Source organism: Gordonia amicalis, from assembly GCF_022059885.1.
GTDB lineage: Bacteria > Actinomycetota > Actinomycetes > Mycobacteriales > Mycobacteriaceae > Gordonia > Gordonia amicalis.
Genome location: NZ_CP091855.1, coordinates 4,773,322 through 4,830,763, shown reverse-complemented (window position 1 = coordinate 4,830,763; position 57,442 = coordinate 4,773,322). Strand labels below are relative to the sequence as shown.

54 protein-coding genes (2 of these 54 running past the window's edge) are annotated in these 57,442 nt (G+C 66.8%); 41 read left to right on the top strand and 13 right to left on the bottom strand.

Annotation, left to right across the window (positions count from 1 at the left end; genetic code table 11):
* The 7 genes from IHQ52_RS22145 to IHQ52_RS22115 form a co-directional block, all read left to right on the top strand.
* Positions 1–709, top strand: the 3' portion of a protein-coding gene (locus tag IHQ52_RS22145; RefSeq protein WP_006434711.1) for an SDR family oxidoreductase. The gene continues 122 nt to the left of window position 1, outside the view; the window shows 709 of its 831 coding nt (coding positions 123–831); its start codon lies beyond the left edge, outside the window; it ends in the stop codon at positions 707–709.
* Positions 710–723: 14 nt separating this feature from the next.
* Positions 724–1,320 (top strand): hypothetical protein, encoded by a 597-nt coding sequence (locus tag IHQ52_RS22140; protein WP_006434710.1) that lies wholly within the window; start codon positions 724–726, stop codon positions 1,318–1,320.
* Positions 1,317–1,826 (top strand): hypothetical protein, encoded by a 510-nt coding sequence (locus IHQ52_RS22135; RefSeq protein ID WP_006434709.1) that lies wholly within the window; start codon positions 1,317–1,319, stop codon positions 1,824–1,826. The genes IHQ52_RS22140 and IHQ52_RS22135 overlap by 4 nt, the downstream gene beginning before the upstream one ends.
* Positions 1,827–1,830: 4 nt before the next feature.
* Positions 1,831–2,484 (top strand): hypothetical protein, encoded by a 654-nt coding sequence (locus tag IHQ52_RS22130; protein WP_006434708.1) that lies wholly within the window; start codon positions 1,831–1,833, stop codon positions 2,482–2,484.
* On the top strand, positions 2,481–3,044 hold the full coding sequence (locus IHQ52_RS22125) for a hypothetical protein (RefSeq protein WP_006434707.1): 564 nt from the start codon (positions 2,481–2,483) through the stop codon (positions 3,042–3,044). The genes IHQ52_RS22130 and IHQ52_RS22125 overlap by 4 nt, the downstream gene beginning before the upstream one ends.
* A 67-nt stretch (positions 3,045–3,111) precedes the next feature.
* A complete protein-coding gene (locus tag IHQ52_RS22120) occupies positions 3,112–4,317 on the top strand; it encodes an NAD(P)/FAD-dependent oxidoreductase (protein WP_006434706.1) in 1,206 nt (401 codons plus the stop codon).
* A gap of 5 nt (positions 4,318–4,322) precedes the next feature.
* Positions 4,323–5,069 (top strand): DNA alkylation repair protein, encoded by a 747-nt coding sequence (locus IHQ52_RS22115; protein WP_006434705.1) that lies wholly within the window; start codon positions 4,323–4,325, stop codon positions 5,067–5,069.
* Between the two features lie 795 nt (positions 5,070–5,864).
* Here IHQ52_RS22115 and IHQ52_RS22110 read toward each other — a convergent pair.
* The 3 genes from IHQ52_RS22110 to mftR form a co-directional block, all read right to left on the bottom strand.
* Entirely contained in the window at positions 5,865–6,203 is a 339-nt protein-coding gene (locus tag IHQ52_RS22110; RefSeq protein WP_051349556.1) for a DoxX family protein, read from the bottom strand.
* Positions 6,204–6,303: 100 nt separating this feature from the next.
* A complete protein-coding gene (locus IHQ52_RS22105; RefSeq protein ID WP_006434703.1) occupies positions 6,304–7,362 on the bottom strand; it encodes a ferredoxin--NADP reductase in 1,059 nt (352 codons plus the stop codon).
* A 127-nt stretch (positions 7,363–7,489) separates the two neighbouring features.
* On the bottom strand, positions 7,490–8,116 hold the full coding sequence (mftR, locus tag IHQ52_RS22100; RefSeq protein ID WP_024497669.1) for a mycofactocin system transcriptional regulator: 627 nt from the start codon (positions 8,114–8,116) through the stop codon (positions 7,490–7,492).
* 161 nt (positions 8,117–8,277) lie between these two features.
* Here mftR and mftA point away from each other — a divergent pair, with 161 nt between their 5' ends.
* The 5 genes from mftA to IHQ52_RS22075 all read left to right on the top strand — a co-directional run bounded on the left by mftA (position 8,278) and on the right by IHQ52_RS22075 (position 12,373).
* Positions 8,278–8,385, top strand: coding sequence for a mycofactocin precursor MftA (mftA, locus tag IHQ52_RS22095; protein ID WP_040004498.1), 108 nt, complete (start codon positions 8,278–8,280; stop codon positions 8,383–8,385).
* Positions 8,385–8,753: a mycofactocin biosynthesis chaperone MftB gene (gene mftB, locus IHQ52_RS22090; protein WP_006434701.1), complete on the top strand. Its 369-nt coding sequence runs from the start codon at positions 8,385–8,387 to the stop codon at positions 8,751–8,753. Before mftA ends, mftB begins: the two co-directional genes overlap by 1 nt.
* Before the next feature lie 70 nt (positions 8,754–8,823).
* A complete protein-coding gene (mftC, locus tag IHQ52_RS22085) occupies positions 8,824–10,116 on the top strand; it encodes a mycofactocin radical SAM maturase (protein ID WP_006434700.1) in 1,293 nt (430 codons plus the stop codon).
* A gap of 95 nt (positions 10,117–10,211) precedes the next feature.
* A complete protein-coding gene (mftD, locus tag IHQ52_RS22080; protein ID WP_024497672.1) occupies positions 10,212–11,408 on the top strand; it encodes a pre-mycofactocin synthase MftD in 1,197 nt (398 codons plus the stop codon).
* Between the two features lie 152 nt (positions 11,409–11,560).
* Positions 11,561–12,373: a mycofactocin-coupled SDR family oxidoreductase gene (locus IHQ52_RS22075; RefSeq protein ID WP_006434698.1), complete on the top strand. Its 813-nt coding sequence runs from the start codon at positions 11,561–11,563 to the stop codon at positions 12,371–12,373.
* 238 nt (positions 12,374–12,611) lie between these two features.
* On the opposite strand, the gene IHQ52_RS22070 is transcribed toward IHQ52_RS22075, so the two are convergent.
* The 3 genes from IHQ52_RS22070 to IHQ52_RS22060 all read right to left on the bottom strand — a co-directional run bounded on the left by IHQ52_RS22070 (position 12,612) and on the right by IHQ52_RS22060 (position 17,179).
* Complete coding sequence (locus IHQ52_RS22070; protein ID WP_024498686.1) at positions 12,612–13,997, bottom strand: IS1380 family transposase; 1,386 nt, start codon at positions 13,995–13,997, stop codon at positions 12,612–12,614.
* 269 nt (positions 13,998–14,266) lie between these two features.
* Positions 14,267–15,436: an IS30 family transposase gene (locus IHQ52_RS22065; RefSeq protein ID WP_376740310.1), complete on the bottom strand. Its 1,170-nt coding sequence runs from the start codon at positions 15,434–15,436 to the stop codon at positions 14,267–14,269.
* 633 nt (positions 15,437–16,069) lie between these two features.
* Entirely contained in the window at positions 16,070–17,179 is a 1,110-nt protein-coding gene (locus tag IHQ52_RS22060; protein WP_006434696.1) for a CaiB/BaiF CoA transferase family protein, read from the bottom strand.
* A 178-nt stretch (positions 17,180–17,357) separates the two neighbouring features.
* Here IHQ52_RS22060 and mftE point away from each other — a divergent pair, with 178 nt between their 5' ends.
* Genes mftE through IHQ52_RS22030 form a run of 6 tightly spaced genes read left to right on the top strand, consistent with a single transcriptional unit; the run spans position 17,358 to position 22,962 of the window.
* Positions 17,358–18,068 (top strand): mycofactocin biosynthesis peptidyl-dipeptidase MftE, encoded by a 711-nt coding sequence (gene mftE, locus IHQ52_RS22055; protein ID WP_024497675.1) that lies wholly within the window; start codon positions 17,358–17,360, stop codon positions 18,066–18,068.
* Complete coding sequence (gene mftF, locus IHQ52_RS22050) at positions 18,065–19,603, top strand: mycofactocin biosynthesis glycosyltransferase MftF (RefSeq protein ID WP_006434694.1); 1,539 nt, start codon at positions 18,065–18,067, stop codon at positions 19,601–19,603. The genes mftE and mftF overlap by 4 nt, the downstream gene beginning before the upstream one ends.
* Positions 19,600–20,949, top strand: a complete 1,350-nt coding sequence (gene mftG, locus IHQ52_RS22045; RefSeq protein WP_006434693.1) for a mycofactocin system GMC family oxidoreductase MftG — start codon at positions 19,600–19,602, stop codon at positions 20,947–20,949. The genes mftF and mftG overlap by 4 nt, the downstream gene beginning before the upstream one ends.
* A 9-nt stretch (positions 20,950–20,958) precedes the next feature.
* Entirely contained in the window at positions 20,959–21,390 is a 432-nt protein-coding gene (locus IHQ52_RS22040) for a PPOX class F420-dependent oxidoreductase (RefSeq protein WP_006434692.1), read from the top strand.
* Positions 21,377–22,057, top strand: a complete 681-nt coding sequence (locus IHQ52_RS22035; protein ID WP_374978493.1) for a hypothetical protein — start codon at positions 21,377–21,379, stop codon at positions 22,055–22,057. Before IHQ52_RS22040 ends, IHQ52_RS22035 begins: the two co-directional genes overlap by 14 nt.
* Before the next feature lie 41 nt (positions 22,058–22,098).
* Positions 22,099–22,962: an LLM class flavin-dependent oxidoreductase gene (locus tag IHQ52_RS22030; protein WP_006434690.1), complete on the top strand. Its 864-nt coding sequence runs from the start codon at positions 22,099–22,101 to the stop codon at positions 22,960–22,962.
* 25 nt (positions 22,963–22,987) lie between these two features.
* Here IHQ52_RS22030 and IHQ52_RS22025 read toward each other — a convergent pair whose 3' ends face one another.
* The 4 genes from IHQ52_RS22025 to IHQ52_RS22010 all read right to left on the bottom strand — a co-directional run bounded on the left by IHQ52_RS22025 (position 22,988) and on the right by IHQ52_RS22010 (position 29,167).
* Positions 22,988–24,616 carry an NCS1 family nucleobase:cation symporter-1 gene (locus tag IHQ52_RS22025; protein ID WP_006434689.1) on the bottom strand — a complete coding sequence of 543 codons (1,629 nt, stop codon included), beginning with the start codon at positions 24,614–24,616 and terminating at the stop codon, positions 22,988–22,990.
* A gap of 140 nt (positions 24,617–24,756) precedes the next feature.
* The gene (locus tag IHQ52_RS22020) at positions 24,757–25,449 is read right to left on the bottom strand and encodes a GntR family transcriptional regulator (protein WP_040004506.1); all 693 of its coding nucleotides are present in this window, start codon (positions 25,447–25,449) and stop codon (positions 24,757–24,759) included.
* 8 nt (positions 25,450–25,457) lie between these two features.
* Positions 25,458–27,371, bottom strand: coding sequence for a S9 family peptidase (locus tag IHQ52_RS22015; RefSeq protein ID WP_006434687.1), 1,914 nt, complete (start codon positions 27,369–27,371; stop codon positions 25,458–25,460).
* On the bottom strand, positions 27,368–29,167 hold the full coding sequence (locus IHQ52_RS22010; protein WP_006434686.1) for an N-acetylglutaminylglutamine amidotransferase: 1,800 nt from the start codon (positions 29,165–29,167) through the stop codon (positions 27,368–27,370). Before IHQ52_RS22010 ends, IHQ52_RS22015 begins: the two co-directional genes overlap by 4 nt.
* 249 nt (positions 29,168–29,416) lie before the next feature.
* On the opposite strand from IHQ52_RS22010, the gene IHQ52_RS22005 reads away from it, so the two are divergent.
* Positions 29,417–30,685, top strand: a complete 1,269-nt coding sequence (locus IHQ52_RS22005; protein WP_006434685.1) for a hypothetical protein — start codon at positions 29,417–29,419, stop codon at positions 30,683–30,685.
* A gap of 499 nt (positions 30,686–31,184) precedes the next feature.
* Positions 31,185–32,441 carry a hypothetical protein gene (locus IHQ52_RS22000; protein ID WP_006434683.1) on the top strand — a complete coding sequence of 419 codons (1,257 nt, stop codon included), beginning with the start codon at positions 31,185–31,187 and terminating at the stop codon, positions 32,439–32,441.
* Between the two features lie 267 nt (positions 32,442–32,708).
* On the opposite strand, the gene IHQ52_RS21995 is transcribed toward IHQ52_RS22000, so the two are convergent.
* Positions 32,709–33,185 carry a hotdog fold domain-containing protein gene (locus tag IHQ52_RS21995; protein WP_006434682.1) on the bottom strand — a complete coding sequence of 159 codons (477 nt, stop codon included), beginning with the start codon at positions 33,183–33,185 and terminating at the stop codon, positions 32,709–32,711.
* A gap of 485 nt (positions 33,186–33,670) precedes the next feature.
* Between IHQ52_RS21995 and rpsJ the strand changes: the two genes are divergently transcribed.
* The 15 genes from rpsJ (at position 33,671) to IHQ52_RS21920 (ending at position 43,899) form a co-directional block, all read left to right on the top strand.
* On the top strand, positions 33,671–33,976 hold the full coding sequence (gene rpsJ, locus IHQ52_RS21990; RefSeq protein WP_003938093.1) for a 30S ribosomal protein S10: 306 nt from the start codon (positions 33,671–33,673) through the stop codon (positions 33,974–33,976).
* A gap of 19 nt (positions 33,977–33,995) precedes the next feature.
* Positions 33,996–34,652: a 50S ribosomal protein L3 gene (gene rplC, locus IHQ52_RS21985; RefSeq protein WP_006434681.1), complete on the top strand. Its 657-nt coding sequence runs from the start codon at positions 33,996–33,998 to the stop codon at positions 34,650–34,652.
* Positions 34,649–35,338 (top strand): 50S ribosomal protein L4, encoded by a 690-nt coding sequence (rplD, locus tag IHQ52_RS21980; RefSeq protein WP_006434680.1) that lies wholly within the window; start codon positions 34,649–34,651, stop codon positions 35,336–35,338. The genes rplC and rplD overlap by 4 nt, the downstream gene beginning before the upstream one ends.
* A 1-nt stretch (position 35,339) precedes the next feature.
* Entirely contained in the window at positions 35,340–35,645 is a 306-nt protein-coding gene (gene rplW / locus IHQ52_RS21975; RefSeq protein ID WP_006434679.1) for a 50S ribosomal protein L23, read from the top strand.
* Positions 35,646–35,675: 30 nt separating this feature from the next.
* Complete coding sequence (gene rplB / locus IHQ52_RS21970; RefSeq protein WP_005194639.1) at positions 35,676–36,512, top strand: 50S ribosomal protein L2; 837 nt, start codon at positions 35,676–35,678, stop codon at positions 36,510–36,512.
* Positions 36,513–36,529: 17 nt separating this feature from the next.
* A complete protein-coding gene (gene rpsS / locus IHQ52_RS21965) occupies positions 36,530–36,811 on the top strand; it encodes a 30S ribosomal protein S19 (protein ID WP_004020551.1) in 282 nt (93 codons plus the stop codon).
* Complete coding sequence (gene rplV, locus IHQ52_RS21960; protein WP_006434678.1) at positions 36,811–37,221, top strand: 50S ribosomal protein L22; 411 nt, start codon at positions 36,811–36,813, stop codon at positions 37,219–37,221. Before rpsS ends, rplV begins: the two co-directional genes overlap by 1 nt.
* A 2-nt stretch (positions 37,222–37,223) precedes the next feature.
* Positions 37,224–38,030, top strand: coding sequence for a 30S ribosomal protein S3 (gene rpsC / locus IHQ52_RS21955; protein ID WP_004020549.1), 807 nt, complete (start codon positions 37,224–37,226; stop codon positions 38,028–38,030).
* A 3-nt stretch (positions 38,031–38,033) separates the two neighbouring features.
* Positions 38,034–38,450, top strand: coding sequence for a 50S ribosomal protein L16 (gene rplP, locus IHQ52_RS21950; RefSeq protein WP_004020548.1), 417 nt, complete (start codon positions 38,034–38,036; stop codon positions 38,448–38,450).
* Positions 38,450–38,683: a 50S ribosomal protein L29 gene (gene rpmC, locus IHQ52_RS21945; RefSeq protein WP_006434677.1), complete on the top strand. Its 234-nt coding sequence runs from the start codon at positions 38,450–38,452 to the stop codon at positions 38,681–38,683. Before rplP ends, rpmC begins: the two co-directional genes overlap by 1 nt.
* On the top strand, positions 38,680–38,970 hold the full coding sequence (gene rpsQ, locus IHQ52_RS21940; RefSeq protein WP_006434676.1) for a 30S ribosomal protein S17: 291 nt from the start codon (positions 38,680–38,682) through the stop codon (positions 38,968–38,970). The genes rpmC and rpsQ overlap by 4 nt, the downstream gene beginning before the upstream one ends.
* Before the next feature lie 147 nt (positions 38,971–39,117).
* Positions 39,118–40,389, top strand: coding sequence for a sensor histidine kinase (locus tag IHQ52_RS21935; protein ID WP_040004504.1), 1,272 nt, complete (start codon positions 39,118–39,120; stop codon positions 40,387–40,389).
* Positions 40,386–41,501, top strand: coding sequence for a hypothetical protein (locus IHQ52_RS21930; protein ID WP_006434674.1), 1,116 nt, complete (start codon positions 40,386–40,388; stop codon positions 41,499–41,501). Before IHQ52_RS21935 ends, IHQ52_RS21930 begins: the two co-directional genes overlap by 4 nt.
* Positions 41,498–42,748, top strand: coding sequence for a sensor histidine kinase (locus IHQ52_RS21925; protein WP_040004503.1), 1,251 nt, complete (start codon positions 41,498–41,500; stop codon positions 42,746–42,748). The genes IHQ52_RS21930 and IHQ52_RS21925 overlap by 4 nt, the downstream gene beginning before the upstream one ends.
* Positions 42,745–43,899: a hypothetical protein gene (locus IHQ52_RS21920; RefSeq protein WP_006434672.1), complete on the top strand. Its 1,155-nt coding sequence runs from the start codon at positions 42,745–42,747 to the stop codon at positions 43,897–43,899. Before IHQ52_RS21925 ends, IHQ52_RS21920 begins: the two co-directional genes overlap by 4 nt.
* Positions 43,900–43,909: 10 nt before the next feature.
* Here IHQ52_RS21920 and IHQ52_RS21915 read toward each other — a convergent pair whose 3' ends face one another.
* Positions 43,910–44,296, bottom strand: a complete 387-nt coding sequence (locus IHQ52_RS21915) for a GNAT family N-acetyltransferase (RefSeq protein ID WP_006434671.1) — start codon at positions 44,294–44,296, stop codon at positions 43,910–43,912.
* A 4-nt stretch (positions 44,297–44,300) separates the two neighbouring features.
* Positions 44,301–44,792 carry a phosphoribosyltransferase gene (locus tag IHQ52_RS21910; RefSeq protein WP_006434670.1) on the bottom strand — a complete coding sequence of 164 codons (492 nt, stop codon included), beginning with the start codon at positions 44,790–44,792 and terminating at the stop codon, positions 44,301–44,303.
* 216 nt (positions 44,793–45,008) lie between these two features.
* On the opposite strand from IHQ52_RS21910, the gene IHQ52_RS21905 reads away from it, so the two are divergent.
* The 6 genes from IHQ52_RS21905 to IHQ52_RS21880 all read left to right on the top strand — a co-directional run.
* Entirely contained in the window at positions 45,009–45,761 is a 753-nt protein-coding gene (locus IHQ52_RS21905; protein WP_006434669.1) for a class I SAM-dependent methyltransferase, read from the top strand.
* Positions 45,762–45,846: 85 nt separating this feature from the next.
* Complete coding sequence (locus IHQ52_RS21900) at positions 45,847–46,911, top strand: glycosyltransferase family A protein (protein WP_238063960.1); 1,065 nt, start codon at positions 45,847–45,849, stop codon at positions 46,909–46,911.
* A 225-nt stretch (positions 46,912–47,136) separates the two neighbouring features.
* A complete protein-coding gene (locus IHQ52_RS21895) occupies positions 47,137–48,540 on the top strand; it encodes an ATP-binding cassette domain-containing protein (RefSeq protein WP_157228256.1) in 1,404 nt (467 codons plus the stop codon).
* Between the two features lie 7 nt (positions 48,541–48,547).
* Positions 48,548–49,366 carry an ABC transporter permease gene (locus IHQ52_RS21890; RefSeq protein ID WP_006434666.1) on the top strand — a complete coding sequence of 273 codons (819 nt, stop codon included), beginning with the start codon at positions 48,548–48,550 and terminating at the stop codon, positions 49,364–49,366.
* Complete coding sequence (locus IHQ52_RS21885) at positions 49,363–50,256, top strand: ABC transporter permease (protein ID WP_006434665.1); 894 nt, start codon at positions 49,363–49,365, stop codon at positions 50,254–50,256. Before IHQ52_RS21890 ends, IHQ52_RS21885 begins: the two co-directional genes overlap by 4 nt.
* Positions 50,257–50,695: 439 nt before the next feature.
* Positions 50,696–57,442 carry the 5' portion of an amino acid adenylation domain-containing protein gene (locus IHQ52_RS21880; RefSeq protein ID WP_006434664.1) on the top strand. Its footprint extends 1,296 nt past the window's final position, so 6,747 of the gene's 8,043 nt are visible here — the first part of the coding sequence; its start codon is at positions 50,696–50,698; its stop codon lies off the right edge, out of view.

Here is a 57,442-nt window from a genome sequence, read left to right as displayed (position 1 = left end):
CGATCTCGGCATCGAGGGCGTCGAGGTCGATGTCACCAGGCGGGAGTCCTTCGACGCTTTCCTCTCCGAGGTCGAGAGCCGGCTCGGACCGATCGACGTCCTGGTCAGCAACGCCGGGATCATGCCGGTGGGTCCCTTCCTGTCCTACGACGACACGATCATCCGGCGGACCTTCGACATCGATGTCCTCGGCGTCATCATCGGCTGCCAGGAAGCAGCTCGACGGATGGCCCCGCGACGCACCGGCCACATCGTCAACATCGCGTCGACGGCCGGCCGCATCCCGACCCCGGGTCTGACCATCTACAACGGCGCCAAGGCCGCGGTGATCGAGTTCTCCGAGGCGCTGGGCGCCGAGCTCGAGCCGGAGGGTGTCACCGTCAGCGCCGTCCTCCCGACCTTCACCCGGACCGCGCTGATCTCCGGACTCCAGACCAACAAGTTCATCCAGACCGTGTCGCCGGAAGAAGTGGCGGCCATCGTCGTGGAGACGATCGCCCGCCCGGTGACGGGCGTGTACGCCCCGCGGTCGATGCGCTGGGCGGACTCGAGTCCCCTGTTCCCACAGGCGATGAAGCGGTTCAGCCGGAAGCTCACCAAGTTGGACTCGATCTTCCTGAGCCCCGACCAGGAGGCGCGCGCCGCCTACTCGAGCCGAATCCGCGGTGAGAAGGTCGAGAACAAAGCGGACACCCGCCTGTCGTCGTAGAGGAGAGCCCGGCTTTGAGCGAGGGGTCGCGGCCCGGTGCGGCGGAAATCGCGTCCGCACGCAGCACTCGGCGTGAACTGCGTGAGGCGCTCGACGAGTTGCATGCCATGGAGGTCGACGCGGGCCTGCGACGCCCGGTGCCGCGTCGCCGATGGATTCTGGCGATTCTGGTGACGGTCGTCGCGGTCGTCGGCGCCGGGATCGCGGTCGTGGCCTGGTCCGACGCGCGGAACGCCTACACCGACGACGACTTCGAGCGGGCGGCGGCCGAACGTGTCGCCGTGCTGATCGCGCCGGACCATCGCGATCCGGGCCGGGCGCGCAAGATCCTCGCGGGCGCCACCGGCACCTTCTACGACGAGTTCGCCCAGTCCGCGGACAGCTACAGCGCTTTCGTGCAGGCCAATGGTTCGGTGTCCGAGTCCTCGGTCGACGGCACGGGTGTCTCTGCCCGGGAGGGCGGCAGCGCAACGGTTCTCGTCGCGGCGACCGTCCTGTTCGACGCCGATGACGGGACCGGTCCGGGGCAGGCACGCCGATTCCGGCTACGGGTACTGGTCACCCCAGACGACGGCTCGCTGAAACTCGGGGCGGTGCAATACCTTCCATGACCTCATCGGGTTACATCTCGGCGCGGGCCGGCGCTCTCCGAATTCTGGCGGCGGCGCTGGTGCTCGCGGTTGCGCTGGTCGCCGCAGGGTCCGCGTGGCGTGCCCACGCCGCGGGAGACGAGCTGCAGCACAGCCGTGAGCAGCTCCGCAACCGTGCGGGAACGATCGTGGCCGACGTCTTCTCGGTCGATTCGTCTCGGTGGCAACAGGATCGGGCGCGGGCCCGGGAGCTGGTCGCCCGCCAGTTTCTCGACAGCTACGGAGCACAGCTCACCCGGCCACCGGAGCCGGGGACGATCTCAGTCGTGTGGCGGCCCGAGATCGTCAGCGTGGTCGACGCCGACGCCGTCGAAGGGCAGGCCCTGATGCGGGTGGCGGTGACCGTACGGTCCGGTGTTCGTGCCGGATCCGAACCTGATGCGGCGACGGTCCGGCGATCGGTGCTGGCTCGCTTCGTCCGTGCCGATGATTCGTGGCTGCTCGCCGCGGCCGATGTGATCGGGTGAGACGGTGACGCAGGCAGACGACTCGACCTCCGCCCGCGTGCGGCTTGCCCGCAGCCGGGTCGACGAGGCGACGCGGAGTGCGCGCACGGCCCGGATCGCCGCCGCTCCCGCGCTCCGCGAGCGTGCCGTGCGACGGACGCGCCGCCTACGAGCGGGTCTTCTGGCCGTGGCGGCGATCGTCGCGATCCTCGTCGTCGCGGGTGTTGTCCTGGGATGGCAGATCCGCGGGCAGCGGGCGGAAGTCGATCTGCAGGGCGAAGTGCTGGATTCGGCGCGTGCTGCGGTCACGGCCATGCTGACCGCCGACCCGGCCGAGGCCGGTGCCTATGTGGACGGAGTACTCGCGGTGAGCACCGGCTCGCAGCGGGATCGCATCGACAAGGCCCGTGACGCTCTCGTCACCGAAGTGCGCAGGCAGGCCGGACGCAGTGTCGGACAGGTGGTCTCGGCCGGCCTGGTGACCGATCCGGCGTCGGACGACACCGGCACCACCGTGGACGTGCTCGTCGTCGCCGACGCCACGAACCCGCTGTTGCTGGGGTCGGAGGGGGCGGCGGCTCCGGCCGCCGTCGACGCGACCGCCCAACGCATCACGGCGCTGATCACCATGGAACTCACCGGTGACGGCTGGAAGATCGCCGAGGCGCGTCTGTCGTGACCGAACTCCTGGAACCGCGCCCGACACGCCGGCAACGCCATCGCATCGCTGCCCTGACCGTCGTCACCGTCGTGGCACTCGTTGTCGCGCTGATCGCCGGGATCGCGGTGTTGCGGTCCGACCTACAGCCCAGCGAGGATGAGCGTGCCGCGATCCTGTCCGCGGCGGGCGGCGCGGTCGGTGCGCTGATGACATTCGGACCGGATGACCCACCCGACCAGCGGCGGCGCACGGATGCGCTGCTTGCCGACCCGTTGCGTCTCGAATACCGCAATCGGGGCGCCGACGTCGTCCTTCCCGGAGCGCGGGCCGCGGCGATCTCGATGGTCGGACGGGTCGTGGGCGCCGGTCTGGACGACAGCGCCGACGAACGCGCGCGGGTCCTCGTGTTCATCGATCAGACGCTGTCTGTCGCAGACGGACAAAAACCTATAGGCTTTAGGGAGCCTGCCGATGCGGACGGTGAGACAACCCCTACCGCGAGGTGGGCACTTATGCGTAAGGTCGACGGGAATTGGCTGTTGTCCGACCTGCAACCGGTCGGAGACGTAACCCGCTGAGGCACTGTCCTCGGAATGTCATCGGGCATTCCGAGTTGAACGGTGTCCGCGGTGAGAGAGGACGAAGATGAGTGGATCAGGCGCGGGCGTCGTGGTCGTCGGGGCGGGCCTGGGCGGGATCAGGGTGGCGGAGAGCCTCCGCAACAACGGGTTCACCGATCCGATCACCCTGGTAGGTGCCGAGGATCATCCGCCCTACGACCGTCCACCGCTGTCGAAGTCTGTCCTGCTCGGCAAAGACGATCGGGTCGACCTCAAAACCGCGGAGTTCTACGGCGAATCCGGCATCACCCTTCGCCTGGGTTCCGCGGTGACCTCGGTGTCGCCGGCGGAGAAGACCGTCACGCTGGCATCCGGTGACGCCCTCGCCTACGACACGCTGGTCCTGGCCACGGGGCTGGACCCGCGACCGTTCCCGGGTCTTGCCGACGCCGTGGCCGGCGTGCACATGATCCGGACCTACGACGACGCGGTGGCGTTGCGCGGCGAGATCGATACCGCCTCGACCGCTGTGGTGATCGGTGCCGGGTTCATCGGCTGCGAGGTGGCCGCGAGCCTCACCTCCCGCGGGTTGAGCGTCAGCCTGGTCGAGCCCGCTCCCACTCCGCTCGCGGTCGCTCTCGGCGAGGAGATCGGCACGCTGGTCTCACGCCTCCACACCGACAACGGGGTCGACCTGCGCACCGGGGTCGGTGTCGCCGAAATCGTCGTCGCCGAGGACCCGACCGGACCGAAGGTCACCGCGGTCAAGCTCGACGACGGCACCGAACTACCGGCGGACATCGTGGTCGTCGGTATCGGGTCGACGCCGGTGACCGGTTATCTCGACGGTTCCGGGATCGAACTCGCACCCCGCGAAGTGGGTGGCGGAATCGCCTGCGATGCAACCGGTCACACCAGCGCCGAGAATGTCTACGCGCTCGGTGACGTCGCCAACTGGCGAGACCAGGACGGCACCCCGCACCGTGTCGAGCACTGGAACCACACGGTCGAACAGGCCTCCGTCGTGGCTCACCAGATCGCCGGTGGCGACGCCGTCACCGCCGGGGTCTCGTACTTCTGGAGTGACCAGTTCGACCTGAAGATCCAGGTGCTCGGTTCCCCGCGCGCCGACGACACCGTGCACGTCGTCGACGACGACGGCAAGAAGTTCGTGGCTTACTACAGCCGCGATGGCATCCTCACCGGCGTCGTCGGTGCGGGCAAGGTCGGTGCCGTCATGAAGACCCGATCGAAACTCCAGACACCGACGCCCATTGCCGACCTGCTGTAGCACCGATGGGCGCCGAGTTGAACGCCGCTTCGGTACGCGCGGCGGCGGCCGAGATCGCCGATCCCCAGTGTGCGGTCGACCTGGCGCGGTTCTTCCAGGTCCGACCCGGCGGCTACGGGGAGGGTGACGAGTTCCTCGGCCTGCGCGTGCCCCAGCAACGGGCGATAGCCAAACGCTTCCGTGGCATCGGCGCCGATGAGATTGTCGCGCTTTTGGACTCGCCGGTTCACGAGCATCGGCTCATCGCCTTGTTCCTGCTGCGCGGCGACTTCGAACGGGCCCTACGGCCGCGGTCGGTCCCGGACTGGGACGAGGCTGCGAGGTGGGTTGGGCTGTACCTCGACGCGGTCCGTCGGGGACGGGTGAACAACTGGGATCTCGTGGACTCGTCCGCCGATTCCGTCCTCGGCGAATACTGCCGCCGGCGGGGCGACATCGACGTCATCCTCGCCCACGCCGCCGACGGCGACCTCTGGCGGCGGCGCGTGGGGATCATCGCGACCTTCGCCCACATCAAACACGCTGACGCATCCGCGCTTCTGTCCGTGGCGCCACTCGTCCAGAACGACCGGCGGGACCTCATCCAGAAGGCCTTCGGGTGGATGCTTCGCGAGACCGGCAAGCGCGTCGACGAGCAGACGCTTTTGGCGTACCTCGAGGAGAACGCCGCCCGAATGGGCCGCACCGCACTGAGCTACGCGATCGAGCACCGAACGCCCGAGGAGCGCGCGCATTTCCGGGCGCTGAGATGAGAGACCGCGGCGCTCTCGCTCCCTGAGGTGCGAGGAGCGAGGCGCGGCGTTCTCGCTCCCTGATCCGAAAGAACCAGGGAACCGCTCGCTGCGCTCGAGAAACAAGGACGGATTACATCGCCCGTCCCCACTCGCGGCAAGCCGCTGGAGAACTCATCCCCGTGAGCGCCCTCGGAGGGCATATTGCCCTCCGAAGCCGCTCAGGTGGACGCGAAATTTCGGACCGTTCGACCCGCTGTGGGGCATTCATCGCCTGCCACCCCGAACACGACGTCATTCAACGGGCAAACGCCCGTTCCTTCGACCTCCACGACGGCGACAAGCCGACCGAGGGTACTGAGGTGTGGGAGCGCAAGCCGCCGGGCCGAGCGAGCGACGGGAGCGCAGCGAAGTCGACGAGCCTCGAAGGCCCGGTGGGACAACGTCGCCCACCCGACACGGGTCGACTTCTACCCCGACCGACAGACTTGACGTCTGTCGGTCGAGATGAGGTTCGTCGGTCAGGCGCTCGACATGCCCCCTGATACGCCCTCCGGCCCGATGCGGCGAAGCGATGTCGCCCGCGACATCAATCCGTCCGGGCGACATCGGCCGAGCTCGCCCAAACGAAGCGTTGTCGCGCGCGACAACAGTTCGGGGCAACGCGACTTCTTTCGATCTCCACGACGGTCGGCCCGCCGACCGCGGGCACTGAGGTGCGAGGAGCGAGGCGCGGCGTTCTCGCTCCCTGAGGTGCGAGGAGCGATAGCGACGAGCCTCGAAGGGCCGATGAGACGCGGTGGGAACGTAGGAGACTCAGCCCTCGCGCGCCACGCGTATCGCCGCCCAGATCATCGGGAACTGAAACGGCAGGCGCGCCAGTGCGGCGACCCGGTAGGGCAGCGGTTTGTCCCACCAGAGCCGCACCATGTTGAGGTTCGCGGGGTAGACGGCGAGGAACAGCAGCGCCGCCAGCGCACCGGAGAGGCGGCGGGTCCGTGGCACGAGAAGTCCGGCGCCCAAGCCGATCTCGGCAACCCCGGACAGATACGTCAGTGTTCGCGGGTCGCCGGGGATCTCCTCCGGGATGATCTCGTCGAACGGCTTGGGTGCCACGAAGTGGAGTGCCCCGATGCCGAGGAGCATCACGGCCATTCCGCGGGCGAGCTGCGCCGGACTGAATCGGGAGCGGTCACGCCGGGAACTGAGGATGGTGGTCACGTCGGTGCTCCCCTTCGATGGTCGGAACTGCGGGTCAGAACTCGATCTTGAGTGAATCCGAGGTCGGAAGGGCCTGGCAACCCAGGATGTATCCATCCTCGATGTCCTCGGGGTCGAGCGCGCCGGCGTTGTCCATGTCGACGGTGCCCTCGGTGAGAGTGCATGCGCACGAACCGCATTCGCCCTCCTGGCAGGAGTACGGGGCGTCGAGCCCGGCTGCCAGCATGATGTCGACCAGGGTGCGCTTGCGCGGCCAGCTCAGAGTGTGGGTCTCGCCGTCGAGCTCGACTTCGACGGTGGCCGCGGAAGCCTGGTCCTCCTCGCTGACCTCCTCGAGTTCGACGTCGGCGAACGGGTCGCCGGACAGCGAGTTGTAGACCTCGGTGTGGACGTTGTGGTGCGGAAAGTTCGCCTGCGCCAAGGCTTTGTGGACGGCGTCCATGAACGGTCCGGGACCGCACATGTAGGCGGTGTGGGTGGTCGAGTACGGCGCGAACACCGATGTCAGGGCTGCCGCGGTGGGCAGCCCCTGCAGGGTCTCGAGCCAGTGGACGACGGTGAGGCGGTCGGCGTGCGCGTGGAGCAGGTCGCGCAGCTCGGCGGCGAAGATCACGTCGTCCTCGCTGCGATTGGCGTAGAAGAAGACGATCGGCGCGTCGCTCTTCTTCAACGCCGCCTTGAGGATCGACATCACCGGTGTCACGCCGCTGCCGGCGGCGATGAGCAGTAGCGGGTCGTCGTAGGACTTCGGCGTGAAGACCCCGGACGGGGGCAGCACCTCGACCTGCGAACCGGGGGAGAGGTTGTCGCACACCCAGTTGGACCCGTAGCCGTCGACGGTGCGCTTCACGGTCACCTTGGGACGGGCGTCGGTGTACGGCGACGATGCCAGGGAGTAGCAGCGGGCCACCGACCCGGTCTGCTCACTCGGGATGCGGAGCGTGAGGAACTGCCCCGGCTTGTAGTCGGTGAAGGCGGCCGACGACGTCTCGGGGACCTCGAAGGCGATGGATTTGGCATCGGACGTCTCATCGATCACCTCGGCCACCGTGAGGATCACGCTGCGTGAGCCATGAGGGGTCAGGTCAGACATGTAGCAGCTCTCCGACGTCGAGGACCGGGTCGAACCGGACCGAATTAGAACACGTTCTACTTCAGGATAGCCCAATCAGTGGGTGTCCCACGAGGCCATGCCGTCGCCAGCGTAGTCGCCGCGCCGATCATGCCGTGCGGGCCAGCGATGCCACGCCGTTCGCGACGATGCGCGCGCCGTCGGCGATCAGTGCCTCGAGGTCGGCGTCGGGGTCCGACAGCCACTGCTCGTAGGCGGCGAGCGCTGCGCCCAGGCACAACCACCCGATGGTCTGAGGGAGGTGATCGGTGTCGTCCAGGCCGAGACGGGTCGCGCAGAACTCGGCGATGACGTGCCGCCAGTCGGCGTACATGATCATCGAATGCGCCTGGAGCGCGGGAACTCCCAGCAACAGGGACATGCGCCTGCGGTGGTTGTCGAGTTCCTCCGGCGGCACCCGGTTGAAGGCGACCAGTGCTTCAACGAGGGCGTCGGCCATGGGAGTGTCAGCGGGGATCTGTGCGAGAAGTCCGCGCAATTCGCCGAGGTGGTCGTCGAACTCCCCCCAGGGGATCTCGTTCTTCGACGAGTAGTACCGGAACAACGTGCGACGTGCGATGCCGGCGGCCTCGGCGATGTCGTCGACGCTGGTCTCCTCGAAGCCCCGTGTGGTGAACAGGCCGATCGCGAGCGCACTGATCCGGGCCCGCGACGAGATCGGTCGTCGTCCGGGCGCGGGGCGCTGCGGCCTGGTGTCCTGTTGCTGCGTCGTCATCGAGACCACACCCTATGTGACCTGCTTCTTCGTGTTGGTGTCTCCATCGGATTGCCTGGCCGTCCGGATAGTTTTCGTCCTGACTCTGGCGTTTCTGCACTGAGTGCCACTATAGTCGTCGGTGATCCGAGTCACCATCACGAATCAAGGAGGTATGGATCATGGCCGATCAGTCCGCGGTCACCGCTCAGTGCTCTGCCGAGACCGAACTCATCGCCGAGTCGCTCGTCGAAGAGGTGTCGATCGATGGGATGTGCGGGGTCTACTGATGTCTGCCCCGACATCGAATCCGACCTCCGGCGACCGTTCTGCGGTCGCCGGGGTCCGGTTCGACACCCCCGGTCCCGATTCCCCCGATTCCCGAGCCGGCTTCGACACGTTCGTCGCGTGGGAGCTCAACCCGAAGGTGGCGCTGCGGCCCGAGCCCTTCGGCGCCCTTCTGTACCACTTCGGTACCCGTAAGCTGTCCTTCCTCAAGAACCTCACGGTGGTGGGGATCGTGCAGTCCCTCGCCGATCACGACTCCGCCGAGGCAGCCCTCCTCGCCGCGGGGATCACGCCCGCGCAGCGTCCGCTGTATGTCCAGGCGCTCACGGCGCTGGCCGACAGCGCGATGATCACGCCCCGCGCGGCCTGATCCAGCATCCGTCCCGATCGCCAGCCCCGATCGACTCCCCGCATTCAGCCCCGACCCTAGGACCGACACGATGACGACCATCGAGATGCCGCCCACCGCAGCCGAACTCGTGACCTCCGAGCGTCCGAGCGCGCCCGCCGACCAGGTGCCCAAGGTCGGCCGCCTCGTCGACCAGTTCGAGCGCGGCCTCGACGCACCGATCTGCCTGACCTGGGAGCTCACCTACGCCTGCAACCTGGCGTGCGTGCACTGCCTGTCGTCGTCGGGCAAGCGCGACCCGCGCGAGCTGTCGACCGAACAGTGCAAGGCGATCATCGACGAACTGCAGCGCATGCAGGTCTTCTACGTGAACATCGGCGGCGGCGAGCCGACCGTCCGCCCGGATTTCTGGGAACTCGTCGACTACGCCACCAGTCATCAGGTGGGAGTCAAGTTCTCCACCAACGGTTTGCGCATCGACAAGAAGGTCGCGGCGCGGCTCGCGGCATCGGATTACGTCGACGTCCAGATCTCGCTCGACGGCGCGACCGCGGAGGTCAACGACGCCGTGCGCGGACCGGGCTCCTTCGACATGGCGGTCCGGGCGCTCGAGAACCTGGCCGAGGCCGGGTTCGCCGACGCCAAGATCAGCGTCGTCATGACCCGGCAGAACGTCGCGCAGCTCGACGAGTTCAAGGCACTCGCCGATCGCTACAACGCCACCCTGCGCATCACCCGGCTGCGTCCGTCCGGCCGTGGCGCCGACGTCTGGGACGACCTGCACCCGCTGCCCGAGCAGCAGCGCGAACTCTATGACTGGCTTGTCGCACACGGGGATCGTGTGCTGACCGGTGACTCGTTCTTCCACCTGTCGGCCTTCGGCGGGGATTCCGGCGGCGGCCTGCCCGGCCTCAATCTCTGCGGTGCCGGACGCGTGGTGTGCCTGATCGACCCGGTGGGCGACGTGTACGCCTGCCCGTTCGCGATCCACGAGAACTTCCTCGCCGGCAACATCCTGTCCGACGGCGGATTCCAGGAGATCTGGCAGCGTTCGGATCTGTTCACCGAGTTGCGCGAGCCGCAGAACGCCGGTGCCTGCACCAAGTGTGCGCACTTCGACGCCTGCCGCGGTGGCTGCATGGCGGCCAAGTTCTTCACCGGCCTGCCGCTGGCCGGACCGGACCCCGAGTGCGTGCAGGGTTACGGCGAGGAGCTGCTCGCCGGCGATCGCACCAAACCGACGGCCAACAAGGATCATTCGCGCGGCACCCCGCTGACGCTGATGACCCGTCGTCCCGACGGCGACCTGACCCCGGTGGGTGGACGACCCACCAAGTCCTGTGACGAGAACCCGCTGGCCGGGTTCACCCCCGCCGCGCGGTAATCCACGCGGCCCCACCGTGTGTCGAGTCATCGCGGGACATTGAACATATCCCGCGGGCGACGGCCCGCATCCGAGAAGAGTGAGTGAGTAAGAGAATGGCTCTCAACCCCTGGGCGAGAAACCCCTGGTTCGAAACGGTCACCGAGGCTCAGCGTCGTGCGAAGAAGCGGCTGCCCAAGTCGGTGTACGCATCGCTGGTCGCCGGCACCCAGGCCGGTGTGACCCTCGACGACAACGTGCAGGCCTTTTCCGAATTGGGTTGGGCACCACACGTTGTCGGTGCCCAGCCGGAGCGGGAGATGACCACGTCGGTGATGGGGCAGGAGCTCTCCTTCCCGGTCATGATCTCGCCGACCGGTGTCCAGGCCGTCGATCCGGACGGTGAGGTCGCCGTCGCACGTGCAGCGGCCGCCCGCGGTACCGCGATGGGCCTGTCGAGTTTCGCCTCCCACGCCGTCGAAGAGGTGACCGCGGTCAACGACAAGGTCTTCTTCCAGATCTACTGGCTCGGCAGCCGTGAGGACATCCTCCGGCGGGCCGAGCGGGCGAAGGCGGCCGGCGCCAAAGGGCTGATCGTCACCACCGACTGGGTCTTCAACGTCGGACGCGACTGGGGCAGTCCGGAGATCCCGGAGAAGGTGAACCTGAAGGCGCTCGTGCGTCTGGGTCCGGAGATCGCGGTCAAGCCGCGCTACGCGCTGGACTGGGTCAAGGGCGGCAAGGTCATCATCCCTGACCTCACGGCGCCCAACCTCACCCCGCAGGGCGTCCCCGGCCCGACCTTCTTCGGTGCCTACGGCGAGTGGATGGGCACCCCGCCGCCCACGTGGGAGGACCTGCAGTGGCTACGTGAGCACTGGGACGGTCCGTTCATGGTCAAGGGCATCACCCGGCTCGACGACGCCAAGCGCGCGGTCGACATCGGTGCGTCGGCCATCTCGGTCTCCAACCACGGCGGCAACAACCTCGACGGCACCCCCGCGACCATCCGCCTGCTGCCCGACATCGCCAGCGCGGTCGGCGACGACATCGAGGTGCTTCTCGACGGCGGCATCCGTCGCGGTAGTGACGTGGCCAAGGCGCTTGCGCTGGGTGCCCGCGCCGTGATGATCGGCCGGGCGTACCTCTGGGGTCTCGCTGCCAACGGCCAGGCCGGCGTCGAGAACGTCCTCGACCTCATGCGCATGGGGCTCGACGGCGTGCTGATGGGTCTGGGGCACAAGAGCGTGCACGAGCTCTCGGCCGACGACCTGATCATCCCCGACGACTTCACCAGGTCCTTCGGCGCCTGACGCGTCGCACCCGCCGGTTCCCGCCCGTCGACCGGATCTCCGGTCGGCGGGCGAGTTCGTGAACGCCTCTCGGTGCAGAACCGGACCTGGGCAGAACCGGACGTGGGCAGAACCGGAACGTCGGCAGAACTAGAACGTGTTACAGTTCTGCCATGGGACAGTTCGACGGCAAGGTCGTCTACATCACCGGCATCGCCCGTGGTCAGGGCCGCAATCACGCGGTCCGGTTCGCCCGTGAGGGAGCCGCGATCGTCGGTCTCGACATCGCGGGTCCGATCATCGACCGCGCGACCTATCCGCCCGCCACCGCCGAGGACCTCGCCGAGACCATCCGGCTCGTCGAGGGCGTCGGGGGTAAGATCCTTGCGCGGCAGGGAGATACGCGCGACCTGGGCTTCCAGCAGCAGCTCGTCGCGGATGCCGTCGAACAGTTCGGACGGCTGGACCACGTGATCGCCAATGCGGGCGTGCTCACCTGGGGCAAGGTGTGGGAGCTGTCCGAGGAACAGTTCACCGACGTCGTCGACATCAACCTCGTCGGCGCCTGGAAGACGCTGAAGGCCACGGTCCCGGCGATGCTCGAGGCCGGTAACGGCGGCTCGATCGCCATCATCAGCTCCGTCGCCGGGCTGAAGGCGATGCCCCTGCAGGCGTCGTACTCGGCGTCGAAGCACGGTCTGGTGGGTCTGGCGCAGACCGCCGCGAAGGAGCTCGGCCACCATCGCATCCGGGTCAACAGTGTCCACCCCTACGCGGTGGACACCCCGATGGGCGTGGCCGACACCGAGGCACATCGCATCTTCGGGATTCCTTGGGTCAACCCGCATTTCACGTCGATCCTGGACTACCACCCGGTCGCGTCGCTCGACGAGATCTCCGATGCCGTGCTGTATCTGGCCTCCGACAGCGCCAAGGGCATCACCGGTGCCGAGTTCCAGATCGACATGGGGCACTCGAAGGTCTGACCCTTCGAGGCTCGTCGCTACGCTCCTCGCACCTCAGGGAGCGGGGGAGGTCGCTACGCTCCTCGCACCTCAGCCTGGATGCACCGATGTGGTGTGCCGGTGGTGGTGGAGGGTGTTGTGGGCGTGCGGTTTTGGGGGTGGTGGTATGTGGGCGTGGGTGGTCTGCCGATCTCGGAATGTCGGCTTGTTTCACTGGGTGTCCTGGTTGGGCCCGGGGGTGGGCGGGGTTGGTAGGGGTTTACGCGGGTTTTCGATGGTGGGTGTGGTCGAAGAGGTTCTGCCAGTACGGTTGCCAGGGCCAGTCGCGGGGTAGGTGCAAGGTCACGCGGCGTGCTGAGCGGGAGATGCGGGCGGCGATGCTGATCAGGGTGCGGCGCACGGTGGCGGTGGTGGCGGTGGTCATCCCGGCCACACATCCCGCGGCGCGGGAGAGGTTGAACGCGATGACTGCGCAGGTCAGCCAGGCGTTGTTCGCGGCGAACTGTGCCGAGGGCAGGTGGGCCAGGGGCCCGTTTTTGAGGTCGGCGTGGACGTTTTCGATGATGGCGTGTCCGCGGTGGATGGCGTCGGCGGTGACCGGATCGGGGTCGGGTTGGCTGGTGAAAAACGCGTGGTAGCGCCAGATCGGGAACAACTCGCCGGTCTGGGTGCTTTGTTCGTCGGGTACTCGCCGCACGATCAGGTGACCAGGCACTGGCTTCTTGCCGCTCATGTTGCCGGTGAATGCGGTGAACGGGGTGGCCGCGACCTGGGCGCGGTGGACCACGGTGTGGGTGTCGGGGTCATAGACCGGGCGGGTGTAGGTGATCGGTGTCCAGGCGGTGGCGTCGATGTTGGCGATGGCGCGCAGGACGTCGGGTTGGCGCCGCAGGGTGATCGAGACGTGCGCACCGTGGGCCAGGCAGGCGCGGACCATGTCGTAGGAGTAGAACGCGGAATCGGCACGCACCAGCACTGGTGGTGCAGTGGTGGTGGGCCTCAGACGGGTGAGCGTCTTCAGTGCTGAGGTGATCATTGACGCTGCGCCGTGCGAGGAACCGCGAGCACCGCGGCGTAGGCGCTGCCCACAGATCACCGGGGCCCGTCCTGGGGCGGTGAGCGTGGTCAGCAACACGTTGAGTCCGCGGGTGCCGGTGTAACCGACCTGCGCGCCCTGTTTGCCATAGCCGTGGACCTCGATGACAGTGTCATCGATGTCGAGCATCACCGAGGCGCTGGGATTACTGAGATCACCGAGCAGGCTGGTCTGTCGTGTCAGTTCGCCGAGAAACCGGGTGGCGACTGCGTCGAGTTGGCGGGTGTGGCCGTAGGTGAACATCCGCAGAAACGATCCCAGCGTGGACGGTGCGTAGGTGCGGTCGAACAGGGTACCCATCGCTCCGTGACGCAGCACACCCATGTCGGCGATGCTGTCCGCACCCATGACCATGCCGGTGACCAGCGCCGATACCTTCGCTCCTGGGTGGGCGCCTTTGTCGGTGGGGATCGTGAGCCACTCGTCGGCCAGGTCGGCCAAGCTGCACGAGGTGGCCAAGCCCATCACCGGCACGACCCCCGCTGCGGCGATCAGGTTCGGGTCGTCGAACGAGGCTGCTGCTACCGGGTTGGTATGAGAGAATCGCATCTGCGAGATGCCTTTCTTCGTGCCTGAATGTGTTCCTTAGACAAGTCCCATTCTTGCACTGCAGCAAGGCATCTCGCTTCTCAACACCCCATCAAACACCAGAAACCTCACCCCAAATCGGTGCATCCAGGCTCAGGGAGCGAGGGATTGGTCGCATCGAACGGGCCGGCTGAATGACGTCGCACGCGACATCGCTCCGGCTGTACGACCTCGGCTGAAGTCGTTCCCCCTGATTGGGTGGTTTCTAGGGGTCGTCGCAACGCTGGTGGCTATTGGGTGGTGACTAGATTACGCAGACGCTCGGCTGGGGTATCCCAGCCGAGTGTTTTGCGTGGACGCCCGTTGAGTTCTTGGGCGACGTGTTCGAGGTCCTCCGGCCCGTAGATGCTCAGGTCGGTACCCTTCGGGAAGTACTGGCGCAGAAGGCCGTTGGTGTTTTCGTTGCTACCCCGCTGCCACGGGCTGGCCGGGTCGCAGAAGTACACGGTCATATCGGTGGCCATGCTGAACTGCTTGTGCCCGGCCATCTCCGCCCCTTGATCCCAGGTCAACGATCCCCGCAAATGCTCGGGCAGCGTGCCGATGGAGGCGATCAACGCATCACGTACCGTTTCAGCATCGTGGCCGTCAGGTAGGTGCAACAGCATCGTGTAACGGGTGTTGCGTTCGACCAGGGTGCCGATCGCGGACTTGTGCTGGGCCCCGACGATCAGATCGCCTTCCCAATGACCGGGCACCGCCCGATCCTCCACCTCAGCGGGACGCTCGCTGATCATGATCATCTCGTCGGTGAACCGTTGGTAGCGTTCCCCGGGCTTGCGCTGCGGTTTACGGCGGGTGCGTCCACTCCGAAGTGCTAGTTGCACTTCTTTTTTCAAACCCCCGCGAGCCTGAAAGTACAGCGCCTGATAGATCGTTTCGTGACTCACCCGCATGCTCTCGTCGTCAGGATGGTCCCGCCGTAACCGGTGCGAGATCTGCTCCGGTGACAACTTGCGCGCCAAGCCTTCCTCGACTGCCGCCCGCAGAACCGCGTTCACCACCAGTTTGGACTGCTTGGGCCGGGCGCGAGCCGCCACCGCAGCCCGATCAGCCTGATATGGCAGATACCGGCCATCCTCGCCACGATAAGCCCGCACCTCACGAGACACCGAGGAGACGTGCTTGCCAATCCGGGCAGCGATCACACGCAAGGAATCCTTCACGATCAGCCCGTCAGCGATCGCTACCCGGTCCTCGAGCGACAGATACCGGTCACTGATCACTGCACTGGTCACCGACTGTTTGTAGACGGTCTTGTTGGTGTAGTCCACGACCGTGCCATCGGGATAAATTCGGCCGCCACGGATATGGCGTATCCCGCGCAGCCACCCCGATCCCGTGGCCGGATGAACCCCAACTTCGCGCGCAGCCGCAGTCGCCGTCCGCCCCTGCGGCACCAGGGCCAGGAAGCGGTCTTTGGTGCCATCGGCACTCTTTGGCAGGATGCCCTCGCGGCTGATCAGACCCTCTTCCACCAGAACCCGGCGAGCCGTTGTATGCGACACCCCCGAAGCTTTCGCTGCCGGCAGGATCTTGCCGGTCTCGATGAACCGGGCAACGATCACCTCCCGATCGACCACCCCTGGTGGCCGATGCCGACGATGAGGCTTGCCCGCAGGTCGGCCGATCGCTTTCAGAATCGTCGAACACCGCTCCGGCGACAGACCCACCTCGGCAGCCGCCTGCTTCACCGTCTTCCCGGCATCAACCAACAACACCAACCGGTCACCAAACCGGGCACAGCGCGACATCAATCAGGGCGCTGCGCACCGGACTTCACGGGGTGAATGGTGAACAGCGGGCCGCGCGGTCGGAAATCTCGTCCACCTCAGGTGCGTCCGAGGGCTATATGCCCTCGGACGGTGCTCACGCGGACGCAATCTCCGACAGTTCGCCGGGCATCGCACCTCGGGGAGCGAGATCGTCACGAAGCGAATCGGGAGGAAACGAGAATCGCCACTTCCCGTTCAGGAGCGCTGGCTGGAACCAGCGCATCCGTCCGGGAAGTGGCGATTGTCCGTGGTGCCGGATCAGGCCCAGAGGGTCTTCGGGTCGACGGCCTCGGTGGCGGGTCCGGCCGGGGTCTCCGGCTGGGTGCGCGAGAAGCGCGGGGCGACCTGTGCCTGGGTGACCCCGTCGATGTCGACGAGGTTGGCGCGAGCGGCCATGTGCGGGTCGCCGGGCGCCTCGGCGAAGGTGAGCACCGGCGAGGTGCAGGCGTCGGTGCCGTCGAAGACCTTGGCCCACTCGTCGCGGGTGCGGGACTTGAAGGTCTCGGTGAAGATCTCCTTCAGCTTGCCCCAGTTCGCGATGTCGTTCTGTGCCGGAAGGTCGGCGTCGGCCAGGCCGAGGCCCTTCAACAGCTCGGCGTAGAACTGCGGCTCGATGGCGCCGACGGCCATGTACTTGCCGTCCGAGGTCTCGTAGACCTCGTAGTAGGGGGCGCCGGTGTCGAGCATGTTGGTGCCGCGTGTGTCACTCCACAGGCCGGTGCCGCGGAACGCCCACATCATCTGTCCCAGAACGGAAGCGCCGTCGACCATCGCTGCGTCGACAACCTGCCCCTTGCCGGAGATGCCGCGCTCGAGCAGTGCGGCGAGCACGCCCACGACGAGGAACATGGACCCGCCGCCGAAGTCGCCCGCGAGGTTGAGCGGCGGCACCGGACGATCATCCTTGCGGCCGATCGCGTGGAGCAGACCGGTGAGCGAGATGTAGTTGATGTCGTGGCCGGCGAGGTTCGCGCGGGGGCCGTCCTGGCCCCAGCCGGTCATCCGGCCGTAGACGAGGCCGGGATTGACCTCGGTGAGGTCGTCGGGGCCGAAGCCGAGACGCTCCATGACGCCGGGGCGGAAACCCTCGAGGATGACGTCGGCCTTGGCCACCAGATCGAGGATCGTCGCACGATCGGTCTCGTCCTTCAGGTTTGCCTCGACGACGCGACGCCCGCGCAACAGCGCATCGGCGTTCACGCCCGGCTTCGGGAGTGAACCGGGGCGCTGGACCCGGACCACGTCGGCACCCAGATCGGCGAGCAACATGGCCGCATGGGGTCCCGGGCCGATGCCGGCGAACTCGATGACCCGGATCGAACTGAGTGGGCCGGGTTTTCCACTGTTATGGGGTGTCGTACTGCTCATGTGTCGTCCTCCGGTCGTTGTACTGCCACCTGTGTCAGGCGTCACGCGTACGCATTAGCATTCCACAACCGATCGAACGCTCGTCAAGCCGGGCGGCACGACGATTTCGGCGCGTTTTTCTCCCTGTTTTTGGGCCGAGGGGCAGAAGGTTGAGAGCGCGATGGCTAGCATTGGTCAGATGACAGGACCGTCGACGCTGGGGCAGTGCAGCTGGCCGGACCTCGATGGGAAGGTGATCACTCTCGTGGTACCTCTCGGTTCTGTCGAGCAGCACGGTCCACACCTGCCTCTGGACACCGACACGCGCATCGCCGCGGCGGTGGCCGACGTCGTCTGCGAGCGCCTCGGGGATTCCGACATCCTCCGCGCGCCGGACCTCAATTACGGCGCGAGCGGCGAACACGAAGGCTTCGCCGGGACGATCTCCATCGGGCATGACGCTCTTCGCGGGATGCTCGTCGAATACGGGCGCAGCGCCTGCAGATGGGCCAGACGCATCGTGTTCGTCAACGGACACGGCGGGAACACTCGGACGTTGATCGACGCGGTGACCCGACTCCGGTACGAGGGGCGTGATGCCGCCTGGTTCCCGTGTGCCTTCCCAGGGGCGGATGCGCATGCCGGATTCACCGAAACCTCTGTGCTGCTGCATGTCTCGCCGTCGTTGGTCGACCCCGCACGGGCGGCCGCCGGCAATCGCGAGCCGGTCGGCGCACTTCTGCCGGTCATGCGCGAGGGAGGTGTCGCCGCGGTCAGCCCGAACGGTGTGCTGGGAGATCCCACCGAGGCCACCGCCGATGAGGGACGTCGACTGGTGGCCGAGGTGACCGATCGACTCGCTGCCGCGCTTGTCTCCTGGGAGGTCGACGAGCAGGGGCGGATCGGATGACCGCGCTCGACGATTCGGCACCCCGCGGCGGCGCCGCGGCCCAGGGTATCAGTGGCGAAGAAGCCGTTGGTGCACAACCGGTTTCGGACGGGAACGTAGATGAGGGCGCCGGCACGTCAGAGGAAGCGGCGCCGGAGAACCGCACTGATCTGCCCGACGGATTCCAGGTTCAGATCGATCTGCGCTCCGCGCGCGGCGGTGACTTCCGGTATCTCGTCGGCGGATCTCCGACGCGACTGCTGCGCATGTCGGACACCGCGCTCGGGATGACCTCCGACGACGGTCGAATCGAGGTGTGCGACAACGTGACCCGCCGTCTCGCGCGTGCACTTCTCGACGCCGGGATCGCCAACCCCCGGCCGATGTTCGGGCCGCAACCCGCCGATGTCACCGTGGTGGTGCCGGTCAAGGACAATCAGGCCGGTGTCGACCGGCTGCTCGACGCCCTCGACGGTCTGACGGTCGTGGTCGTCGACGACGGCTCGGGCGTCCCGATCGTGGCCGAGCGGTCCGGCGTTCGTGTGATCCGCTTCGAGGGCAATCGTGGTCCGGCCGCTGCCCGGAACGCCGGGGCGGCGGCCGCCACCACCGATTTCGTGGCCTTCCTCGACTCCGACGTCGTTCCCGACCCGGACTGGCTGACCGTACTGCTGACCCACTTCTCCGACCCGACGGTGGGGGTCGTGGCCCCTCGCATCGTCGGCCTCCGATCGGCTGACGAGTCGTCCTCGCTGGCGGAGCGTTACGAGAACGGCTGGTCGTCCCTGGACATGGGGCCGGAGGAGTCGGCGGTCCTGCCCTCCACCCGGGTCCCATACGTCCCCAGTGCGGCAATCGTGGTGCGGCGCAGTGCATTCTGTGGATTCGACGAGTCGCTCCGGGTGGCCGAGGATGTCGACGCGTGCTGGCGCATGCATGCCGCGGGATGGCGGATCCGCTACGACCCGGTCGCGCGGGTGGCCCACGACCACCGCACCGACCTGCGTTCGGTGCTGTCTCGCCGATGCTTCTACGGAACCGGGGCCGCCCACCTCGCGGCACGTCACGGCGATCGAGCCGCCCCGCTGGTGTTGTCGGTGCCGATGGCCGCGGCCGTCGTCGCACTGCTGTCGCGAACCCGCTTCGGCACCGCGCTGGCGATGCTCATCCTGACCCATCTCGCGACCCGGCTCCGCAAGCGGCTGGGCGATCTGCCCTCGGCACCTCTCGTCTCGGCGCAACTGACCGGACGAGCGGCCGGGTTCGGGTTACTGCAGGCGGCCGATGCGATCTGCCGGCACTACTGGCCGGTGGCATTGCTGATGGCTCTGGTGTCGAGACGCTTCCGCATACTCGTGGTCCAGGTGGCGATCGTCGAGGGGGTGGTGTCCTGGTTCCGGGACCTCCTCGCGGACCCGACGACCCCGCCGGCCCTCGGCCCGTTCCGTTATCTGCTGATGCGTCGCCTCGACGATCTGGCCTACGGTGCGGGTCTGTGGCAGGGCGTCATCACCCACCGAGACGCGGAGGCATTGCGCCCGGTCATCTCCCGATGACCCGTCGATCCCGCCATCCCGCGCCGAAGCCGGCCGACAATGGTCGTCTGACCGCAGATGTCGTCATCGTCGGTGCCGGGAGTGCCGGATGCGTCCTCGCGGAGAAGCTGTCGAGGGAATCCGGGCGCGACGTCGTGCTGCTCGAGCGGGGACCCGGGCGGTGGCCGGGACCGGAAGACCGGGACCTCCGGCGGCTCCCGATCGGCGACCACGCGCCCTACGCGGTCCGGCACGCCACCGATCTCGACGGTCTGACCGCGGCGCGGGGATGTGCGGTCGGTGGTTCCTCGGTGGTCAACGGCGGCTACTTCCTCCGCTGGCACCAGGACGACTTCGCGGACTGGCCGGAAGGCTGGGACCTCGAAGCGATCGACGCCGCCTACTCCGAGCTGGACGGAAGCGGCGGTACGATGAGCGTCTCTCCGGTGTCCGACGACGAACTCGGCGATGCCGGAACGGCTTTCGAGCGGTACTGGTCGTCGTGGGAGGTGACTCGGCCGCTCGGTGTCCGGTGGCCGGTCATCGGCGTGAACCGGGTGCTCGGCAATCGGTCCGGGATGCTGCGCCGGACCGCGGCCGAGGCCTATCTCGAGCCGGCCCTTCGCCGGCCGAATCTCCGTGTCGTGGCCGACTGTGAGGTCCGGCGGCTCGAGGTCTCCGACGGGCGGCGCGTCACCGGTGTCGCGACCGACCGGTTCGCCGTGAGCGCCGGTGAGGTGGTACTCGCCGCCGGCACCCTGGGCACCGCGCGGCTCCTGCTCGGTTCGGATCTCGAGGTGCTCGGTGGGGCGGGGTTTCTGGAGGCCGGTGAGCATCGCGGGTTGGCCGTCTCTTATCGGCGGATGGATCCGGCCGAACCCGGCATGGTGCTGCCGACCGTGCTCCACACCGACGATGGACTCGAGATCCGTTGTTATCGAGATGATTTCGCGGTCTACATCGAGGGCGTGCCGCCCAGTGGGCCGATGGTCGAGGTGACCGCGATGCGCCGGTCGCCGGTGAAGCTCGTCGCCGACGGTGAACGGGTCCGCCTTGAGTTCGGCGAACCTTCGCCCGAGGCCAGCGCATCGATGCGTGCGGGTGCCGACCGCGTCGTGGAGATGCTGCGTTCGCCAGACTTCGCCGGCATCGTCGTGCCGGACAGCGTCTCGGTGGCCGCGGTGCCCGGGTTCTCCCAGCATGCGTGGGGCACCATGCCGATGGGTGTGCGGACCGACGCTCTCGGCGCCGTGTACGGGGCCGAGGGGTTGCGCATCGTCGACGGGTCGATCCTGCCAACCGGGGGCCGCAGCGGTCCGCATGCCACGATCATGATGATGGCGGTGCACATAGCCTCACGGATCTAGGGTGGATGCATGTCTGCCACCTCGCTGTCCGATCCGACCGTCCGTGAATTCCTCGCGTCCGGAACCAAGACCGGGCACCTGGGCTACCTCGCAGCCGACGGGCGGCCCCTCGTCATCCCGGTGTGGTTCGTCGTCGACGGTGACCGCCTCGCTTTCAACACCGGTGCCACGACTGCGAAAGGTCGTGCGCTTCTGCGTGATCCGCGTGCCGTGATGTCGGTGGACCTGCCGGAGCCCCCGTACGGGTTCGTCCAGGTGCAGGGGCGGGCGGTGGTGACCGAGGATCTCGACGAGGTGCGTCGGATCGCCACGATGTGCGGGGCGCGGTACATGGGTGCCGACCGGGCCGAGGAGTTCGGTGCGCGCAACGGCGTCCCGGGCGAACTGGGCGTGTGGATCGAACCGAGCAAGGTCATCGCGGTCCTCGATGTCACGGCGTGATGCGTCGGTGGCGACCGCGCGGCGTCGTGTCTGGCCCGCCGCGGCGTTCGCACCCACCCTGCCGAAGCAGTGCTGGGGTTTCATGGTCGGTTCCGCGCTGTTCGCCCTGGGATCGGCACCCGGATTCGGGCAGCTCGCCGGTGCCGACGTCGTCAATCTGTGTTACTTCGTCGGCGCGTGGTTCTTCACCGGGGCCGGCTTCATCCAGTTGGTGCGTAGCGGCCCGCCCGCTGAGCTGGAGACGTCGCTGCCGGGATCGGCCATCCGGGCCGAATGGCTGAGTGCCGCAACCCAGTCCGTCGGTACCATCCTGTTCAACATCTCCACGACGAGTGCGTTGTTCGCCCAGACGGTCGCCGGTGAGCGCCACCTGGTGTGGTCGCCCGATGCCGGCGGCTCGATCGCCTTTCTCATCAGCGGCGCGGTCGCCTTCGTCGCGTATTCGCGATCGTCGGGCAGTGGCCTCGACCTTCGGGACCGGGACTGGTGGTCGGTGCTGGTGAACTGGGTGGGATGCGTGGCGTTCGGGGTGTCCGCGGTGGGCGCTTTCGTCACCGAGGACGGTGTCACCGCCGACGCCGTCGCCGCCACCGCCGGGACCTTCGTCGGCGCGCTCTGCTTCTTCGTGGCGTCGGCGGTCGTGCTGCCCGGGGCCAGGCATCGCTGAGCCGGCCGGGGGAACCGGGACGACGCAGTAGAGTTCGAGGCGTGCGCCACGGCATCTGCATACTGCCCGACCTGACCTGGGAACAGTCCCGTCCGCGGTGGATTCTGGCCGAGGAGATGGGTTTCGATCACGCCTGGACCTACGATCACCTCGTCTGGGGTCGTCTGCCGGACTCGCGCTGGTCGGGGTGTGTGCCACTGCTGTCGGCAGCCGCCGCGGTGACCAGCGCCATCCAACTCGGCGCGTTCGTGGTCTCGCCCAATTTCCGTCACCCGGTGTCGTTTTCGCGTGAAGTAGAGACCCTCGTCGACATCTCGGACGGTCGCTTTCTGCTGGGGCTGGGCGCCGGTGGCACACCGGACGACGTCGTGCTCGGGCAGCCCGAGCTGACCGCCCGGCAGCGCGTCGATCGATTCCAGGAGTTCGTCGGCCTCCTCGACCGGACCCTGCGCGAGGACCACGTCGACGCCGACGGCGAGTACTACCGGGCGCGGAACATGCGGCTGGGGCGTGGACCCGTACGCGACCGGGTCCCGTTTCTCCTCGCCGGCAACGGACCCCGCTCGGCGCGGTTCGCGGCCCGCCACGGTGAGGCCTGGGTGACCACCGGCCAAGCGGCGGAAACGCTGGACGACTGGTTCGCGGCGGTCGGACGAACCGTCGACATCCTCGATGAGGAGCTGAGCCGGTACCCCGGTCGTCGGATCGACCGGTACCTCAGTCTCGACGCGTCTCCGCGCAATGCGCTCGAGAGCGTCGGTCTGTTCGACGACATGGTCGGGCGGGCAACCGAACTGGGATTCACCGACGTCATCGTGCACTGGCCCCGTGACACCGAACCGTACGAGGCGCCGATGGGTGTCCTGGAGTCGATCGCGGAGCGCGGGCTCGGTCAGGTCTCGTGATCCCGAGACCGCGGCGCCCCACGGATCAGCTGGTGGTGGTCTCCTCGGCGGTGGCCTCGGTGACCGCCGGCTCCGGCGTCGGGTCGACGACGGGTTCACCCGCGGCGTCGACCGCGATGTCGGTGGTGATGTGTGCCGTGGGCACCGACCCGTGGATCAGATGCGCGGGAACGAATTTCATGCCCAGCGTGTAGACCGCCAGGCCGAGTCCGGCGCCGATGAACCAGGTGAAGCTGGCCTGGTAGGCGGTGCCGAAGATGACGACGCAGATCGGCAGGATGGAGGCGATGACGGTCGAGGCCACCGCCACCGGATTCCAGCCGTTGCGGTACCAGTAGGTGCCTTCGGGCTTCATGGTGAACAGGTCGTCGACGACGATCTTCTGCTTCTTGACCAGGTAGAAATCGGCGATCAGGATGCCGAACAGCGGACCGATCACCGCGCCGAGCGTGTCCATCGTGTAGTGGATCGCGGTCGGATTGTTGAAGAGGTTCCACGGGGTGATCAGGACCGAGCCGACGGCCGCGATCATGCCGCCGGTGCGCCAACTGATCTTGGTGGGGGCCACATTCGAGAAGTCGAAGGCGGGGGATACGAAGTTCGCGACGATGTTGATGCCGATCGTGGCGATGGCGAAGGTCAGGACACCGAGCACCGCGGCGGTGGTGTTGTCGATCTTGTCCACGATGTGCACCGGATCGGTGATGATGTTGCCGTCCGCATCCTTGCCGATGACCGTCACCGCCGCCGAGACGGTGCACACGACGAGCAGCGAGAAGAACAGGAAGTTGACCGGCAGGCCCCAGAAGTTGCCCTTCTTGACCTCGCCGAAACTCCTTCCGTAGCGCGAGAAGTCGCCGAAGTTGAGCATCGGGCCGGAGAAGTAGGAGACCACCAGTGCGAACGCACTGAACATCATGGTGGTCGACGACCAGCCGGACAGACCTTCACCCACCGAGAGATCGAGGCTCACGTTGTCCCAGCCGGCCTTCACGATCAGGTAGCCGGCGAGCACGATCATCACCACATAAACCGCCGGCCCGCAGAAGTCGATGAACTTGCGGATGGTGTCCATGCCGTTCCAGAACACGAACGCCTGCAGGACCCACATCAGGAGGAAACCGGCCCAGCCGAGGACCGACAGCCCCAGGAAACCGTGCTGGTCGACGTCACCCCACGGTTCGAGGCCCGGCCAGAACTTCAATGCCAGCAGACCGAACGCGACCGAGGCGAGGTAGGTCTGGATGCCGTACCAGACGACCGCTATCGCGCCGCGGATGATCGCCGGGATGTTGGCGCCCTTGACGCCGAAGGACACTCGCGTCGTCACCGGATACGGAACGCCCGCGATCTGCGACGGCTTGGCGACGAGGTTGCACAGGAGATTGACGGCCACGATGCCCACCAGGAGGGCGACGAGGACCTGCCAGGCGGCGATACCCAGTGCGAACAGGCTGCCGGCGAAGACGTAACCGCCGTCGCTGTGCACGTCGGACATCCAGAACGCGAAGATGTTGTACCAGGTCCACTTCTGTTCTTTCAGTGGCGCGAGATCAGTGTTGGTGAGCCGCTCGTCGTAGCCGGCTTTGATGACGCTCTCGCCCGCGGCGCCGTGATGCGACTGTGCCGCCTCGGCAGGGGTCGGTGTGGACATGTGTTCTCCCGGTGTGTCTCTCAGCGCGGAAAACCGCTCTCAGGTGCGGAAATGCTGATGCGACAAAAATAGGAACGGTTTGTTACCGGCCGATGAACGCGTAGATATATTCCGACCGGTGAGCAGCGGGGCCGGGCGTGTCAATCGTGGCGGACGTCGAGGAGGTCTGCGTTCTCGATGATCGCGCTCTCGAGTCGCCCATGATGCCGGTGCGCGACCTCGAGGACCGCTGAGGTGTCGCGGGCGGCGAAGGCGTCGAGCAGGTCTTCGTGATCGGTGTTGAGTGCCGCCTGTGTCTCCGACGGTACCGATCGCATCATCTGGAAGGGTTCGGTGAGGTTCCAGGTCGCCTCGAACATGTTGAGCAGTCGCGGCATCGCGCACGGCGTGGTGAGGGCGCGGTGAAACTCGCGGGACACGTCATGAAATGCCTTGCCGTCGTTGAACTTCACCGCGACGAGGAGTTCGGCGTGGCGGTCCCGGGCGATCTGGAGCGACGTCTCGTCGATGAGTTCGACCGATCGGGCGAGGGCGGCCTGTTCGAGGGTTCCACGAACGAAGTAGATCTCGCGGAGCTCGTCGGTGGACGGTTGGCTCACGCGGTATCCGGCATGGGGCCGGTGCACCACGAGACCCTCGCCGACGAGCGTCTTCAGCGCCTCGCGTACCGGTATCGGGCTGACCTGGAAGACGTCGGCGATCTCGGCGGGTGGGATCTGGGTGCCGGGAGGCGCGCCACCGGACAGGATCAGCCGGCGGAACTCCTCGAGGACATTGGCGCGCTCGTTGCCCGTGCGGGTCTCCGCGAGCTGTGCGAGCAACCGGGCGGTCATCCGCCGGGTCACCGCATCACTCCGGAGCGGCTCGGGTACTTCGCGATCCACTCGGCGACGGCCTCGGTCAACCGATGCTGGTTGCTGCGCTTGACGATCTCGTGGCCCTCGTCGTCGAACATCAACATCTCGGCGACCGCGCCGCGGGCCTGCAGTTCGGCGACGATCTGCTGTGACTCGCTGACCGGGACGTTGGTGTCGTGTGCGCCGTGGACCACGAGCAGAGGCGCTCGCACATCGTCGATGCGGTGGATGGGGGAGAGGTCGGCGAGCAGCTCGCGGTCTGACTCGGGGTGGCCGTACTTGGTGTACGCGGCGACGGCGATCCACGGTTCGGTGTTGCGGAAGAAGGATTCGAGGTCACTCATGCCGCAGATGGCGATGCCGGCGGCGAACACGTCGGGGTAGAAGGTCAGGCAGGCGAGTGTCAGGTAGCCGCCGTAGGAGCGGCCCGAACAGTACACCGAGTCCGGATCGGCGATACCCAGCCGGCACAGCAGTTCCGCGCAATCCGCGGCGTCGTCGATGCCCGCGTAGCGGCCGTACCGGTCGTCGGCGTGGGAGAAGAGGCGTCCGTAGCCCGACGATCCGCGGACGTTGGGGGCGAAGACTGTGATCCCGGCGTCGACGAGGGGCCCGAAGAGGAACTGGTAGTCCGGTCGGGTCTGGCCCTCGGGGCCGCCGTGGAAGTAGAGCAGGGTCGGGCCGGGTCGCTCGTCGCGGCTCTTCTTCGCGGACCGATAGAGAAAACCCGAGAGCGGCATGCCGTCTCGCGCGAAGAACTCCACGAGTTCGGGGCGGAGGAGGCTCGAGGGGCCCTCGCCGGTGACGACGTCGTCGCGGACGGGTGTCACCGTCCGGTTCGCGACGTCGATCAGGTGGACGAGCGGGGAATGCTGTGGGCTCGAGACGGTCACCGACACCACCGAACCCGCCGCGCTGATCGAGAGATCGGACGCGACCTCGCCGGGCAGCTCGACCGGTGGATGCAGCGTCTGGTCGGGGAGTGTCAGGATCTGCAACTCGCTGCGGCCCTTCAAATTCCACAGGAGGGCGACCGTGGACTGGTCGTGGCTGACCGCGAACTCGTCGAGACCGATGTCGACGCGTTGCGCCATCACCCGGAACCGCACGCCGAACTTGCTCACCTCGACGCCGAGGAGTCGCGGGAACTTCGCGTCGAAGTCGCTGCGCACCAGCGCCTGGACGCTGTCGAGGTCGCGGATCGGTTCGTTGGGAGCGGGGACGAAGACCAGCGACGGATGGTCGAAACCCTGGTCGAGCACGTAACCCTGATCGGTGACCGCGCCGGGGTCCTGGGGGAGCAGCGGGGTCATCGTGACCTCGTCGTCCGGCGAATCGGGGTGGCGCCGGATCAGGAGCATGTCGTGATAGCCGCGCGGACCGACCCGGACGAGCGTCGCACCCTTCCAGGAGTCGATCAGTTCGCTGCCGACCCGCAGGTCGAGGGTGCGGGTGGCCTGGGTGCCGGGATGGACGCGCAACGCATGCGTCGTGCCGTCGTGGTCGATCGCCGTGAGCAGAACCCAGTCGGTGTCCCAGCCGACGAGGCGGACGGTCCCGTAGGACCGGCCGTCCGGGCGGGTGGCCGCGATCCGGTGCGCGGTGTCGTCGTCGGGGTCAGTGGTGACGACCCAGACCTGGTGGTGCTCACCGCCACTCGGGGCGATCTCGACGGCCAACCACCGGCTGTCGGTGGAATGCACGATCTTCCGGACCGGGCCGGTGGACCGAACCTTCACCCAGCGCAGGTCGCCGACACCGTCACGGGACAGGGATCGTTGCGCCGCACGGGGATAACCGTTGCCGTCGTCGACGATATAGGCGAACGCACTCCCGTCGGGGGAGAGCGAGGCGCCATATGTCTTCCAACCGCGGTCGTCGAAACGAAGGATGGTCACCGTCGGGAATTCGCTTCCATCGTCTGGAGCCACATCTCGAGGAGGGCGGCCTGCCACAGCTCGTTGCCGTCGAGCCGGGTGCGGATGCCGTTGGGGTCGCCGAAGAGCTTCTCGAGGGCCTCGGGTCGATAGAGGCCGCGATCGACCGCGGCCTGCGAGCGGAGGGTGTCGGTGACGAGGTCGAGGACTCCGCCGGTCAGATGGCGGATGCCCGGCACGGGGAAATAACCCTTGGTCCGGTCGATCACCGCCGAGGGGAGGAGCGCCCGGCTGGCCTCCTTGAGAACACCTTTGCCGCCGTGTGCGAGTTTGAGTTCCGCCGGACAGGTCGCGGCGAGTTCGACGAACTCGTGATCGAGGAAGGGCACCCGCGCCTCGAGCCCCCACGCCATCGTCATCGTGTCGACTCGTTTCACCGGATCGTCGACGAGCATGACAGTGGTGTCGAGGCGCAGCGCCGCGTCGACGGAGGTGTCGGCACCCGGTGCGGACTGATGTGCATGTGCGAAGGCGAAACTGGGATCGTAGCCGGCCTCGAGGAGGTACTCGTCGGCGAGGATGCTGCGGATGTCGGAGTCGTCACGGTCGAAGAAGACGTTCGCATAGGCGCGGGTCGTGTCCTTCCGCGGCACCCCGCGCAGCGGCGGATACCAGCTGTACCCGCCGAGGATCTCGTCCGCGCCCTGCCCGGACTGGACCACCTTGATGGACTTGCTGACCTCCTGCGACAACAGATAGAAGGCCACGCAGTCGTGACTGACCATCGGCTCACCCATCGCCGCGATGGTGTCGGGGATCGCGGGCAGCAGCCGGTCGGTACCGATGTGGATCTTGTGGTGGTCGGTCCCGAAGGTGTCCGCGATCAGGTCGGAGTAGGCGTACTCGTCGCCGGATTCTCCTGCCGCCGAATCGAATCCGATGCTGAAGGTGGCCAGGTCGGTCTGGCCCTGCTCGGCGAGCAGGGCGACCACGAGTGACGAGTCGACACCGCCGGACAAGAGCACGCCGACCGGGACGTCGGCCACCATGCGGCGCTTGACCGAGGTGCGCAGCGAGTCCAGTAGTTCGGCATGCCAGCGTTCCTCGTCCCAGTCGGCACGGTCGGGGTGGGGCGCGAAGGTCGGCTCCCAGTACTTCCGCTCGGTGCGCCGCCCGTCGGGGTTGACCGTCATGACCGTGGCGGGCGGCAGCTTGCGGATGCCGTTGTAGATGGTGTGTGGTGCCGGGACCACTGCGTGAAAGCTGAAATAGTGGTGCAGCGCAACACGATCGATCGAGGTGTCGACGTCACCGGCGCGGAGCAGGGCCTGCACCGACGACGCGAAGCGGAGTCGTCCGGGCGTGTCGGCGAGGTACAGCGGCTTGATGCCGAGGCGGTCGCGGCCGAGGGTGACGACGCCGGTGTCGGTGTTCACGATCGCAAACGCGAACATGCCGATGAAATGGTCCACGCAGTCAGGGCCCCAGGCGTGGAAGGCCTTCAGGATCACCTCGCTGTCGGCGTGGGAGAAGAAGGAGTACCCCTTTCCCTCGAGTTCGGCCCGCAGTTCGTGGTGGTTGTAGATGCAACCGTTGAACACGAGTGCCAGCCCCAGCGTCGGGTCGATCATCGGCTGGCTGCCCTTCTCGGACAGATCGATGATCTTCAGCCGCCGATGCCCGAGAGCGACAGCCCCTTTCGCGAAGACGCCGCTCCCGTCGGGGCCGCGGCGCGCCATCTCGCAGGTCATCGCATCGACGGTCGAGACGTCGGGCACGCTGCCGTCGAAACGGATCTCGCCGCATATTCCGCACATGATCTCTGTCCTCCTGCTCGGTGGCGCCTGCCGGTCGGCTCTGCTGTGACAAACCGTCCCTCTTCGATACTGCCGCACTCCGGGCGCGGACCCCGAAGGTCTGCACCGCACCGGGGGCGGCGTCGACGACGGGGCCATCCCTCACCCTATGAGCATCCCCGCCGGGTGGCAGGCCGAGACGGTGTCGCGCAATCGGCCCGACACACGGGTGACCTCTGGCTACTATCTCCACGGCGGAGGGAAAGACCAATGTCAGCACAGGTCCACGTGGTGATTCGAGCGCTCGCCGGTGTCGTCATCGGCACGGTGTTCGCGGTGGTGGCCGGTATGGTGCCGGCTCCGGCATCGGCAGCCCCGCAGGGCTATGCACCCGGTCCGGGATGCGCGTGGCAGCTGATGTCCAACAGCACCGACCTCAACGTGGCCTTTCCCGACGCCAATGCGACTTACTGGGTGCTGCCCTACGCCCTCGGTCCGGGGGATTCGATTCGTCTGTCGGGGACCTTCCCGGCCGCCCGGTATTTCTCACTCAATACCTACGGGACGGATCTCGACACCGTCGACACCCTGCGTGACGACGCCATCCGACCTGACCCGGGCAGCATCAATCCCTATGTCGCTCCCGTGGCCATGCCTGCGCCGGCCGAGCGGCGCTGGCATGCGACGGTCGTCCCCGGGGCCGCCGACCACTCGCGGAACGAGATCCGGGGGTTGCCCGCCGGACAACAGGCGCCCGTCGGATTCCTGCTCGTCCGGATCTACGTGCCCGACGACGCCGCCTCGCCGAACGGTGGTGTCACCTTGCCGGCGGTCACCTTCTCCGTCGGCGGGCAGTCGATTCCGCTGCAGCCGTGCGCGCAGCCGTTCAACCCCCGGCGGTACCAGGGGCCGATCGCCGCGGCTCTCACGCGTGTCTTCGACGACTTCATCGAGCGCGCCGCAGCGGCGTCGTTCCCCGACAACGCGGCCGAGGTCACCTTCACCAACCCGGCGACCACCGCGGGACTCTTCCCCAACGGCGACAACAAGTACGTCGGATCGCCGCTGACCTACCGTCCCGGCCGCGTGGCCGTCATCCGCGGCAAGGCGCCGACGTTCCCCGACAGCCGTGCCGGCCAGTCGCCGGCCACCCCCGGTCCCCAGGTGCGGTACTGGTCGATGTGCCAGAACGACAAGGTCACCCCATATCCGGTGGTGGCGTGCGCGGCCGACTTCCAGACCCGACTCGACGCGGACGGTTACTACACTTACGTGATCGCGGCGCCCGCGGACCTGACGCCCGACCAGGTCGCGTCGTCGGATCTGACGGTGATTCCGTGGGGGACCACCTCCGTCGAGCGCAAGATCGTGTTCCTGCGCCACATGCTGCCGTCGCCGCAGTTCTATCCGCGGTCGGTACAGGCATCTCAGGACTCGGGCGCACCGCCGGCGTCGACGATGGGTCCTTACTATCCGCGCGCGACCTATTGTTCGGCGGAGACGGTGCGAACGGCAGGGTGGCAGGCCTGCTACCGGTGACTACCTGGGCGTCACCCAGGTGGTGATGTCGCAGTGGACCACCTCGACAGAACTTCGGAGCGGAATTCGCGCAGCGCCGCCGAGCGGGTTGTCTTTCGTACCGTGAATCTGACGGGCTTGTGGAAGCAGGCGAAGCCTGGTTGTCAGGTCCAGATATGCTCCCTGTTCGTGACATAGGGGGCAAAGTGAAGGACGTTTCCGTTGAGCTCGGGGAACTGGCAGCTGCAGCCCAGCTGACCGGAGTGTGGACCGAGGACTGCGCTGACCAGTTCAGGGCGACCGGTAAGCGGTTGAATGAAAGTCTCAACGTTTGGCTGGTACGTCGGGTGCGGCTATGGAGAAGATCACGACTCGGTGGGGGGAAGCCAGTCGTCGGCTTGTCGAGCAGGTCGGAATTCTGTCAGCCGGATTCCAACTTGCTCACTACGAGTTGTCGTCTGCTGATCGCGAGAGTGCCGACACGATCGAGCGCCCCAAATTGCTGAACCTGGACTAACGAGTGGTCACTGTTGTAGAGATCGACGGGTGGGACGCAGAACAGGTCCGCGAGGTGTTTCGTCAGACTGAGGAGAACATCCGGAACTGCGACACCATGGTCACACGGTTCGCGAATCTGACGGTCTTCGAAACCTGGTCCGGGGATTCCGCGGACGCCGCTGGTTCCCGCGTGGCAACGGCGGTGAAGGACTTCACCAACTTCCGAAACGAATCCGCTGCCATCGGTATGGCCGCTCGGAAGGCTGCCGAATCTATCGACGAGGTCAAAAGGCGACTTGAAGGGATTCGCGAAGGAGCAAGGCAGCTCGGCCTGACCGTCACGGACTCGGGGACAGTCGACGGACCCACTCCATCGCCTTCGGACACGACGTTTCCGCTCTTCGAAGTGTTGGAGTTCATCTCGAAGAAGGAAAGGCTTCAGGAGCAGCTCTCTCAGCTACTCGCCGACGCCGCTCAAGTCGACCAGGACCTGGCCACCGTCATCGATGCAGCAGATGGCGACTTGCCTGTCACCGACGTCGACCCGATCACGGGAACCAGCAGTATCTCGAGGCGAGCCAATCAGACAAAGGTCTTCGAAGATCGGTTCGGTCGCTCTCCATCGACGCCTAGCGATTGGAAGCTTGCGGAAGCGATGGACCCGAATACATACGATCCTCGGTATATGGGAACGGACTCTGCCGTCATCGTGAAATCGATAGACAAGGTTCCCGGCGGAGGCCTCGTGCGTGTGAACGCATTCATCCCACGTGACAACGTCCATAACATTCCTCACGACAACGCCGGCGACAGCAGGGGATTCGATGGGAGCGCAGGCGCGGAGGACAGCAGGGTGTCCATCTACATCGATTACGACAATGGTGTTGTGGTGATGCGTCAAAACCCGTCGGTCGAAATACCATCTGGAGCTGTGAAAGTCGGTAGCCCCACCCTCGGTGTGGCGCAGGATGGTGAACGCGTGCAGGTGACCTTTGAAGCGAAGGATCCATTCATGCCCTTCTACGACCAGGAAGTTGGCAAGTGGGCTTCGAGCACGGTGGAGGCCAGCGTGCGAGGAACCCTGGTTGCAGAGCCATACGACGGTGTGGAGCCAAGATTGGAAGGTCAACTCACCAACTATCCAGCCTGGGAGGTCTACGTAGACTCCGACTCTGGAGTCCCGACACAGGTCTACGGTCATATGCCGGACCCGACCGACCCGTGGGGGCCCGTAAAGCACTTGCCGGGGCATCACGACGTGAAGGTAGGCGGCAATTGATCGGACGATGGTTCCGGCCGTACTCACTCAGGCTCGCGGTCGTTTGCTTGCCGTTGAGCTACCTGGTTTTCGTAGCGTTCTTCTGGGGATGGACCTATATTGCAGCGGCCGACACGGCGACGACGAGCGCTGGTGAGGGGCTGGTCGTCGTCTCTGCTTGGTACGGAATGTCCTGCTATGTCTGGGCGCCGCTGCTGTGGGTCCTCGCCTCATTCATCGGGGTCCTAGTACGGCAGTTGCGAGCACGGCGACGCCAGGGGAGTGCCCTTACCTAGGCGTCACCCAGGTGGTGATGTCGCAGTGGACGACCTCGACACCCTTGGTGTCGACGATGCTCACCGACACCGTTACGTCGGTCCCGGTCGTGATGGCGTCGAAGTCGACGTCGTCGGCGAGGCGCGCCTCGGCGGTCAGCCGAGTGGTCGCCTTGGTCAGGTAGGCGGTCTGCATCGCCTTGGGAATCCAGCGGTGCGAGGTCGGGGTGGTCGCCTCCATCAGTACGCCCATCGCGGCTTCGGCCAGGTTGCACGCGGCGATCGCGTGGAACGTGCCGATGTGGTTGTGGACGCCGAACCAGTTGGGTGCGGTGACCCGGGCGTAGCCCGGCTCCATCTCCTGGACGAGCGGCAGGACGGTCCCGAAGTACGGGGCCTTCGCGACCAGGCCGAGTGAGAACAGCACGTTCCCGAGGGGGATGCCGGGAAGCTTCTTCCGCAGGGCGAAGGTGGAGCTGAGGGCAGGCATGCAAATATCTTACTCGATAGTCAGTTGGCCGGAATCCGGCGTCGCTCACCGATTCCGTTCCCGCGCACCCTTCGCTTGTGAGCGGGAGCGGATCCGGTGAGCGAAAGTCGTCGGAAAGGGTGTGACGAAGCCGGATTTGAATCGGCACCGGCTCTGTTGCATACTTGTCGGGTTGCCTTGACCGGCGGACGCAGGTCGCACTCTGTGCCGACACCGCGGAAGCCGTCAGGTGAATGACTCCCAGGCCCGGTTTACGGGGACTGGGCGTGTAACGCGTGCTCCGAATCAGGTTCACGGGCTCGACACGCCCGACCGCGGGTGCCGGAGCAAACCGGCTCGTACCAGCGACGAGCCAACGTACAACGACAGATGAACAGCGTCGATTGCCGTATCTCACACGGTGGTCATGTGCTCAGCCGGCGAGAGCCTGCCCCTGGTCACGCGGTGTTTGTCTGTCGAGAACAACTGACGGAAGAGGACACAGCGTGGCGGGACAGAAGATCCGCATCAGGCTCAAGGCCTACGACCACGAGGCGATCGACGCTTCGGCGCGCAAGATCGTGGAGACCGTGACCCGTACGGGTGCACGTGTCGTTGGCCCGGTGCCGTTGCCCACCGAGAAGAACGTGTACTGCGTCATCCGTTCGCCGCACAAGTACAAGGACAGCCGCGAACATTTCGAGATGCGTACACACAAGCGACTCATCGACATCCTCGACCCGACCCCGAAGACGGTCGACGCGCTCATGCGCATCGACCTGCCGGCAAGTGTCGACGTCAACATCCAGTAGGACGGGGGCGAGATAAATCATGAGCAACCAGAGTTCATCCAAGGGCATCCTGGGCACCAAGCTCGGCATGACCCAGGTTTTCGACGAGAACAACCGCGTCGTTCCGGTCACGGTCATCCAGGCCGGCCCGAACGTGATCACCCAGCTCCGTACGCAGGATCGTGACGGCTACACCGCCGTCCAGCTCGCCTACGGTGCCATCGATCCCCGCAAGGTGACCAAGCCGGTCGCCGGCCAGTACGAGAAGGCCGGGGTCACCCCGCGCCGCCACCTGGCCGAGATCCGCGTCAACGATGTCAGCGAGTTCGAGGTCGGTCAGGAACTGACCGCCGAGATCTTCGCCGACGGCGCGCTGGTCGACGTCACCGGCACCTCGAAGGGCAAGGGTTTCGCCGGCGTCATGAAGCGCCACGGCTTCGCCGGTCTGGGCGCCAGCCACGGCGCTCACCGCGTGCACCGCGCACCGGGCTCGATCGGTGGCTGCGCCACCCCGGGTCGCGTGTTCAAGGGCATGCGGATGGCCGGTCGTATGGGTAACGACAAGGTGACCACGCAGAACCTCACCGTCCACAAGGTGGACGCCGAGGCCGGCCTGCTGCTGATCAAGGGAGCGATCCCGGGTCGCAAGGGCGGCATCGTGATGGTCCGCGACGCAGTGAAGGGTGGTGCGAAGTGAGCACCGAGACCACGACCAAGTTGACGCTGGACGTCAAAACCGCCGACGGCAAGACCAACGGAACCGTTGACCTGCCGGCCGCGCTGTTCGACGCTCCCGCCAACATCGCGCTGATGCACCAGGTCGTCGTGGCCCAGCAGGCCGCGGCTCGCCAGGGCACGCACTCGACCAAGACCCGCGGCGAGGTCCGCGGCGGTGGCGCCAAGCCCTACCGCCAGAAGGGCACCGGCCGCGCGCGCCAGGGTTCGACCCGTGCACCGCAGTTCACCGGTGGTGGCACCGTCCACGGCCCGCAGCCGCGTGACTACAGCCAGCGCACCCCCAAGAAGATGAAGGCGGCCGCTCTCCGCGGTGCGCTGAGCGATCGCGCTCGCAACGAGCGCATCCACGTGATCACCGAACTGGTTGCGGGGCAGGCCCCCTCGACCAAGTCGGCTCGCGAGTTCCTGGAGAGCCTCTCCGATCGTCGCAAGTTCCTGGTCGTGCTCGGCCGTGAGGACCTGACGGCGTGGAAGAGCGTGGCGAACCTGAACAACGTGCTGCCGATCGCGCCCGATCAGCTCAACACCTACGACGTCCTGGATTCGGACGAGGTGGTGTTCAGCGTCGAGACGCTCAACGCCTTCATCGAGCAGAACACGGCGGATGCCAAGGCTGCCGTCGAGAAGACAGCAGAGGAGGCCTGACATGACGACCGTTGCCGATCCGCGCGACATCATCCTGGCGCCCGTGATCTCCGAGAAGTCCTACGGACTCATGGAGGACAACGTGTACACCTTCCTGGTGCACCCGGAGTCCAACAAGACCGAGATCAAGATCGCGATCGAGAAGATCTTCGGTGTGAAGGTTGCCAGCGTCAACACGGCGAACCGACAGGGCAAGCGCAAGCGGACCCGCTTCGGTTACGGCCAGCGCAAGTCCACCAAGCGCGCCATCGTGTCGCTGACCGCAGACAGCAAGCCCATCGAGATCTTCGGAGGCTCGGTCAGCTGACCGGGGCTTCCAGAGAAGGACTAGAGACTCATGGCTATTCGTAAGTACAAGCCGACGACCCCGGGTCGTCGTGGGGCCAGCGGCTCCGACTTCGCCGAGGTCACCCGTGACCATCCGGAGAAGTCGCTGGTGCGTCCGCTTCACGGGCGCGGTGGCCGTAACGCTCACGGCCGCATCACCACTCGTCACAAGGGTGGCGGCCACAAGCGTGCCTACCGTCTGATCGACTTCCGTCGTAACGACAAGGACGGCATCAACGCCAAGGTCGCTCACATCGAGTACGACCCCAACCGCACCGCGCGAATCGCGCTGCTGCACTACGTCGACGGCGAGAAGCGCTACATCATCGCGCCGAAGAACCTGAAGCAGGGCGACATCGTCGAGAGCGGTCCGGCCGCCGACATCAAGCCCGGCAACAACCTGCCGCTGCGCAACATCCCGACCGGTACCCAGGTCCACGCCGTGGAGCTGCGCCCGGGCGGCGGCGCCAAGATGGCACGTAGCGCCGGCGCGTCGATCCAGCTGCTCGGTAAGGAAGGCGCCTACGCCACGCTGCGTATGCCTTCCGGCGAAATCCGCCGTGTCGACGTGCGCTGCCGCGCCACCGTCGGCGAGGTGGGCAACGCCGAGCAGAGCAACATCAACTGGGGCAAGGCCGGCCGTATGCGCTGGAAGGGCAAGCGCCCGACCGTCCGCGGTGTCGTCATGAACCCGGTTGACCACCCGCATGGTGGTGGTGAGGGCAAGACCTCCGGTGGTCGCCACCCGGTCTCGCCGTGGGGTAAGCCCGAGGGCCGCACCCGTAAGAACAAGGCCAGCGACAAGCTGATCGTCCGTCGCCGTCGCACCGGCAAGAACAAGCGATAACAGGAGGAGGTAAGAGAATGCCACGCAGCCTCAAGAAGGGCCCGTTCGTCGACGACCACCTCCTGAAGAAGGTGGACGTTCAGAACGAAAAGGGCACCAAGCAGGTCATCAAGACCTGGTCCCGTCGTTCGACCATCATCCCCGATTTCATCGGCCACACCTTTGCCGTCCATGACGGACGCAAGCATGTGCCGGTGTTCATCTCGGACTCGATGGTCGGGCACAAGCTGGGCGAGTTCGCCCCCACCCGCACCTTCAAGGGTCACATCAAGGATGACCGGAAAGCGAAGCGCCGCTGATGACTACGCAGACCGATAATCCGACCGCCAAGGCCACCGCACGCTTCGTGCGCGTCACGCCGATGAAGGCCCGCCGTGTGCTGGACCTCATCCGCGGCAAGAACGTGGACGAGGCCCTGGACATCCTGCGGTTCGCCCCGCAGTCGGCGTCCGAGCCCGTGTACAAGGTGCTGGCCAGCGCTGTCGCGAACGCCGAGAACAACCTGGATCTGGATCGCCGGACCCTGGTCGTCGCCACCGCGTTCGCCGACGAGGGCCCGACCCTCAAGCGCTTCCAGCCGCGTGCCCAGGGCCGCGCATTCCGTATCCGCAAGCGCACCAGCCACATCACCGTGGTCGTGGAGAGCCTGCCGGAGAAGGCAGCCGCCGGCCGTGGCCGTTCGCGTCAGCCGAAGAAGAAGGGAGCCTAGTAGTGGGCCAGAAAATCAACCCGCACGGCTTCCGTCTGGGCATCACCACCGACTGGAAGTCGCGGTGGTACGCCGACAAGCAGTACGCGGACTACGTCAAAGAGGATGTCGCCATCCGCAAGCTCCTCTCCACGGGGCTCGAGCGCGCCGGCATCGCGAAGGTGGAGATCGAGCGCACCCGTGACCGGGTTCGCGTCGACATCCACACCGCGCGTCCGGGCATCGTCATCGGTCGCCGTGGCGCCGAGGCCGATCGCATCCGCGGCGACCTGGAGAAGCTGACCGGTAAGCAGGTCCAGCTGAACATCCTCGAGGTCAAGAACGCGGAGTCCGAGGCCCAGCTGGTGGCCCAGGGCGTCGCCGAGCAGCTGAGCAACCGTGTGGCCTTCCGCCGCGCGATGCGCAAGGCGATCCAGTCGGCGATGCGTCAGCCGAACGTGAAGGGCATCCGGGTCCAGTGCTCGGGTCGTCTGGGCGGCGCTGAGATGAGCCGCAGTGAGTTCTACCGCGAGGGTCGCGTGCCGCTGCACACGCTGCGCGCCGACATCGACTACGGACTCTACGAAGCCAAGACCACCTTCGGCCGGATCGGTGTGAAGGTGTGGATCTACAAGGGCGACATCGTCGGTGGACGCCGCGAGCTGGCTGCGGCCGCTCCGGCAGCCGAGGATCGCCGTCCGCGCCGGCCCAGCCGGCCCCGGCGTAGCGGTGCCTCGGGCACCACTGCGACGAGCACCGACGCCGCACGCGCGGCCGAGGCCGCTCCCGCCGAGGCCACTGCTGGTGCGGCTGAGAAGCAGGAGGGCTAGGCCATGTTGATCCCACGTCGGGTCAAGCACCGCAAGCAGCATCACCCCAGCCTCAAGGGGCAGGCCAAGGGCGGCACCAAGGTGACGTTCGGCGATTACGGCATCCAGGCTCTGGAAGGCGCGTACATCACCAACCGTCAGATCGAGTCCGCTCGTATCGCGATCAACCGGCACATCAAGCGTGGCGGCAAGGTCTGGATCAACATCTTCCCGGACCGCCCGCTCACCAAGAAGCCGGCCGAAACCCGCATGGGTTCGGGTAAGGGTTCGCCCGAGTGGTGGGTCGCCCCGGTCAAGCCGGGTCGCGTGCTGTTCGAGATGACCTACCCGAACGAGGAGATTGCTCGCGAGGCCCTGCGCCGCGCACAGCACAAGCTCCCCATCAAGACCCGGATCGTGACCAGAGAGGAGCAGTTCTGATGTCCCTCGGAGTTGCTGCGAACGAGCTCCGCGAGCTCAACGACGCTGATCTGGTCGACCGCCTGAAAGAGTCGAAGGAAGAACTGTTCAACCTTCGGTTCCAGATGGCCACCGGCCAGCTCGACAACAACCGTCGCCTGCGGACCGTGCGTCGTGAGATCGCACGTATCTACACGGTCATGCGCGAGCGTGAGCTGGGCCTGGCGTCCGGACCGGAAGGTGACGACGCATGAGTGAGGACCAGAAGGTGACCGAAACCCAGACCCCCGAGCGCGCACGCCGCAAGGAGCGCATCGGCTACGTGGTCAGTGACAAGATGCAGAAGACCATCGTGGTCGAGCTGGAAGATCGTAAGAGCCACAAGCTCTACGGCAAGATCATCCGGACCACGAGCAAGGTCAAGGCACACGACGAGAACGGCGATGCCGGCGTCGGTGACCGCGTGCGGATCATGGAGACCCGCCCGCTGTCGGCGACCAAGCACTGGCGTCTGGTCGAGGTGCTGGAGAAGGCCAAGTAAGCCCTCTCCTCGCGAGATCTACACACGAACGGCCCGTTCCCTTTCGAGGGGGCGGGCCGTTCGTCGTTTCGGGTATCTCCCGGAGACGGTCGTGTTGGTCTCACCGACGGATTGACCGCGTCTCCGGCGAATGTGAGGGTGAACCTGATGGCCGCGACCGATGCATCTCCGACCGACATACCGATCGAACATCCGGCTTGGGCGCGTCGGGTCTTCGAATCCGACTCGGCCGAGCCGGATCTCGATCATGTCCAGCGAATCGGTGCCCGTTTCCTGGGTCTGGGCTTCATCGGTTATCCGATCGTCCTGCCCGCGGCGATCGCGTCGTCCGGATCGGTGACCGCCTCGTGGTGGGTGCCGCTGAGCATCGTGTTGTCGGTGGGCCCGGGAATCCTGCTGATCATCTTCAGTTTCCGTCCGGGCACGTCCTGGCTGGGTCCGTTGGCGCTTGTCACCTGGTCTGGGTTCCTGCTGTCGATCCTTTTGTGGTTCTGGGCGTGGACGGGCGCGACCCTGACCGATCCGGGGGACGTGGCGCAGTGGATGGTGGCGTTCTGCGGCATGCCCAGCATGGTGTTGATGCTGGTCCACGCCCGGCTCGGCGTGATCAGTCTGATCGTCTCCTCGGTGGCCTCGCATCTCTCGCAGCAACTCGGGCGGTTCGGCGAGCTGACCTCGGACCTCACGTTCGAGATCATGTGGTCGGTCGTTTTCACCTCGGTCTTCCTCGCGGTCGTCCTGGTCGCCACCCGCACGGGACGCCACCTCGACGAGACCCGGGAGGACACCTATCGGACCGCGGCGAACGTGGCCGCCTCGTCGGCCCGCGAGGTCGAGAAGGCGCGTTTCGACGCCATCGTCCACGACCGGGTGATCGCCTCACTGCTCGCGGTCGAACCGGGCAGACCCGACGAGCGGCTCGCCGCCCAGGCCCGTTCCGCACTCGAAGAACTCGCGCGGGTGCCCGGCCCCGGCGGCGCCGAAGCGCTGTCGCGGGGGGAGACGCTGGGTCGGATCAGGTCGGCGGCCGCGGATCTGGCCGAACGATTCGAGGTCCAGGTCCTGGGAGCGGAGGCCGGCGTCGACAGCCTCCGGGATGCCGGGTGGGATCGGGTCGACTATCCGGTGGAAGTCGTCGAGGCGGTGATCGAGGCGATGTCCGAGGCCCTGCGGAACGTGGTCCGACACGCCGGGCCGGACGCCGAGTGCGCGGTGATCGTGCAGCTGGCCGCCGACGCGTTGAGCATGGCGGTCGTCGACAACGGCAACGGGTTCGACCCGGAGTCGGTGGGGCCGGGCCGGGTCGGGATCGCGGTCAGCATCCGTGGCCGGATGGCGCGCCTGCTCGGCGGCCGGGCCCAGGTGAGCAGTCGCGAGGGCCGCGGAACCACCGTCCAGATCGGGTGGGAGCGTCCATGATCGGGAACTGCGAGCGCGGTCGCGACGTCGAGCGGGGCGCGGTCGACAACGCCTTCGGGATCGGCTCCTTCCCGCTGTGGCTGGCAATGGGGATCTTCGGCTGCGGATATCTCGTCGTCACGGTGTATGCGAACAACGACGTCACCGGGGTGTGGCAGTGGATCGGCATCATCGCCGGTTTGGTCTTCTTCGCCGCCGGCGGGTTCCTGATCCTCGACGTGCCGGGGGACCCGCTGCCGGTCGCGGCCACGGTGGTGATCTCCGTGCTCGCCGTCGCCGGCGTGACGGCCTCCCTGTTCTCTTTGCCGTTCCCGCTGACGCATGTCATGCAGACCGGACCGCCCATCGGGGCGTCGGTGATCGTCCTCGCGTTCGTCGCGGTACGCGGCCGTCCGTCGGCGGCCTGGACCGCGAGCATCGTCATCTCGGTGATCGCGACGGTGTGGGGTCATGTCGCGACCCAGGGCGCGATGTGGGGTCTGGCGGTGACCCTGCCCGGCTACGCGATCATGATCATGGGCTCGTTGTTCTCGCTCATGCTGCGGCCCATGGCCAGGCAGTTGTATGCACTGCGTGAGGCGAACGAACGGCAGGCGGCGCGCGACGCGGCCGCGGCCGCGGCCGCCGAGGTCCGGCATCGGCGACTGGCTGCTCTCGACGAACGGGCTCGGCCGATCCTCACGCGGATCGTCGAGCGCGGGGAGTTCAGTGCCGACGAGGTGGCTGTCGCACGCCTCATCGAGGCGCAGTTGCGCGACGGTATCCGGGCGTCCGATCTCGACCTTCCCCAGGTGCGGGATGCTGCGTGGCGTGCCCGGCAGCGTGGCGTCAAGGTGGTGCTGCTCGACGACGGAGGCCTATCCGTCCTCGCCGACGAGGAGGCCGCGCGGGCGCGAGACCATCTCGGTGCGGCGGTCGCCGAACTGCTCGCCGACGCCGAGAGCGGACGCGTGACGGTCCGTATCCACCCACCGGGGCGGAGCACGCTGGCGTCGGTGGGTGTCGACACCGACGATCAGGTCGAACTGGTCGAGTTCACGGCCGCAGGGACGGCGCATTCTTCGTCTTCTGCGACGCCCGCGTCGTCTGCGGACCGGTGGCCGGCCAGATGAACACGGCGACCGAGACCGGCGGCCCGGCAGGAGCGGTACGCGTGGCGCGTGTCGTCGAACGCGTTCGTCGGGGTCTCGGACGCGGTATCCGTGAGGATGCATCCGATCTCGACCGGCAGAAGCGAATCGGGTGCAGGTTCGTCGGGTGTGGGCTGCTGGCGTTCTGCGCCGTGATGCTCCCGACCGCTCTCGCGCGGGCCGATCTCGCGGCCGGTTGGTGGACGCCGGTGAGTCTGGTCCTGGTGGTCGCGCCGGCGGCGTTGTTGGTGGCGTCGACGTTTCTGGCCGTCCCGCGGGCCCTGCTGGGACTCGTGTGCGCGTGCGCCCTTGGCTATCTGATCGCGACGCTCCTGTGGTTCCCGGCGTGGCTCGGCGTCCCCGACGAGTCGGCTCGGTGGGCGGTGTGGTTGCTGCAGTTCCCGTCGGTGCCGAGCTTCGGGTTGGTCGTCATGCTCCGCACCGGCCTGGCGCTGACCAATCTCGTGGTCGCCACCTTCGCCGTGCACGCGGCCAATCAGATCGCGCGCTACGGGGAGCTCCGTCCGGTCGAACTGCTGAGCGTGCCGCTGTCCGTGGCGTTGGCCGGGGTGTTCCTGGCGGTGGCCCTGGCCGCGGTGCGCAACGTGCGTGCGCTCGATGAGCGACATCCCGCCGTGCTGGCGATGACCGCCCGGGCCGCGGCCGATGCGGCGCAGGAAGCGGAACGCTCCCGATTCGACGCGCTGATCCACGATCACGTGATCGCCACCCTCCTCGCGGTACGCGCGGGTCCGCCCGATCCGCGGCTCGCGGCGCAGGCGGCGTCGGCGCTCGACGAACTGGACCGCAGCGCGGTGGCGCCGTCGGAGTTCACGGCCAGGACATTCGCCGCCCGCGTAGAGGACGCCGTGTCCGCGGCGGGTGACCGGGTGTCGTGTACGAACGTGATCTCCGAGCCCGCGGCGAGCTATCCGGCCCAGGTGGTCGAGGACATCGTCGACTGCGTGGCCGAGGCAATCCGGAACTGTATGCGCCACGCGGGCACCGACTCGCGGTGCGACGTCACCGCCGAGTTCGGGGACGGCTTCGTCCGGGTCACCGTCGCCGACGACGGGGTGGGCTTCGACCCGGACCTCGTCGATCCGCGGCGATTCGGCATCGCGGTCGGTATCCGCGCGCGGATGGCCGGCCTCTCGGGCGGCAGTGCGGACATCGAGAGCGCGCCGGGGCAGGGCACGATCGTCGTCGTCGAGTGGAGACGGCCATGACCCCGATCCGGCGAGGTGATCCGATCGACCTCGACGAGACGACGGGCAACCTGTTCGGACTGGGCTCGCCGCTGCTCATCAGGGCCCTGGTCATCTTCGCGAGCGTCTACGTGGTGGTCACCGTCGGCGCGGGATGGGAGATCCGGTCGGTCGCGACGTGGGCGGCGCTGGCGGCGGGTTTCGTGATGTTCGTGGCGGCCGCGTCGATGCTCATGCGGTACGGCAGGTCGACGCTGCCTCGTGGCACCGCCGCGGCGGTGACGGTCCTGACCGTCGCCGGGCTCACGGTGTCGTTGTGGTTCTTGCCGCGCGAGACCTACCTGACCCTGCAGACCACACCGGCCACCTCGGCGATGACCATCATCCTGGCGATGGTGGTCCTGTACCGGCGGCCGTTGTTCGCCTGGGTCGGGGCGCTGTGCGCAACCGGACTGGCTGCGGTCGGCGGCGACCTGATCGGGATCGGATACGCGATCGGAGCCGGCAACACCTTGTTCTGCTACCCGGTGCTGGTGCTCGCCACACTGTTCGGACTCATGGCGATACCGATGCCCGACCGTCTCCGCATGCTGCGCGAACAGGCGTTCGCGCAAGCCGCCGAGGAGGCCGCGACGGCGGCGTCGGCCACCGAACGGACCAAGCAGTTGAAACGACTCGATGCCGGTGCTCGTCCGATCCTGGAACAGATCGCCGACGGGCACGAGTTCCGCCCCGAAGAGGCGCTCGACGTGCGTCTGACCGAAGCTCAGCTCCGCGACACCATTCGCGCACCCGGGTGGGACTCGCCGGAAGTGGGCAGATCGGTGTGGGCCGTCCGCCGACGAGGTGTCTCGGTGCGGTTGCTGGACGACGGAGGCCTCGACGCGTACGCGCCGGGTGATCTGGATGACACGCAGTCTCCGGGGAATCTGGCCCGTCGGATGCTCGTCGTCGAGTTGACCGCCATCGATTCCGACGGCGGGGGCCAGGGCAGCGTGACCGCCCGGATTCTCCCGCCAGGACGCGAGGTGCTCGCGTCGATAGTGGTCGATGTCGGTACGCGCATGCGTCGGGTGGAAATACACCGAGACGGCAGAGTCTCCGTCGACGCCACCTCGACGGGCGGGGTCGACGCCGCGGGCACGCCGAACGGGCCGGTCGCCCCGGCGTGACGTGTTCTCGTCAGCCCTGCTGACGGCGTAGCCAGCCGAGGACGTCGGGCGTCACCGGCCGCGCGGCGTCGGCGTACTCCGGGTGCTTCTCGAGGAACGCCGCCACCAGCGGGCACACCCCGACGATGACCAACCCGCGTGCCCGGGCGTCGTCGAGTGCCTCCCGGACCAGGATCGTGGCGAGTCCCCGGCCGCCGAACTCCTCGGCGACCTCGGTGTGGAAGAAGACCCGCTCGGTACCTGCCGCAGAGTCGGCTCGGTCCCGGTACTCGGCGAAGCCTGCGACGACACCCTCGGCTGTTCCGTCGACGGTGATCTCGTAGCGCTGGGCGGAACCGTTGTCGCGCACCGAGGTCTGGGCGCCGGTCTTGTCGGTGGTGGGCTCGTGTTGGGTCACGATGTCACCTTGCCACGATCGGCCCCTGGACGGACCACGGAAAGTCGATCCACTTGTCGGTCGTGCGCCAGGTGTAGTGGGGGACCGTGATGGTATGCGGCTTCTTGTAGAGCACGGCATTGCGTACTTCGGCGACGCGGCCCTGTTCCTCGCAGAAGTCGTTGACCAGTTGGAGGGTCTTGCCGGTGTCGGCGACATCGTCGACCACCAGAACGCGCTGATCGGTCAGACCGGTCGACTCGAGGAGCGACGGAAGCATGACCGGCTCCGCCAGGGTCTCGCCGACCCCGGTGTAGAACTCGACATTCAACGAGATCATCAGCTTGCAGTCCAGGGCGTAGGCGATCGCACCGGCCGGGATGAGACCTCCACGCGCGATGCCCAGGATGATGTCGGGTACGAACGCATCGTCGGCGACCTGCTGGGCGAGTTCCCGGCAGGCGACGCCGTTCAGTTCCCAGGTGAGGATCTCGCGGTCGGTGGCAGGTGTCGTCATGAGGACACTCTCGCAGAACACCGGCGCCCGTGCCGAGCCCAGCTCATTCGAATGATGAAAGAACATTAATCCGGAATGCAGAATCCTTCGCGCACGCGAATGGGGTTCGCGGCCGGGAATTGACGTAATGTGATTTCAGTCCGTTAACGATATTTCGGTCGCTCGAACTACATCGAAGGGCTGGCGCGACGAATCGATTGCGGTACATTCGGCCCCATGGCGGTGGTGACCGACAGTCAGATCAAGGCTATTCCCGGATGGTTCTTTCGTAGCGATTGGTCGATATTCCGATTCGCGCTCGAGGAGTCATCTCGACAAGTGGGAAAAGGTGACTTGCTGGAGTTGGGTGCCTATCTGGGGAAGAGTGCCGTACTGATCGGCGGCGATGTCGGGCAAGGCGAGACGTTCACGGTCCTCGATCTGTTCGGCGCGCAGGCGGATACTCCTGCGAACGCTGCGGAGAACGAAGATCAGTACCCGTCGCTGACGAGATCGCGGTTCGAGGAGAACTACCTGAAGGTCCACGACGCCCTTCCCTCGGTGATCCAGGCTCCGAGTTCGCAGGTTCTCGACCATGTGTCGTCGGGGTCTCACCGGTTCGTCCATGTCGATGCATCCCATCTCTACGAACATGTTGTCGGGGATGTTCGAGCATCTCGCGAATTGTCTGCGCCACAAGGGATCGTGGCGTTCGACGACTATCGGACCTTCCATGCGGTCGGGGTGTCGGCGGCTGTGTGGGAAGCGACCCGGGACGGCCTCAACCCAGTCGCCGTCACGGAGATGAAGATGTACGCAACGTGGGGTGACCCTGATCCGTGGGTCGACGCGCTTGCCCGGTGGCTCCCTTGGTCGGGTCTCGCCTTCGAGGAAGAGAGGATCGCCGAGAACGCAGTGTTCCGCGTGTGGAGGAAGCCGGGCGCGGTGATACGTGGATTGATGGAGTTACAGAAGCGCCGGATGTCCTGAGTTGTCCACCGGACGTGCCGGAACAGGTCCTCGGCGAACCGTCCGATCCAGGTGTGATGGCGACCCTCGTCGGCCTTACTGATGTGTGCACGAGCGTCTCATGTCAAATCTCTTTCGCCGGACGTTTCGTGCGGAGTCTCGACGGGTAGGAATCCCTCGCGTATTACCCGGCGGAATTCGAGATAAAGCAAGGCTTGTTCAGTTCCTCGACACTCGCCGGTTCGGGCATCGAAACTACTCGCCGCGTCGAATATCCGATTGGAGTGCTATGAGTAAATTGACCGTCGTGGTTCCGGCTTTCAACGAAGAGGACTTCATCGAAGGGTGTCTTGATCGTTTGGTCGACCAGACGCGGCCGATCGACGAGATCATCGTCGTCGACAACGGGTCGACGGACGCGACGCCGCAGATCGTGGATCGGTACGTCGATGCTCACCCCACGGTCACCCGCCTGGTCGAACACACGCCCGGCGTGATGGCGGCACGGCGAGCCGGCTTCGACGCTGCGACGTCGGACATCATCGCCAAGACTGATGCGGATTCTCGTGTCGCGCCCGACTGGGCGGAGCGGATCGTCGCCTTCTTCGACAGTGACGCGGGGACTGATCATGCGGCGCTCACGGGCCCGGTGCTGACCTGGGACGGACCGTTCTACGAGTTCCAGAGGAAACTTCAGACGAAAACACTCGGACCGCTCGGCGACGGCGGCGAGATCAAGAGCGTTCACGGCCCGAATTACGCTCTGCGGCGCACGGTGTGGCTGCGGGTGCGGGAGAAACTCCAGACAACCGATGACGTCTGGGAGGATCTCGATCTGGGACTCACGCTGTCCGAAACGGAACATCGGATCTACTTCGATCCGAAGGTGGCGGCGGACGCTTCATGTCGTCAACTCCGTCATTCCCCTTGGGCCAACCGCAGTTACATCACCGGCGGGCTACGGACGGCACGGGGCAGGAACAACGATGCCGCGATCAAGACGATGCGTATCGACCTTCCGATCCGATTCGTCATGTTCACCGGGATGTGGGTGCTCTTCCGTCCGTGGGATCCCACCAAGAAGAACTGGCGACTCCATCGCCTGTTCCTCCCACTCGAACGCGAGCGCCGACTCGTCACCAGCGGTCGTGCGGCGCGGGGGGACCGGTAGGACCGTCGTCACCAGGCGTCTTGCTTTCGCACAGCCCGACAGATCAGGCACACCGTGCCGGATCGCTAATGGAACCGGTTGCCCGACCGATATGTGAACGAAGATGTCCACCCGCCGAAGCGCGGTGTCTGTCGCTGAATGATTGCCGACGCCGGGGTGGATAGGCTGGTATGGGTCCGGGTCCGATACTCGGATCGCAGCGTTGGAAATCGACTGAGAGAAGAGATGCCCGTGGCCTCTGGTCAGCAATCCTCGGATGCCATGCGCCAACCCCGGCACCGGCGACCCGAAGACGAGCTCGCGGCGGACGACTCGGTCGCGGCCGAGGCCTCTGAGAACGGTTCGGATGACATCGCGGCGAGGCTCCAGGAGTGGCGCATGGAGAACGCGCGACTGGGTCTGGCAAACAGTGAATCGAGCGCTGAGGACAGTGCGGACTCTCCGGCGACGGAACCGTCACCGTCGCGCGGCGATGAACAGCCGACTCACCACCGGAACGAGCGCTCTGACGTCCAGGCGGTGCCGAACAGGGGGGACTCGCCCCCGGTCGCATCTGTCGCCGGCCACGACGATCGAGCTGCTGGGAACGGTGTGCCAATGCGAGCTGAGGACCCACGGTCGGAGGACGCAGCGCCCGGTGAAGTGAGGCCGAGTGATGTCCGCGAGCGTGGTGTCGCCGCGTCGCCGAACCCGCCTGCCATCGAGGTCACCAACCTGCAGAAGCGGTTCAAGGACACCGTGGCGGTGCAGGACGTCAGTTTCACGGTCCCCGCGGGAAGCATCGTCGCGCTTCTCGGGCCCAACGGTGCCGGCAAGACGACCACTGTGAACATGCTGTGCACACTCCTCAAGCCCGATGGCGGTACCGCCTCCGTGAACGGGCACGACGTGGTCGGCGATTCGGCCGCGGTTCGCCGGTCGATCATGCTGACGGGTCAGTTCGCCGCACTCGACGAGGCGTTGACCGGCCGCGAGAACCTGATCCTGTTCGGTCGCCTTCTCGGGCTGTCCAAATCCGCTGCCAAGATCCGCGCCGACGAGCTCCTCGAGACGTTCTCGCTGGTGGAGGCCGGCGGCAAGCGTGTCGGCCAGTACTCGGGCGGTATGCGACGACGTATCGACATCGCCTGTGGCCTCGTCACGTCGCCGAAGGTTGTCTTTCTCGACGAGCCGACCACCGGTCTCGACCCCCGTAGTCGTCTCGAGGTGTGGTCGCTCGTGGGACAGCTCCGCGACGAGGGCGTCACGATCCTGCTGACCACCCAGTACCTCGAGGAGGCCGACGTCCTGTCGGACAACATCGTGGTCATCGACAAGGGGCGCGTCATCGCCCAGGGCACGTCCGACGAGCTCAAAGAGGCCACCGGCGCGGCCTACTGTGAGGTGACGCCCACGCACGCGGACGACCTGCCCCGCCTGCAGGAGGTGCTGGCGGACCTCATCCCCGACGGTGCGTCGCCCCACGAGAACGTCGTGGCCGTACCGGCCCCGCGTGGAACGGAGACACTGGTGGAGGTCATCCGTCGCACGACCGAGGCCTCGATCGAACTCTCGGACGTCGCGATGCGGCGTCCGTCGCTCGACGAGGTGTTCCTGGCGCTCACCGATCCCGACCGCGGCGGGAGGTAGCCGATCCATGTCCGTGTCCCAGACCGGAGCCCTGACGTCGTCGTTCCGCGAGGTACCGGCCGAGGCCCGAACCCGACCATTGCAGCAGTGGTGGGCGCTCACCGCGCGCGGGGTCTCGAAGGTGTTCCGTAACGGCGAGTTCGTGTTCGCGTTCGTTTCGCCGGTTTTTCTCGCGGTGTGTTTCTACCTGCCGCTGAGCAGTGTGATGAATTCGTTCGGCGTGGACTATGGGCAGTTCCTCATGCCCATCATCGTGCTGCAATCGGTCGGCTTCGCCGCATCGTCGGCCGCGATGCGCGCATCATTCGACGACACCGAGGGAATCAACACCCGTTTTCGTGTGCTGCCGATGCCCGCGGCCGTCCCGATGGGTGCCCGGCTGGCCACGAACGTGACCCTGCTCGTGGTGTCGTTGATCTGCGCGACCGTGGCCTGCTCCGCGATCGGCTGGCGCCCGATGGGCGGTGTCGTCGGTACGGTCGGCCTGTACGCGGTGGCGTTCACCGTCGGAGTGCTCATCGCCCTGCTGGCGGACGGGATCGGGCTCGTCGCCGGTAGTCCCGAGGCCACCAGTCAGGCGATGATGCTGCCGACGCTGATCCTGGGCATGATGTCGACCGGCTTCGTGCCGGTGTCGCAGTTCCCGGAATGGATTCAGCCGTTCGTACGCAACCAACCCATCTCCCAGTTCGTCAACGTCATGCGGGCCACCGACTACGGCGCGCTGTCCTGGGACATCCTCCAGCCGACCGTGTGGTGGTGCGTCGGACTCTTCGTGACCGCCGTGTTCCTCCTGGCCATGGGTAGCCGGAAGGTCCGCTCATGATCGCCTCCGACGCCGGGAACAGCGCGGTGGGTCTGCAGACGAACGAGCCGGCGGAACCCGGCCACCCGAAGCCGGCCCTGGCCGTGGCCGGTGAGGCCGGAGTTCACGCGGAGTCCTCGGTCAGCGCCTGGTGGAGCCAGAGCCTGGCCCTGACCGGTCGTCAGCTGCTGGTCTTCGTCCGCGACGTCCCGACGCTGCTGCAGTCGCTGATCGTGCCCGCCCTGAGCATGCTCATGTTCAAGGTCGTGCTCGGCGATGCCATCGGCAGGGCGACCGGCCAGGACAGTGCTTACGGAACGGTCCCGCTGGTCATCCTGGTCGGCGCGATGTTCGGGTCGATCGCGTCGGCGACACGGCTCAACCGGGAACGCTCGACCGGGTTGCTGGCCAGGCTGTACGTCCTGCCGATCAACCGAGGAGCCGACCTCACCTCACGCGTGGCGTCGGACCTGGTCCGAGTGCTGGTCACGACGCTGTTGCTGCTGGCTGCGGGGCACTTGATCGGCTTCCGCTTCACGCAGGGCGTCGGTCCGGCGATAGGCCTGGTGGCGGTGGCGCTGGCGTACGGCGCGGCGTTCGGGATCATGACCCTGGCGCTGGCGGTCAACGCGGCTCCCGGGGCACCGATCGTTCCGTATCTCGGTCTCTTCTCGAGTCTGCTGATGTTCTTCAACTCGGGGTTCTCGCCGCTGAGCGCGTACCCGGAATGGTTGCAGCCGATTGTTGCGAACCAGCCGATGACGCCCGCCATCGATCTGATGCGAGCGTTCGCGGTCGGGGGACCGATAGCCGAGAACCTGCTCAAGGTGGGTATCTGGACGGTGGCGCTGCTCGCGCTGTCGATCTATCCGGCGCTCCGCGGATACCGGAAGGCCGCGACGGCCCGGTGAGGCCGACCGCAGCCGGTCGTTCGCATCCGTAACGTGTGGAGCGATCGATCGGTGGGTACCCACGGGGAGGCAGCCCCTTCGCCGTGACACGGGCCACTACCACGAAGACATGCAGCCCAGCGTGTTTACCGTCTGTTCCGTCCCCGACCCGCTGACCTGATGAAACCCTAATCGGGCACGACGGGTTTCGCAGTTCGGAGGAAACCGAACGAAAAGCTTGCTGACATCGCCGAATGTAACGCTAAGGAGGACTCCGGCCGATAAACGGAAGTGGTGCCTGCTCGGTTGTTTGAATTTTTTCTCGGCATTTCCGGGCGTGACACAAACACAACTCGAAGAAACGGCCTAGTTTTGGAGTTTGTGGGACGAAAACCATCGGTCGTATCAGGTCTGATCGGTAGAACCGAGGAAATCGAAGAAGTGAGGAGAGTCAGCGTCCGTGGCGACCGCCGATAACAGCGACAGCGCGAACGTTGTCGGAGAAGACATCACTGAGATCCTGCCCCTCACCGCGGCACAACGAGGAATGTGGTTCGCCGACACCTTGTCGCCCGACTACTCGGTGAACATCGCCCAGTACGTCGACATCCGGCACGAACCCGGTGGTTTCGACATCGAGCTCCTCGAACGCTGCTGCGTCGAGGTCGGCAAGACCTTGGAATCCCCGTACGTCCGGCTCGCCGAGATCGACGGCGTCCCGGTGCAGTACGTCGATCTCGACTTCGACCAGCAGGTCGACATCCTCGACTTCCGTGGCGAGTCCGACCCCGTGGGCGCTGCGATGGCGTGGATGCAGGCCGAGTACCGGCGTCCGGTCGACCTGCTGAACGACCAGCTGATCGTCATCGCGATCCTGCAGGTCGCCGACGACCGGACGTTCTGGTACAACCGCGCCCACCACATCATCATCGACGGCTATGCGGCGCTGTCGATCATGCGACGTACCGTCGACCGCTACAACGCCGTCCGACGCGGCCTCGAGCCGAAGGACAGGACCCCGGCGACGATGGCCGAGATCGTGGCCTACGAGGACACGTACCAGGCCGGCACCCGCCGCCAGACCGACCGCGAGCACTGGCTGTCCCGGGTGTCCGACCTCCCCGAGAAGGTGACCCTCGCGCACGGCACGGGCACCGCTCCGCTCTCCTTCGACAACGTCGTCGCCGGCGGCGATCTGCCGGTCGCGCAGCAGCGGCGACTCGAGGCTCTCGCCACCGAGTTCAACAGTTCGCTTGCCGTCCTCATGTCCGCGGCCTTCGGTGCGTACCTGTCCCGGATGACCGGCTCCGACGACATCGTGATGACGCTGCCGGTGACCGGCCGCACCACCGCGAAGATTAAGGCCTCCGGCGGCATGGTCTCCAACGTCCTGCCGATCCGGCTGCGTGACGTCTCGAGCCGGACCGGCCGTGAACTGGTGGCCGCGGCTCAGCTGGAGCTCACCGGCGCACTCCGCCATCAGCGGTATCGGTCCGACGACATCCGACGCGACGCCGGCTTCGAGGGCAACTCCGTCTCGTTCGGCCCGACCATCAACATGGTCTTCTTCGACGATCAGGTCGCCATCGACGGCACGTCGATGGACTACCGCATCCTGACGTCCGGCATCCTCGAGGACCTGCTGATCAACCTGTATCAGTCGAGTCCCGACGCGCCGCTGGTCGTGGATCTCCACGGCAACCCCTACCTGTACTCCGAAGCCGAGATCGCATCGCACCACCGCCGGTTCCTGGCCTTCGTCGAGCACCTCTTCGACAACGTCGACGCCCCGATCGACGGCATGCCGGTCCTGCTACCGGGAGAAGCCGCCGAACTCGGGCACTTCGAACGCGGTCCCCGCGCCGACTGGACCACCGATCAGGCCGGCGACCACACCCTGCTCGACCTGTTCGCCGCGCGGGTGGCCGACCGTCCCGATGCGGTGGCGATCGTCGCCGACGATGCCGAGCTCACCTATCGCGAGTTCGACGCCCGCTGCCGTGAGGTGGCGGCAGCGCTGGTGGCGTCGGGCGTGCGACCCGGCGACAAGGTCGCGGTGCTCGTCGAACGCGGCGTGGACCAGGTCGTCGCGGTGTACGCCGCGCTGATGGCCGGTGCCGCGTACGTACCGGTGGACGTCGAGCAACCGGAGGATCGGCGTCGCCTGATCCTCGACACCGCCAACCCGGCGGTGGTGATCGACGACGAGTTCCTCGCGAACGCCGAATCGCCGGACACCGCCGGATCGCCTCTCCCACTGCCGGTGGACGAGGGCCGCGTCCGGCCGGGGGCGGCCGCGTACGTGATCTTCACGTCGGGCTCGACCGGCGTGCCGAAGGGCGTCCAGGTCTCGCACCGCGCCGTCGTCAACCGGCTCGCCTGGATGCAGGACCACTACCGGATCGACGGTTCCGACGCCGTTCTCTACAAGACGCCGATCACCTTCGACGTCTCGGTGTGGGAGTTGTTCTGGCCCTTGCAGATCGGCGCACGCATGGTTATCGCGCGCGCGGGTGGGCACCGGGATCCGGCCTACCTGCACGACACCATCGTCGAACGCGGGGTCACCACGCTCCACTTCGTCCCGTCGATGCTGGACGTCTTCGTCGAGGCCGCCGCGACCGGCGAACCGGCGATGCCGTCTACGGTGCGGCGGGTCTTCACCTCCGGCGAGGCGCTGCCGTCGAATCTGGCGACCCAGGTGGTCGAACACTCGGATGCCGAGCTGGTGAATCTGTACGGCCCCACCGAAGCCGCGGTCGATGTCACCGAGTACCGCGTCGCGGGCCGGGAAGTGCACATGCCCATCGGGCGGCCGGTGGCCAACACCGACACCTATGTGCTCGACGCCCGGCTGCGTCGTGTACCGGTCGGGGTCGTCGGCGAACTGTATCTGGCCGGAACGCAACTCGCCGACGGATATCTCACCCGCGGCGGGTTGACGGCGGAGCGATTCGTGGCGAACCCGTTCGAATCAGGGACACGGATGTACCGGACCGGCGACCTGGTGCGGTGGAGTGCCAACGGGATGCTGGAATACCTGGGGCGCACCGACTTCCAGGTCAAGATCCGGGGACAGCGCGTCGAGCTCGGCGAGATCGAATCCGTACTGCTGGCCGAGGGGTCGATCTCCGCTGCGGTCGCGATCGTCGGTACGGACGCCGGTGGCGCCGCCGTGGTCGCCTACGTCAAGCCGCGCGACGCCGACGTCCCGGCCGACGTCATCGTCGACCGGCAGATGCGCGCAGCCCGCAACGGTCTTCCCGGACACATGGTTCCGTCCGCGGTGGTCGTGCTGGAGGCCTTCCCGGTGAACGCATCGGGCAAGCTGGACCGTCGGGCGCTCCCCGCGCCGGAGATCACGCCGTCGGCGGAACGTGTCTACGTCGCACCCAGCTCGGAGATCGAGGAGAAGGTGGCCGAGATCGCCGGCGACGTCCTCGGTGTCGAGCGGGTCGGTATGCGCGACAACATCTTCACGCTCGGAGCCGACTCGCTGGCCGCAGCCCGGTTGGCGTCGCGGCTGCGCAAGGAATACTCGCGGGCGGTCGCGCTGACCGACATCTTCAACAGCAACGACGTCGGCGAACTGGCCGCCGCCATCGCCGATGCGGCGGTGGTCGACGCCCGTCCGCCGCTGCGTCGCGGCATGCGGCCCGAGGTCATCCCGGTCTCGTATGCGCAGTCGCGTCTCTGGTTCATCAACCGGATGGACCCGTCGTCGGGTACCTACAACATGCCCGGCGCAGTGCGGATGCGCGGCGATGTCGACGTCGACGCACTGCGCGCGGCGGTTCGTGATGTCGTCATCCGGCACGAGCCCCTGCGCACCCGATTCCCGTCGGTCGACGGCGAGCCGATCCAGGAGATCGTCGACATCGAGGGTGTCGAGGACCAGGTGCGTCTCAGCGTGCACAACTCGGCCGAGGCGGACCTCCTCGATGCCGTGGCGTCACAGGCCGCGGCCGGGTTCGACCTCGTCGCCCAGGTTCCCTTCCGGGCCACCCTGTTCGAGACCCCTTCCGACGGCCACGTTCTGCTGGTGGTGCTCCACCACATCGCCGGTGACGGGGCCTCGCTGCGTCCCCTGATCGTCGACCTGCTGGCCGCCTACGGCGCCCGGGTCAACGGTCTGGCGCCCGAGTGGGAACCGCTTCCGGTGCAATACGCGGACTTCGCGGTGTGGCAGCGCGACACCCTCGGGTCGGCCGATGACGAGAATGCCCGGATGGCGCGTGAACTCGCCCACTGGAACAGGGAACTGGCCGGGCAGCCCGAGCTGCTGGCGCTTCCCACCGACCGTCCCCGGCCGCAGATCCCCACGGGGCGTGGTGGTTACGTGGACGCGGAGATCACGCCGGAGCAGTTCGCGAGGATCCGCTCGCTCGCGGGACGTTACGGCGTCACGACCTTCACCGTCCTGCACGTCGCCCTCGCGGCTGTGCTCGGTCGTCTCGGTGACACCGACGACGTGTCCATCGGTACCGCGGTCGCCGGTCGCGACGAACCCGAGTTGGCCGACCTGGTGGGCATGTTCGTCAACACCGTCGTCCTGCGGTTGAACATCCGTCCGGGCGATTCGGTCGCCGAGCTGCTCGACCGCGCGCACCGCACGCGCACCGGCGCACTCGAGTACTCCCAGGTGCCGTTCGAGATGGTGGTCGACGAGGTGTCGCCCAGCCGGTCCCGCGCGCACAGCCCGCTGTTCCAGGTCGGATTCACGTTCCAGCGTGATTCCTCGGCCCTGCTCGCGCAGACCGGGGAGTTCGACGTGCTGGACATCCGCATCCCGTCCGCGAAGTACGACCTGTCGGTGACCGCGACCGAGTTCGCCGGTGCCGGCGCCGAACGTGTGGCCCTCGAATTCTCCTACGCCACGGATCTTTTCAACCGATCGACGGTGGAGTCCATGACGGATGCGCTGATCATGCTGCTCGATCAGATGACGGCGGCGCCGACCGAGGCGATCGGCCGGTTCGACATCGTGCCCGCCGACGACGTGCGGCAGCTGACCGCCGAGCCGGCGGGTCGTGCGCCCGTGGTGTTCGCCGATCTGCTGGCCACGTGCTCGCCCGGTTCGGCGACGCCGGTGGTCGTCGCGGGTGAGAAGATCACCCCCGACGTTTTCGATGCCCGGACAAATCAGCTTGCGCGAGAACTCATCTCACGCGGTATCGGACCCGGCGACGTCGTCGCGATCAGTGCTCGACGATCCGCGTGGTCGGTGCTCTGCACGATCGCGGTGATCCGTTCGGGCGCGGCCTTCGTCACGATCGATCCGATGCACCCGGCGGAGCGTCGCTCGGCGATGGTGGCCGACAGCGGTGCGCGCGTCGGACTGACCACCGCGGATGCCGGAGTCGACGCCATCGACAGTGACGCGGAGTGGATCGTCGTCGACGACAGCGAGACCGAGCTGCGCCTCGCCGGCCACCCGATCGCGCCGATCGGGCCGGCCGAACTCGTCCGTCCGACCCGTGTCGACGAGATGGCCTATCTCATCTACACCTCGGGTTCGACGGGTAAACCGAAGGCCGCCGCCGTCAGCCATCGCGGCCTGGCGAACATGATGGCCAATCAGCGCGACCTGCTGCGACTGGACGAGACCTCGCGAGTCCTGCACGTCGCATCGCCGAGCTTCGACGCCTCGGTCTTCGAGCTGACGATGGCGTTCGGATCGGCCGGCCAGCTCGTCGTCGCCGACCCCGACACCTATGCCGGTGACGCGCTCGAGAGGCTGATCGCCGAGACGGGCGTGACGCACGCCGTGATGACACCGTCGGCGCTGGCCACGCTCGATCCGGCCGCGGTACCCGCGCTGGCCACCGTGCTCAGCGCAGGCGAAGCGTGCCCGCCGGAACTGATGCGTCGCTGGGTGTCGGCGGGCCGCCGGTTCTTCAACCTGTACGGCCCCACCGAGACCACCATCTGGGCCACCTCGGACGGACCGTTCACCCCCGCCGACGACATGACCATCGGAACGGCGGTGCCCGGTGTGGGGGCCCTCGTGCTCGACCGCGGACTCCGGCCCGCACCGGCCGGCGTGGTCGGTGAGCTCTACCTCGTCGGCGATCAACTGGCCATCGGTTATCTCGGCCGGCCGGGTCTGACCGCCGAGCGGTTCGTCGCGAATCCGTACTCCGACGGGTCGCGGATGTACCGGACCGGTGACCGGGTCGTCCGCCGCGCCGACGGCCGGCTGATCTATCACGGGCGCGATGACTTCCAGCTGAAGGTGCGCGGACTGCGCATCGAGCTCGGCGAGGTCGACAACGCGCTGATGTCCCACCCCGACGTCGCCAACGCGGTCAGCCTCGGCGTTCCCGGGCCGGCCGGCGAAGACGTGCTGGTGGCGTATGTGACGGCCGCCGAAGGCACCTCGCCGATGCCCGAATCGCTGACCGAGCACGTCGGGCAGCTCCTGCCGCGCTACATGGTCCCGCACACGGTCGTCGTCGTCGACTCCTTCGAGCTCACCAACGTCGGCAAGATCGACCGCACCAAGTTGCCGCCGGTCGACTTCAGCGCGAGCAAGGACTTCGTCCCGCCGCGGACCCAGCTGGAGGCGATCGTCGCCGAGGTGTTCGCCCAGGTGCTCGGGGTCGAGCGGGTCAGCGTGCACGACGGATTCTTCGAGATGGGCGGCAACTCGCTGTCGGCGACCAAGGTCTCGGCGCGACTGTCGGCGGCACTCGACCGGCAGGTCCCGGTCAAGGCGATCTTCGAGTCCGCCGACGTGGCCAGGCTCGCCGAATACATCACCAACAGCCTGTCCGGGCACTCGGCGGTGCCGCTGATCGCGCGTCAGCGAGCGGAGATGGTCCCGGTGTCGGCCGTCCAGCGCGGCATGTGGCTTCTCAGCCGGGCCGCCCCGGAGTCCCCGGCGTACAACGTGGCCCTCGCGCTCGAGCTCCGCGGGCGGCTGGACGTCGACGCCCTCCGCGCGGCAGTGGACGATCTGCTCCGCCGGCACGAGTCGCTGCGTACCAGCTACCCGATGATCAACGGCGAACCGATGCAGATCATCAGTCCGCCCGACGAGGTCGCGGGCCTGGACGTGACCCCGGTCCCGGTGTCGGGGAGCATCGCCGATGCCATCGCGGCCGTGACCGGTCGCGGATTCGACATCACCACCGCACCGCCGGTCCGGCTCGCCCTCCTGCGCGTCAGCGACGACGAGCACGTCGTCGTCTTCGTCGTGCACCAC

Coding starts and splice junctions, on each gene's coding strand:
- mftB (WP_006434701.1), top strand. CDS start 8,385: ATGTCTGCCCCGACATCGAATCCGACCTCCGGCGACCGTTCTGCGGTC.
- IHQ52_RS22025 (WP_006434689.1), bottom strand. CDS start 24,616: ATGTCCACACCGACCCCTGCCGAGGCGGCACAGTCGCATCACGGCGCC.
- IHQ52_RS21890 (WP_006434666.1), top strand. CDS start 48,548: ATGTCCGTGTCCCAGACCGGAGCCCTGACGTCGTCGTTCCGCGAGGTA.
- mftD (WP_024497672.1), top strand. CDS start 10,212: ATGGCTCTCAACCCCTGGGCGAGAAACCCCTGGTTCGAAACGGTCACC.
- IHQ52_RS22020 (WP_040004506.1), bottom strand. CDS start 25,449: ATGACCGCCCGGTTGCTCGCACAGCTCGCGGAGACCCGCACGGGCAAC.
- IHQ52_RS22070 (WP_024498686.1), bottom strand. CDS start 13,997: ATGCGATTCTCTCATACCAACCCGGTAGCAGCAGCCTCGTTCGACGAC.
- IHQ52_RS21935 (WP_040004504.1), top strand. CDS start 39,118: ATGGCCGCGACCGATGCATCTCCGACCGACATACCGATCGAACATCCG.
- mftF (WP_006434694.1), top strand. CDS start 18,065: ATGACCGCGCTCGACGATTCGGCACCCCGCGGCGGCGCCGCGGCCCAG.
- IHQ52_RS22060 (WP_006434696.1), bottom strand. CDS start 17,179: ATGAGCAGTACGACACCCCATAACAGTGGAAAACCCGGCCCACTCAGT.
- rplB (WP_005194639.1), top strand. CDS start 35,676: ATGGCTATTCGTAAGTACAAGCCGACGACCCCGGGTCGTCGTGGGGCC.
- mftC (WP_006434700.1), top strand. CDS start 8,824: ATGACGACCATCGAGATGCCGCCCACCGCAGCCGAACTCGTGACCTCC.
- IHQ52_RS22010 (WP_006434686.1), bottom strand. CDS start 29,167: ATGTGCGGAATATGCGGCGAGATCCGTTTCGACGGCAGCGTGCCCGAC.
- IHQ52_RS21995 (WP_006434682.1), bottom strand. CDS start 33,185: ATGCCTGCCCTCAGCTCCACCTTCGCCCTGCGGAAGAAGCTTCCCGGC.
- IHQ52_RS22005 (WP_006434685.1), top strand. CDS start 29,417: ATGTCAGCACAGGTCCACGTGGTGATTCGAGCGCTCGCCGGTGTCGTC.
- IHQ52_RS22040 (WP_006434692.1), top strand. CDS start 20,959: ATGTCTGCCACCTCGCTGTCCGATCCGACCGTCCGTGAATTCCTCGCG.
- mftG (WP_006434693.1), top strand. CDS start 19,600: ATGACCCGTCGATCCCGCCATCCCGCGCCGAAGCCGGCCGACAATGGT.
- IHQ52_RS22115 (WP_006434705.1), top strand. CDS start 4,323: ATGGGCGCCGAGTTGAACGCCGCTTCGGTACGCGCGGCGGCGGCCGAG.
- IHQ52_RS22110 (WP_051349556.1), bottom strand. CDS start 6,203: ATGGCCGTGATGCTCCTCGGCATCGGGGCACTCCACTTCGTGGCACCC.
- IHQ52_RS21885 (WP_006434665.1), top strand. CDS start 49,363: ATGATCGCCTCCGACGCCGGGAACAGCGCGGTGGGTCTGCAGACGAAC.
- IHQ52_RS21895 (WP_157228256.1), top strand. CDS start 47,137: ATGCCCGTGGCCTCTGGTCAGCAATCCTCGGATGCCATGCGCCAACCC.
- IHQ52_RS22120 (WP_006434706.1), top strand. CDS start 3,112: ATGAGTGGATCAGGCGCGGGCGTCGTGGTCGTCGGGGCGGGCCTGGGC.
- mftA (WP_040004498.1), top strand. CDS start 8,278: ATGGCCGATCAGTCCGCGGTCACCGCTCAGTGCTCTGCCGAGACCGAA.
- IHQ52_RS21920 (WP_006434672.1), top strand. CDS start 42,745: ATGACCCCGATCCGGCGAGGTGATCCGATCGACCTCGACGAGACGACG.
- IHQ52_RS22035 (WP_374978493.1), top strand. CDS start 21,377: ATGTCACGGCGTGATGCGTCGGTGGCGACCGCGCGGCGTCGTGTCTGG.
- rpsQ (WP_006434676.1), top strand. CDS start 38,680: ATGAGTGAGGACCAGAAGGTGACCGAAACCCAGACCCCCGAGCGCGCA.
- rplP (WP_004020548.1), top strand. CDS start 38,034: ATGTTGATCCCACGTCGGGTCAAGCACCGCAAGCAGCATCACCCCAGC.
- IHQ52_RS21930 (WP_006434674.1), top strand. CDS start 40,386: ATGATCGGGAACTGCGAGCGCGGTCGCGACGTCGAGCGGGGCGCGGTC.
- IHQ52_RS22105 (WP_006434703.1), bottom strand. CDS start 7,362: ATGTCTGACCTGACCCCTCATGGCTCACGCAGCGTGATCCTCACGGTG.
- IHQ52_RS21910 (WP_006434670.1), bottom strand. CDS start 44,792: ATGACGACACCTGCCACCGACCGCGAGATCCTCACCTGGGAACTGAAC.
- IHQ52_RS22135 (WP_006434709.1), top strand. CDS start 1,317: ATGACCTCATCGGGTTACATCTCGGCGCGGGCCGGCGCTCTCCGAATT.
- IHQ52_RS22075 (WP_006434698.1), top strand. CDS start 11,561: ATGGGACAGTTCGACGGCAAGGTCGTCTACATCACCGGCATCGCCCGT.
- mftR (WP_024497669.1), bottom strand. CDS start 8,116: ATGACGACGCAGCAACAGGACACCAGGCCGCAGCGCCCCGCGCCCGGA.
- rpmC (WP_006434677.1), top strand. CDS start 38,450: ATGTCCCTCGGAGTTGCTGCGAACGAGCTCCGCGAGCTCAACGACGCT.
- IHQ52_RS21925 (WP_040004503.1), top strand. CDS start 41,498: ATGAACACGGCGACCGAGACCGGCGGCCCGGCAGGAGCGGTACGCGTG.
- rplV (WP_006434678.1), top strand. CDS start 36,811: ATGACTACGCAGACCGATAATCCGACCGCCAAGGCCACCGCACGCTTC.
- IHQ52_RS21905 (WP_006434669.1), top strand. CDS start 45,009: ATGGCGGTGGTGACCGACAGTCAGATCAAGGCTATTCCCGGATGGTTC.
- rpsS (WP_004020551.1), top strand. CDS start 36,530: ATGCCACGCAGCCTCAAGAAGGGCCCGTTCGTCGACGACCACCTCCTG.
- rplC (WP_006434681.1), top strand. CDS start 33,996: ATGAGCAACCAGAGTTCATCCAAGGGCATCCTGGGCACCAAGCTCGGC.
- rplW (WP_006434679.1), top strand. CDS start 35,340: ATGACGACCGTTGCCGATCCGCGCGACATCATCCTGGCGCCCGTGATC.
- mftE (WP_024497675.1), top strand. CDS start 17,358: ATGACAGGACCGTCGACGCTGGGGCAGTGCAGCTGGCCGGACCTCGAT.